General features: G+C 41.6%; 40 protein-coding genes (1 of these 40 cut by a window edge). 25 read left to right on the top strand and 15 right to left on the bottom strand.

The features are described from left to right. Positions 1-117: IS3 family transposase (locus GD002_RS11195; RefSeq protein ID WP_153731381.1), on the top strand; the 117-nt coding region annotated here is incomplete at its 5' end. Positions 118-176: 59 nt separating this feature from the next. Here GD002_RS11195 and GD002_RS11190 read toward each other — a convergent pair. Continuing rightward, on the bottom strand, positions 177-1769 hold the full coding sequence (locus tag GD002_RS11190; RefSeq protein ID WP_153732449.1) for a SulP family inorganic anion transporter: 1593 nt from the start codon (positions 1767-1769) through the stop codon (positions 177-179). A 273-nt stretch (positions 1770-2042) separates the two neighbouring features. Here GD002_RS11190 and GD002_RS11185 point away from each other — a divergent pair, with 273 nt between their 5' ends. Beyond that, a complete protein-coding gene (locus GD002_RS11185; RefSeq protein ID WP_153732448.1) occupies positions 2043-2780 on the top strand; it encodes an SDR family NAD(P)-dependent oxidoreductase in 738 nt (245 codons plus the stop codon). 81 nt (positions 2781-2861) lie between these two features. On the opposite strand, the gene GD002_RS11180 is transcribed toward GD002_RS11185, so the two are convergent. After that, positions 2862-3557: a C40 family peptidase gene (locus GD002_RS11180; protein WP_153732447.1), complete on the bottom strand. Its 696-nt coding sequence runs from the start codon at positions 3555-3557 to the stop codon at positions 2862-2864. A 256-nt stretch (positions 3558-3813) separates the two neighbouring features. Here GD002_RS11180 and GD002_RS11175 point away from each other — a divergent pair, with 256 nt between their 5' ends. Next, the gene (locus tag GD002_RS11175; RefSeq protein WP_153732446.1) at positions 3814-5709 is read left to right on the top strand and encodes a sensor domain-containing phosphodiesterase; all 1896 of its coding nucleotides are present in this window, start codon (positions 3814-3816) and stop codon (positions 5707-5709) included. A 56-nt stretch (positions 5710-5765) separates the two neighbouring features. On the opposite strand, the gene GD002_RS11170 is transcribed toward GD002_RS11175, so the two are convergent. The 3 genes from GD002_RS11170 to GD002_RS11160 are packed head-to-tail and all read right to left on the bottom strand — an operon-like array spanning position 5766 to position 8094. Then, positions 5766-7424 (bottom strand): b(o/a)3-type cytochrome-c oxidase subunit 1, encoded by a 1659-nt coding sequence (locus GD002_RS11170; RefSeq protein WP_153732445.1) that lies wholly within the window; start codon positions 7422-7424, stop codon positions 5766-5768. Positions 7425-7427: 3 nt separating this feature from the next. Next, positions 7428-7928: a cytochrome c oxidase subunit II gene (locus tag GD002_RS11165; RefSeq protein ID WP_153732444.1), complete on the bottom strand. Its 501-nt coding sequence runs from the start codon at positions 7926-7928 to the stop codon at positions 7428-7430. Positions 7929-7953: 25 nt separating this feature from the next. After that, on the bottom strand, positions 7954-8094 hold the full coding sequence (locus GD002_RS11160) for a cytochrome c oxidase subunit 2A (protein WP_228548355.1): 141 nt from the start codon (positions 8092-8094) through the stop codon (positions 7954-7956). A 443-nt stretch (positions 8095-8537) separates the two neighbouring features. Between GD002_RS11160 and GD002_RS11155 the strand changes: the two genes are divergently transcribed. After that, the gene (locus GD002_RS11155; protein WP_228548354.1) at positions 8538-9242 is read left to right on the top strand and encodes a glucosamine-6-phosphate deaminase; all 705 of its coding nucleotides are present in this window, start codon (positions 8538-8540) and stop codon (positions 9240-9242) included. A gap of 352 nt (positions 9243-9594) precedes the next feature. Next, entirely contained in the window at positions 9595-10077 is a 483-nt protein-coding gene (locus tag GD002_RS11150) for a C40 family peptidase (protein ID WP_153732443.1), read from the top strand. 92 nt (positions 10078-10169) lie between these two features. Here the strand turns inward: GD002_RS11150 and GD002_RS11145 are convergent, their stop codons facing one another. After that, complete coding sequence (locus GD002_RS11145) at positions 10170-11078, bottom strand: accessory Sec system S-layer assembly protein (protein ID WP_153732442.1); 909 nt, start codon at positions 11076-11078, stop codon at positions 10170-10172. Continuing rightward, the gene (gene secA2 / locus GD002_RS11140; RefSeq protein ID WP_153732441.1) at positions 11075-13441 is read right to left on the bottom strand and encodes an accessory Sec system translocase SecA2; all 2367 of its coding nucleotides are present in this window, start codon (positions 13439-13441) and stop codon (positions 11075-11077) included. The genes GD002_RS11145 and secA2 overlap by 4 nt, the downstream gene beginning before the upstream one ends. Before the next feature lie 336 nt (positions 13442-13777). Here secA2 and GD002_RS11135 point away from each other — a divergent pair, with 336 nt between their 5' ends. Then, positions 13778-14821: a glycosyltransferase family 4 protein gene (locus GD002_RS11135; RefSeq protein ID WP_153732440.1), complete on the top strand. Its 1044-nt coding sequence runs from the start codon at positions 13778-13780 to the stop codon at positions 14819-14821. A 179-nt stretch (positions 14822-15000) separates the two neighbouring features. Beyond that, positions 15001-15168, top strand: coding sequence for a hypothetical protein (locus tag GD002_RS11130; RefSeq protein ID WP_153732439.1), 168 nt, complete (start codon positions 15001-15003; stop codon positions 15166-15168). An 88-nt stretch (positions 15169-15256) separates the two neighbouring features. Here the strand turns inward: GD002_RS11130 and GD002_RS11125 are convergent, their stop codons facing one another. Then, a complete protein-coding gene (locus GD002_RS11125; RefSeq protein ID WP_153732438.1) occupies positions 15257-16297 on the bottom strand; it encodes an LCP family protein in 1041 nt (346 codons plus the stop codon). A gap of 189 nt (positions 16298-16486) precedes the next feature. Continuing rightward, the gene (locus tag GD002_RS11120) at positions 16487-17119 is read right to left on the bottom strand and encodes a YigZ family protein (RefSeq protein WP_153732437.1); all 633 of its coding nucleotides are present in this window, start codon (positions 17117-17119) and stop codon (positions 16487-16489) included. Positions 17120-17269: 150 nt separating this feature from the next. Between GD002_RS11120 and GD002_RS11115 the strand changes: the two genes are divergently transcribed. The 4 genes from GD002_RS11115 (at position 17270) to GD002_RS11100 (ending at position 20265) form a co-directional block, all read left to right on the top strand. Further along, positions 17270-18418 carry a sensor histidine kinase gene (locus GD002_RS11115; protein ID WP_194841571.1) on the top strand — a complete coding sequence of 383 codons (1149 nt, stop codon included), beginning with the start codon at positions 17270-17272 and terminating at the stop codon, positions 18416-18418. A 28-nt stretch (positions 18419-18446) separates the two neighbouring features. Further along, positions 18447-19127: a response regulator gene (locus tag GD002_RS11110; protein WP_153732436.1), complete on the top strand. Its 681-nt coding sequence runs from the start codon at positions 18447-18449 to the stop codon at positions 19125-19127. A gap of 63 nt (positions 19128-19190) precedes the next feature. Beyond that, on the top strand, positions 19191-19754 hold the full coding sequence (locus GD002_RS11105; RefSeq protein ID WP_153732435.1) for a nuclear transport factor 2 family protein: 564 nt from the start codon (positions 19191-19193) through the stop codon (positions 19752-19754). Between the two features lie 133 nt (positions 19755-19887). Further along, a complete protein-coding gene (locus GD002_RS11100) occupies positions 19888-20265 on the top strand; it encodes a hypothetical protein (protein ID WP_153732434.1) in 378 nt (125 codons plus the stop codon). Here GD002_RS11100 and GD002_RS11095 read toward each other — a convergent pair. The 3 genes from GD002_RS11095 to GD002_RS11085 form a co-directional block, all read right to left on the bottom strand. Next, positions 20228-20764, bottom strand: a complete 537-nt coding sequence (locus GD002_RS11095; protein WP_153732433.1) for a competence protein ComK — start codon at positions 20762-20764, stop codon at positions 20228-20230. The genes GD002_RS11100 and GD002_RS11095 overlap by 38 nt on opposite strands. Positions 20765-20966: 202 nt before the next feature. After that, on the bottom strand, positions 20967-22130 hold the full coding sequence (locus GD002_RS11090) for a M20 family metallopeptidase (protein WP_153732432.1): 1164 nt from the start codon (positions 22128-22130) through the stop codon (positions 20967-20969). Between the two features lie 140 nt (positions 22131-22270). Next, complete coding sequence (locus GD002_RS11085; RefSeq protein WP_153732431.1) at positions 22271-22780, bottom strand: antibiotic biosynthesis monooxygenase family protein; 510 nt, start codon at positions 22778-22780, stop codon at positions 22271-22273. 342 nt (positions 22781-23122) lie between these two features. Here GD002_RS11085 and hemE point away from each other — a divergent pair, with 342 nt between their 5' ends. Genes hemE through hemY form a run of 3 tightly spaced genes read left to right on the top strand, consistent with a single transcriptional unit; the run spans position 23123 to position 26612 of the window. Beyond that, entirely contained in the window at positions 23123-24166 is a 1044-nt protein-coding gene (gene hemE, locus GD002_RS11080; protein ID WP_153732430.1) for a uroporphyrinogen decarboxylase, read from the top strand. A gap of 41 nt (positions 24167-24207) precedes the next feature. Next, positions 24208-25143 carry a ferrochelatase gene (gene hemH / locus GD002_RS11075; protein ID WP_153732429.1) on the top strand — a complete coding sequence of 312 codons (936 nt, stop codon included), beginning with the start codon at positions 24208-24210 and terminating at the stop codon, positions 25141-25143. Between the two features lie 56 nt (positions 25144-25199). Beyond that, positions 25200-26612 (top strand): protoporphyrinogen oxidase, encoded by a 1413-nt coding sequence (hemY, locus tag GD002_RS11070; protein ID WP_153732428.1) that lies wholly within the window; start codon positions 25200-25202, stop codon positions 26610-26612. Positions 26613-26707: 95 nt separating this feature from the next. On the opposite strand, the gene yhfH (GD002_RS11065) is transcribed toward hemY, so the two are convergent. Together yhfH (GD002_RS11065) and yhfH (GD002_RS11060) are read right to left on the bottom strand one after the other, a co-directional pair. After that, positions 26708-26833 carry a protein YhfH gene (gene yhfH / locus GD002_RS11065; protein WP_153732427.1) on the bottom strand — a complete coding sequence of 42 codons (126 nt, stop codon included), beginning with the start codon at positions 26831-26833 and terminating at the stop codon, positions 26708-26710. 69 nt (positions 26834-26902) lie between these two features. Beyond that, on the bottom strand, positions 26903-27028 hold the full coding sequence (gene yhfH / locus GD002_RS11060; protein WP_153732426.1) for a protein YhfH: 126 nt from the start codon (positions 27026-27028) through the stop codon (positions 26903-26905). Between the two features lie 206 nt (positions 27029-27234). On the opposite strand from yhfH (GD002_RS11060), the gene GD002_RS11055 reads away from it, so the two are divergent. The 10 genes from GD002_RS11055 (at position 27235) to GD002_RS11010 (ending at position 41228) form a co-directional block, all read left to right on the top strand. After that, positions 27235-28227 carry a lipoate--protein ligase gene (locus tag GD002_RS11055; RefSeq protein ID WP_153732425.1) on the top strand — a complete coding sequence of 331 codons (993 nt, stop codon included), beginning with the start codon at positions 27235-27237 and terminating at the stop codon, positions 28225-28227. Positions 28228-28538: 311 nt separating this feature from the next. Beyond that, positions 28539-29246, top strand: coding sequence for a response regulator transcription factor (locus GD002_RS11050; RefSeq protein ID WP_194841574.1), 708 nt, complete (start codon positions 28539-28541; stop codon positions 29244-29246). Then, a complete protein-coding gene (locus tag GD002_RS11045; RefSeq protein WP_153732423.1) occupies positions 29243-30265 on the top strand; it encodes a sensor histidine kinase in 1023 nt (340 codons plus the stop codon). Before GD002_RS11050 ends, GD002_RS11045 begins: the two co-directional genes overlap by 4 nt. 1 nt (position 30266) lies before the next feature. Further along, the gene (locus GD002_RS11040; protein WP_304625000.1) at positions 30267-31025 is read left to right on the top strand and encodes an ABC transporter ATP-binding protein; all 759 of its coding nucleotides are present in this window, start codon (positions 30267-30269) and stop codon (positions 31023-31025) included. Then, positions 30997-32931, top strand: a complete 1935-nt coding sequence (locus tag GD002_RS11035) for an FtsX-like permease family protein (protein WP_153732421.1) — start codon at positions 30997-30999, stop codon at positions 32929-32931. The genes GD002_RS11040 and GD002_RS11035 overlap by 29 nt, the downstream gene beginning before the upstream one ends. Before the next feature lie 721 nt (positions 32932-33652). Continuing rightward, entirely contained in the window at positions 33653-35206 is a 1554-nt protein-coding gene (locus GD002_RS11030; RefSeq protein WP_153732420.1) for a fatty acid--CoA ligase family protein, read from the top strand. Between the two features lie 169 nt (positions 35207-35375). After that, positions 35376-37064, top strand: coding sequence for a methyl-accepting chemotaxis protein (locus GD002_RS11025; RefSeq protein WP_255425158.1), 1689 nt, complete (start codon positions 35376-35378; stop codon positions 37062-37064). Between the two features lie 216 nt (positions 37065-37280). Then, complete coding sequence (locus GD002_RS11020) at positions 37281-39251, top strand: S9 family peptidase (protein ID WP_153732418.1); 1971 nt, start codon at positions 37281-37283, stop codon at positions 39249-39251. 103 nt (positions 39252-39354) lie between these two features. After that, positions 39355-40800 carry an aspartate ammonia-lyase gene (aspA, locus tag GD002_RS11015; protein ID WP_153732417.1) on the top strand — a complete coding sequence of 482 codons (1446 nt, stop codon included), beginning with the start codon at positions 39355-39357 and terminating at the stop codon, positions 40798-40800. A 125-nt stretch (positions 40801-40925) separates the two neighbouring features. Further along, entirely contained in the window at positions 40926-41228 is a 303-nt protein-coding gene (locus tag GD002_RS11010; protein ID WP_194841568.1) for a late competence development ComFB family protein, read from the top strand. Positions 41229-41247: 19 nt separating this feature from the next. Here GD002_RS11010 and GD002_RS11005 read toward each other — a convergent pair whose 3' ends face one another. Beyond that, entirely contained in the window at positions 41248-42057 is an 810-nt protein-coding gene (locus GD002_RS11005; RefSeq protein ID WP_153732415.1) for a flagellin, read from the bottom strand. A 113-nt stretch (positions 42058-42170) separates the two neighbouring features. Here GD002_RS11005 and GD002_RS11000 point away from each other — a divergent pair, with 113 nt between their 5' ends. Next, positions 42171-42258, top strand: partial view of a flagellar protein FliS gene (locus GD002_RS11000; protein WP_153732414.1) — the start only. It continues 311 nt past the right edge of the window; 88 of the gene's 399 nt are visible here — the first part of the coding sequence; its start codon is at positions 42171-42173; its stop codon lies beyond the right edge, outside the window.

The following is a 42258-nucleotide window of genomic DNA, read 5'->3' as shown; positions in this document are numbered from 1 at the left end:
GAAGTAAAACGTGAAATTAAAAGTTATATGACGTACTACAATCATTATCGCGGGCAATGGAATTTAAAAAAGTTGCCACCTGCAAAATACAGGCAGCAACTTCAACAAATAGCATAGGCTTTTTTTAATTGTCCTTTACAAAGGGTACAGTTTAGATTTGGGGAGGAAGTTCTTTTTCATAACATGAAAAAATTATCTTTTCCGATCTTCTCGAATAGACCGCTTCGTTTTAATATATTTACTTTATTGGGTGGCACTTTCTTGAAGATCAGCCGTTTGTTTTTACGCTTTGCTTCATCAAGAAGTGACGACAGTGCAGCTTCTCCTGTCGCATCCAAAGCCGTGAGATTTTTCATATCTAAAATGACGATGGGCTGATCTATTTCCAATAAATCTGGATAACGGTCTTCAAAACTTTTAGCAGTACCGAAAAATAGAGGCCCTGAAATTTTAAACTTGATCAATTCTTTGCCGGATTCCGCTTCCAGTTTGAATTTCTCTACATCCGTCAGTCTGCTTTCCTTAATATCGAGGGATCCGCTCATTTTACGCAAGAAAGAAAGAGCGGCAAGTAGGATACCGACTTCAACAGCGATGGTCAAATTCAGGAAGATGGTCAAAAGGAACGTCGTCAACAATACAAGCGAGTCACCTGAGCGCAAGGAGAGAATTTGTACAAATGCTTTTCTGGCACTCATATTCCAAGCTACATACATCAATATGGGGGCCATGGCGGCTAATGGGATATAAGAAGCATAAGGCGCGAACACTAAAAGAAATGCTAGAACGAATAAACTTTGGACAACACCTGAGATAGGACTGACAGCGCCTGAACGGATATTCGTAGCAGTACGCGCAATTGCACCTGTCGCGGGAATTCCGCCGAAAAGCGGTGTAATCATATTGGCTATACCTTGACCAAATAGTTCCTTCTTTGAATCATGTTTTGGTACATCACCTTTCATTCCATCTGCTACAACAGCCGAAAGCAACGACTCAATCGCTCCAAGCGCAGCAATAATGAGAGCAGGTTGCCACAATGCGACAATTTTGGACAGCGTAATTTCAGGGAAATGAAATGTAGGCAGATTCTGTGGTATTCCACCAAAGGAAGTACCGATCGTCTCAACCTTACCCGGAAAAAACAAAATCGTGCAAATTGTCGGGATCACCAGCGCAACAAGTAACAATGGAACTTTAGGAGCGATTTTTGGCAACGTGAATATGACGAGTAATCCAATGGCAGCAGTCAATATACTATAACTATTTACCGTATGAAAGTGCCCCGCAATCTCGATCATACTTTCGTGGAAGAACTCTTTCTTCTCCACACCAGTCAATCCAAAAAAATTCTGGAACTGACCTGTAAAGATGATGACCGCAATCCCTGCTGTAAATCCAATCGTCACAGAACGAGGAACAAAATGAATGAGATTACTAACGCCTAGAAATCCCATTATAACGAGAAAAATACCAGCTAGAAATCCAGCGATTAATAAATCGCTATAGCCGTATTGCAACACAATGGCCAATAAAATAGGAATGAAAGCACCAGTTGGACCTGCGATCTGAAAGCGTGATCCTCCAAACAAGGCGACCAGGAGTCCAGCAATGATCGTAGTATACAGTCCATATTCAGGTTTCACTCCTGATGCAATTGCAAAAGCCATCCCAAGTGGAATGGCTACAATTCCGACAGTTATCCCTGCGATCACGTCTTGCCGGAGTCCTGCTGCGTTATACTGAAGATAGCGACGATCTTTGAACATTTTTGTTCACTTCTTCCACTAGTAGATATGTATGACAATTCTCATTATATCTTACAATAAATATTTATACAAGACATGTATAAATGTAGAGTATGAGGAGAAGAGTGATTTGACGGGATTTTGACTCGGTCTAGTATATAGCGGAAATACCTGCTTAGTGGATATGTGAAAAATGGTCTTTTACCAAAGGTGTATCTTCATATTAGGTCATCGCAGAATTGAAATAAAAGTATTTTAGTGTTAAAATATACAGTATAAAAGGAGTGATAGAAGATGAATCGATTACAAGACAAAGTAGCATTTATTACAGGCGGGGCGTCTGGTATGGGTGAGATGATGGTGAAGCAATTCGTAGCAGAAGGTGCCAAAGTCATCGCGGCTGATATCAACGAAGCGGCATTGGAAGCAAAGTGGGGAGGACAAGAACAAATCCTTACGGTCAAGTTAAATGTAACGGAAGATAACGAATGGCAGGACGCAATGAAAAAAGCGGTAGATCATTTCGGTAAATTGGATATCTTGGTGAACAATGCAGGTATCTCCACTGAAAAAGCAATTGATCAAATTACAATAGAAGATTGGCGCAAACTTTCCGACATCAATAGTTTCGGTACATTCCTTGGTATGAAACATGCAGCTGGCTATATGGCTGAAGCGAAAAAAGGTTCTATCGTAAACATTTCATCTTATACTGCACTGATTGGAATGGGCTTAAACCCGTACTCTGCTTCTAAAGGAGCAGTTCGAGCAATCTCCAAAGCGGCGGCAGCTGAATATGGCAAGAATGGTATCCGTGTCAATACAGTATTCCCGGGCGTGATTGAAACGCCAATGACACAAGGATTGGAAGAGTCCAAGGAATTACTTGGGATGCTCATTAAGATGACACCACTTGAACGCCTAGGACAGCCTGAAGATGTAGGGAATGCAGTGTTGTTTCTTTCATCAGATGAAGCGTCATATATCTCGGGAGCAGAACTTGTAATCGATGGCGGATATTCAGCCAGATAAGCAGAATAATTACGAATGTATTAATTAAAAAAATGGGTTGTCCTACAAGTCTCAGTACTGACTTACAGGGCAACCCATTTTTCACTTAATATCTTTAAAACGCTTATATCCTAGAAAACGTTGACTCCAATACGGAGATTCAGCAGACGAAACTTCAATTCCATTTGTTCCTGCATGAATGAACTTGCTATCGCCTAAATAAATTCCGATATGAGAAATGCCGGGGCGGTATGTATTTTCAAAAAACAATAGATCACCTATGACTGGATCTTTAATAGAAATGGAGCGGTCATACATACCGATCGTATCGAGTCTTGGAATTTTCACACCTGCTTGATTATACACGTAATAGATGAATCCGCTGCAATCGAAGCCGTTAGGTGTAACTCCTGCCCATACATACGGAGTTCCTTGCAGTGGCATTGCAATGTCAACCACTTTATTCATTAATGCACTTGAACCAGCGGATGGTTTAGTCGAAACAACAGGCTTGTCCACTGTAGGCTTCGTATCGTGTAATGAATTGATGGAAGAAACTGTTTTAGCGGCAGTTGATTTATTTTCGACGACCAGCTTTTGATTCACTTTTATGGAATCCGCTGTAAGTTTATTCAAGCTTTTTAGCTCGGCTACTGTCAACTTATGCTGATTTGCAACTTTCCAAAGTGTATCTCCTGGTTTTACAACATACGTTTTTGTCGATGCATCTGCACTTCCCACAGATATACTAGTTGCAAGCATGAGAGAGGCGATGAACGCAAGAGCTGTTTTCTTCATTCTAATTATCCCCTTTTGAAATATGTTTAGCTATTTCTACTAAGTTACCAACCTATCAAAATCAACCAATAAACCTAGTATACAGAAGAGAATTTTGAAAATATACATAACTAAAGTCTGATATTAGAAGGTAGTTGTATGGTTATATATACCTTCAAGTAGAAAAAGTAAATTACTTCTATTAATTTGGTTGAATATTGTTATAATTAACTTAAAGATATTGTCTAGCAAATTGTTATAGAAGGGTGGTGTTTTCTTGCAGAAAAATGTTGAAATAATCGGGACACTTAGGAAAATAGATGCCATACGGGAGCAACAAGAACAGATCTTTACAAAGGCTAAATACTTTGCTGTAAATGAGAAAACGATTAAAGAAACGCTAGAAACCATTTGTTTTGAAGTTTCACAGATTATGAATTGTGAGCGCGTGAGTATTTGGCTCTTCAATGAAGAGCGAACATTACTCCATTCACAAAATACATATGATGATGAAACAAAACAACATTCTGTTGAGAGTGATTTAAGCGATGAAGTGTTTCATTCATACTTTACAGCTATTCAAAATCAACGAACACTGTCGATAGTTGATATTAGCAAGAGTGAGGAAACAAAAGAAATATTCAAGAAGTTTTTCCCTGTTTCCAGTGTGTATCATTCGCTTCTAGATGCATGCATTATACTCAGTTCAGGAATCGGAGGGGTGCTATGTTGTGAATCTCGTAAGCGTCGCGAATGGACTTCATTCGATCGCATGGTCGTAACCTCGATCGCAGATATGCTTTCCTTTCTTTTTGATCGTTTAAGTCGCATGGATTTTGAGGAAAATTTACATCGATTGGCTTTTACAGATGAACTTACAGAAATGGACAACTATAATGCCTTTCTTGAGCAAGCATCATTGGCGATTTCAGAGATTTCTGAAGAACAGGATGGAATCTTTATTTATATAAATATTGATCAATTTATTGAAATTCACAGTGCATTAGGTCCTGAATTGGCAGATGAGATTATTAAAGTTGTCGCCAAGCGCTTCCGATTATACTTTGATGATTACTATTCTATTTCAAGAATTGCATTTGATCATTTTGTCATTTTTGCGCCCTATGATCAAGGTGGAGTAGAGTTGAAAAATAAAATGGAAAAACTAATGACGAAATTGCGAGAGCCTGTCCATGTAGCAAAACAGGAAGTATACTTGACGTTTAGTTATGGAATTGCATACTATCCTGAAGATGTGCGCACGCCGCTTGAAGGTGTGCAAGCTGCACGTTTTGCATTAGAAACGAGTAAAGGCCAATCTGCTAGAAAAAGTGTAGGTATTTATAGTGCCGATATGCACAGACATTTGAAACAGAAAATGAAGTCCGAAATGAATTTGCGTAAAGGTCTTGATATGAATGAATTTAAGCTGTTTTATCAGCCCCAAGTCCTTTGTGATACAGGCGAAATTATTGGATTTGAAGCGCTGATCCGTTGGCAACATCCAGAACATGGTTTAATTTATCCTGCAGACTTTATAGATCTAGCGGAATCTACAGGTTTCATCATCTCCATTGGCAAATGGGTGATCCATCAAGCGATAGGTCAATTGAAGAAATTTAAAGAACAAGGACTACATGACCTCACCATATCTATCAACTTATCACCTAGACATTTCTTACAACAAAATTTACCAGTGTTTCTGCAAGAATGTATTGAAGAGGCGCAGATCGAACCGAAAAATCTACTACTAGAAATCACAGAAAGTGTTGCACTTGAACGACATGAGGTGGTGCAGCAACAAATCCAGACGCTATCCGACCTAGGATTTTCCATTGTAATAGATGATTTTGGCACAGGATATTCGGCATTTATATATCTTCAGTCATTCCCGATTACACAGCTGAAAATCGATCGGATGTTCATTATGAATATCGTACATGATGAGAAAAGTCGTGCCATTGTAAATGCCATTATTCAATTAGGAAAAACACTTTCTATTCGAACGGTAGCTGAAGGAATAGAGACCCTGGAGCAATGGGAAATTCTGAAAGAAAAAGAATGTGATGAGTTACAAGGATTCTATTTTGCAAAGCCACTTAGCGAGCAAGCATTGAATGATTTGCTTACTAAATTACTAGGTCAATCCCATATGTACTTACCACTCAGTTAATGTTTTAAAAAAGCCTTGAAAATCCAATTACCTGGATCTCAAGACTTTTTTATTGTTTAAGAACGTCCAATTGGCCAATCGAATGGAATAGACCCTGGAGGAGAGTGTTTGATAATATCAATCATTGGGATTGTGTATGCAAATAAGATTAAAGCGATGGTGACTCCGATCCACAAATACCAGTTCTCCAAAATTTTTGGTGTTTTTTCTGTATCTAAATCCAGATCCTCTTCTGCAATTGGATAATCTTCGTAACCACGGGGTGCGAAAAATGCCAATTGAATAAAGATGTATACCATTAATACAATACCGATAAATAGAATGGTCCCACCAACAGCTTGTGAAACTTGATAACTGATCCAAGTTGATACTTGATCTCCACCTGCGTATTCAGAGAAACTTGATCGGCGAGGTCCGCCTAGCAAGCCTTGAATATGCATGGAGGTAGACATAATTGCCATACCAACAGTCCAGACAATCGTTTGAATGATTCCTAGTTTATTTAATTTAGGAGTTAGACGGCGGCCCGTCAAATGTGGAATCAGCCAGTAAGCAATACCGAAATAAGTTAAGATAACCGTTGTAGCGATCGTTAAATGAAAGTGTCCAGTAACCCAGATCGTGTTATGAACAAGAGAGTTTACTTGGTGAGAAGCATTAATAATACCTCCAGCACCGCCTGGGATGAACGCCACCATACCAATGAAAGGAGCTAAGAAACGAACGTCTTTCCAAGGAAGATGTTTGAACCAACCAAACAACGTTTTATGACCTTTATTTCTACCTGTAATTTCAAATGTAGCAAATAGAGAGAATGCAGTCATCAATGTTGGGACGACAACCATAAATGTCAAGACCACTTGGATGAATTTCCAAGTAGGGTCAATCCCGGGTTCAGTCAATTGGTGGTGGAACCCGACAGGAATCGAGAACATCAACAGCAAAATGAATGATAGTCTTGCCAATGAATCACTGAACAGCTTTCCACCGATAATTTTCGGGATGATCGCATACCAAGCCATATAAGCTGGTAACAACCAGAAATAGACGAGTGGGTGACCGAAATACCAGAATAACGTGCGTGTTAACAGAACGTTGACTGTTGCGACATAGCCGAGTGACCAAGGCAAGATGAGTACAACAACAGAGTAAGCGACACCAAGTGAAGCGACAACCCACATAATCATATTGATGACAACCATGAATGCAAGCAAAGGAGACTTTTCACCTTTATGAGCTTTCTTCCATACGTACAATTGACGGAAGTTCACGATAGCAGCAATCCAGCTACCTACGATGACGAGTGCCAAGCCGATATAGAAAATTGGATGGGCACGAAGAGGTGTATAGAATGTATATAATACAGAAGCCTCTCCTGTTAGAATCATCCATGCAGCTAATACAGTGCCGACTAACATCACCCAGAAAGAAATCCAACCCCAAAGGATTTGCTTATCAGAGATTCCAACCGTTTTTCCCATGAGTGAAAACTGGAAACCAACAATAAAAAATGTAGTTAGAACAAGTCCAAGAATGACACCATGTGTAGTTAAGATCGTATAGTAATCGATATTGAACGGTAATTTGTATTTACCTGAACGAACTAACGTCTGCAATAGCCCCATTAAGCCGCCGACTAATAGAGATACGAATGTGACATACATGAATGACATATACAATCTTGATTCTTTTTTCGAGAATTTAAATGTTTCCATTGGTTAATACACCTCCACTGTGCCAAACATTAAGTGGTGACCGATTCCGCAATATTCATTACAGACAATCGTGAAATCACCATCGTTTTTCATGACGGTCTCATAGCGGCTAATATGCCCTGGCTCCACCATCATATTGACGTTCGTCCCTGCTACTTGGAACCCGTGGACTACATCTCTAGTTGTAATTTGGAAGAGTACGGTGGAACCTTTTGGCACGCGAATCGTCTTAGTAGGGCTGCCGTCTTCTTCTTTACCTAAGTCATAATTGAAAGCGGAAGCGACGATATTGACAACATATTTTCCGTCCGCTACTTCAGTAAGCCCTAGATTTTCAGGCTTAAAGGACTCATTTGCTTCAATATTCTGTGGATCGATCGTTTCAATATGACTTTGTGGATGCGTGCCTTTCCAGAACGCTGCAAAGCCGATAACAACTAAGAATAAGGCCAAAGACCCTAATCCGAATACAAGCCATATTTTTTCGTATTTATGCAGATGCATACCAGTTCCTCCTCAAACGCTTAAATTATCTTGATAAGAATAGACCGTAAATTCCGAACCAAAAGACTAGAATCACGACACCTAGGATCATTACCATGATCAATGTGCCTTTTAAATTCACATCCTCTTTTGTTTGTTTCGCAGCAGATATATTTTTCTTGCTCAATGCGGCCACCTCCTCATCGAAAAGTAAGTCTTACGTTTATCTTAATCTCCTCGCAGGAATAAAGAATTAGGGAAATCCCTATGAATGTAAAAGATTTCTAATCGTTCACAATATGTTCAACCACTCTTCATGCTTTTGACATACAAATTTGCTATCTAACACGCATCAAAACTGGCAGAAGAGAGTAGCCGTACACATGCTGTAATATACACTTTTCATCGTTGAAAACGAGAAACGTATTGAACTGTTTAACAGAGCTAAGCAGTGAATATGTTATATAGAAGTTATTTTTATAGTGGAATGGGGAATAGTGATTTTATATGTTGGGAAATAAGGGAGATCGATGTGGTATGGCGTGGTATAAATGAAGAAAATCTTGACCATAAGATAATTAGAAATTACAATATATTAAGGTAAAACTTAGGAAAGCCGGTGTGTATAAGATGGAAAACATCAAGTGGATCACAGTAGAAAGTCGAGAAGAAGGAGCGAAAGCAGTATATAAAGTAATTGAAGAAGAGCTCCGTAACAACCGTTTGCATGTTCTTGGACTTGCAACAGGCAGTACCATGATCCCAATCTATCAAGAATGGACGAATTCAAACCTGGACTTTTCACAAGTAACAGCTTTCAACTTGGACGAATATGTCGGAATTGATGCAAATAATCCAAATAGCTACGCGTATTTTATGAAGCAACATTTATTTGATAAAAAGCCCTTCAAAGAAACCCATATACCGAATGGAATGGCCGAAAATTTAGATCAAGAATGTGTTCAATATGAACAGCAATTAAATACACATCCTCTTGATATCCAACTACTTGGAGTAGGAGAGAATGGGCATATTGCATTTAATGAGCCAGGAACTTCCTTTGATTCTGTAACACATGTTGCGACACTCACAGACTCTACACTAGACGTGAATAGCCAGTACTTTGAAAATGATGAGAAAATACCTAACATTGCATTGACTATGGGTATTTCTTCAATTATGAAATCTAAAAAGCTTATCATGATCGCATTTGGAGAAAAAAAGCGAGCTGCTATGGAAAAATTGAAAAAAGGCGAAGTCACTCCAGACTGGCCTATCACAAAATTATTACGTCATGAAGATGTATTGGTAGTGACGGATCTACAGATTGATTAATATAAAGTAAAAAGAGTAAGCTGTCACAACAAGTTAGTTAAACTGACTTGTTGTGACAGCTTTTTTATACATATGAATAAAGTGCAGATGAAGCGAAAACAAGTGGTTAATGTACATCCTTAAATTTTGCCTATTAGTTCAAAAAGAATCTTTATCCTGTCCAATTATCTAGTAATTTTTGTGTTTAATAGTCTCTACTATTACAAACTATTTCAAAAGTAACAGATATTACTGATTTGAAATCTTCTTGTTACATAAATGTAATATAACAGATGTTTTAAAAATGATAGAGTTAATACAACATAACAGGTTAGTTAGTTACCTAAAATACATATGATTATCGGAGGAACACATGAAGTTATTTAAGAAAACGTTCTCAGTTTTGGCAATGTCTATTTTATTACTCGTCGCTCCTTTCGCTGGACAAGCAGATGCTTCGTCAAAATCTGCCAGCATTACTAAAACCGCTACCAACTTAACAGGCATCAAATATCGTTATGGTGGCACGACAAAAGCAGGCTTTGATTGCTCAGGCTATGTGGGATATGTATTCGCTCAGAACGGAGTGAAAGTAGCGCGTACCTCAAGCGGTATGTATGCATCTGGAAAGTCAGTGAAAAAATCCAACTTAGAATCTGGAGATCTTGTGTTCTTCAATACAAGTGGTAAAGGTGTATCACATGTTGGCATTTATGTAGGAAACGGAAAGTTTGCACATGCATCTACTTCAAAAGGTGTTCGTGTAGATAAATTGAACGACCCTTACTACTGGGGCAAGCGCTATGTAGGTGCCAAGCGCATTGCAGGTGTGAATCAAGTAGCAGCAGCTAATTAAAACAATTGACAATCGATCTTCCGCTGGAGGATCGATTTTTTATTACAATGAAAAACGCGACAGGAGAGTAAGTACTCTCCTGTCGCGTTTTATTAATTTGTAGTATCTTGTGGTACACGGATCGTCCAGCGTGAGAAATCTGGGTCTTCCTTCTTGACCAATTCCGTTGGGTAAATAAATGTCCAAGGAGTGGTGCTGTTTGCTTTTACAGAAAGGGGAGGATCAAGTTCAAATGTGCCTCGTGCAACTAAATCTCCAGTAGCATCAATCAATTCAAGCGGTAATTTTTCAATATTGATCTGCTTAGAATGACCGTTGCGGACAAATACGGACGCTGCAATATTGCCATCTTCCTGCTTCTGTATTTGGAAACCTGCGATATTCACTTCGCGAGGTTTCAATTTTGGTAGGCCACTCACTACTTCAGCCAAAGCTTCTTTTTGTTCAGTAGGAAGCTGTTCTTCCCAAGAAGGTGCAAGCTCTAATTGATGCGGCATCATCGAGTGTACATTGAACGCAAGCTTCCAGTTTTCAGCTGGAAGTTCTTCTGCTGTTTGATCATTCTGTTCAAAAACAAACACCCATGGACGAGCACTGCGGGCAGGGATTTCACCCAGCTCATTTAAATCGAACTCAGCAGAAGCGGCAGTATTACCTTGCTCATCGATCAGCAATAATTCGATCGAACCGACAGTGATGGCCTGATCGAGTGAAGAGCGGAAAAACGCTTTGACGAGCCAGCTGCCGTTTGCAGGCTCTATATCAATATCAATACCTGATAAGGAGATTTGATTTGGTTTTAACGGCTCTAGCTCATTTGCAAGGAAACGAAACACGTATTCCTGCTCCTGTGACAGATTCCATTGTGGATGAAGGGATAGGGCAGTTTCGATATCTTCATCACCAGAGCCACCTTGCGTATGCTCCAGAATTTCATTGGATTCTACCGTGCTGTCTAAACCTGTTTTCTCAGTCTTTTTAAATAGATTGAAGAGTTTCATTGGGAAACCTCCTGTTCTTGTGTGTGTAGTTGCTTCATGAATGCGATAATTTCGGATGCAATATCCCGGCGTAGACGCTGGTAATGCTTAGCGAATAATTGTAAGCCTTCGCGCTGATAAATACGCATTGGATCTTCCTGTCCGTAAGATCGCAATCCTATTCCTTCTTTTAAACGAGTCATCACTTCAAGATGCTTGACCCACATCGTATCAAGGTAGCTTAGCATGACTTGAGGTAGCAGTTGACTCACTTGTTCATTATCAGTGAAGGAGTCGATAAATGCAAACAACTCTGCCAATCCTTCATCATAGATTTTCAGAATGTCAGAGGTTCTATCTAACGACTTCGGTAATTCGACCGGAGTTAACAACAATGCATTCATCGTACGCTCAATGCGCTCGAAATCCCAATTATCGGGAATTTCATTGTCTGGACAACTATCAAGAACGACGAATTCAACAGTTTCTGAAAGCATAGTCTTTAACTTATCAAAAGTATCGTTGCCTTCAAGGACACGGTTGCGCAACGAATAAATGACTTCACGCTGATCATTGATCACATCGTCTAGCTTGAGATTATATTCTCGCATAGAGAAATGAGCACCTTCCACAATGCGCTGCGTACGTTCCGTTAGTTCATGTACTTCAGGATTCAAAACCTTACCGTTTTCATCCGTTCGTACTTTCGGAAGGAATTTTTCAAGCTCCTCAGGCGAAAAACGAATATACATTTCATCTTCCAATGAAAGATAGAATTGACTTTCCCCGTTGTCACCTTGTCGTCCTGAACGACCGCGTAACTGGTTATCAACTCGACGACTCTCGTGCTTTTCAGTACCTAATACAAACAATCCGCCTTCTTCTTCGACACCTTCACCGAGCACGATATCTGTTCCGCGACCCGCCATATTGGTCGCAACGGTAATATGACCTTTTTGGCCAGCTTGGGAAATTAATTCTACTTCTTGCTCCACACTTTTGGCATTCAATAAATGAAAGTCTAATCCTTGCTCTCGCAGATGCTTTGCGACAGCTTCAGATTGCAGAATAGACGTGGTGCCCACAAGTACAGGCTGTCCTTTTGCATGGCGCGCGGCCACTTCCTTAGCCACTGCCTTATATTTCTCCTCAATTGTCTTGAACACGAAGTCTGGTGAATCAATTCGTGCACGAGGACGGTTTGTTGGAATTTGAATAACTTCCATATTGTATACTTCACGGAATTCTTTCTCTTGAGTCTTCGCTGTACCCGTCATGCCACAAAGTTTTGGATACATACGGAAGTAGTTTTGAATCGTAATTTGGGCTTGAGCCTTATTTTCATCTGTAATGGGCACACCCTCTTTTGCTTCAATTGCTTGGTGTAAGCCGTCCGATAAGGTTCGCCCTTCCATGATACGTCCGGTGAACATGTCTACAAGTTCAATCTTTTGATCACGCACGATATAATCCACATCGCGTTTGAAGATCACGAATGCACGTACAGCTTGAATTACATAATGATAAAGTGTTTGATGATCTAAGTCATATAGGTTGCCGATACCGAATGCTTTCTCGACTTTCTCAATACCTTGTTCAGTAAGAGAAGTGGCCTTTGTGGCATCATCAAACTCGAAGTCTTCTCCTTTTTTAAAGCGTTTGGCCAGACGAGCTGCAATATGGTGCAAATCTGCATCTGCTTGCATTTTTCCTGCTACGATGAGTGGCGTTTTCGCTTCATCGATCAGTACGCTATCCACTTCATCGATGATAGCAAAGTGATATGGTCTTTGTACTTTTTGGGATGGATGCTGCACCATATTATCACGCAAGTAATCAAAACCAAATTCCGTTCCGACACCGTACGTAATGTCCGATTGATAGGCAGCTTGTTTCTCGGGTCCTTGCATCATCGGTACATTTAACCCGACCGTCAATCCGAGAAAGCGATGGATTTGACCAATTTGTTCATAGTCACGTTTTGCTAAATAGTCATTGACGGTGATGACATGTACGCCTTTTCCTTCAAGGGCACGTACGTAGGAGGGGAGAGAGGCAACAAGCGTTTTCCCTTCACCCGTAGGCATTTCCGAAATATTCCCTTCCGTCAATACCGCTCCACCAATTAGCTGCACATCGAAATGGCGCATCCCAAGAACTCGTTTAGAAGCTTCGCGCACGACTGCAAAGGCATCAGGTAAGATATTCTCTATGGTAGCCCCATTTTCCAATTGCTCTTTAAATTGATTCGTCATTCCTGATAAATCATCATCCGACATGGCAATGTATGTAGGTTCGAGTGAATTAATCTGTTCTACGATCTTTCGGTATTTACGTAGCTGACGTTCGCTCGTCCCAGTTTTACGTTTAAAAATATTTAACATAAATCAGACGCTCCTTTATAAACCTCTATCAAATGAGAGATTCCTATCTATTTTACCAAAAACCTTACCAAAAGACTATCTATAGAATGAAAGCTACATGTTTGAAATGTACACTTTAGAATATAACATAGTTGTATCTGAACTTATCGTTGAACTCGGCAGTGACAATACGTATTATTACTTCACATTAACCTCGCCAGTATCAGTCCCGACATTGGTTTGCAAGCAAGCAATCAAGGGGAAAGGGTAGGTAAGTACACTTAGTAGTGAAATCTAGTAGCAAGCATGCTATAATGAAATGCGATATGAACTTATTGCTAATTGGGGAGGAAAGACATGTTATTCATTGCAATGTCTGTAGCTTTCATCGCTGCTGTCATACTTACACCACTTGTCATTAAACTCGCGTTTCGAATAGGTGCGGTTGACCGTCCCAATTATCGAAAAGTCCATGCGAGAATCATGCCTCGAATCGGTGGACTTGCCATTTTTGGCGCTTTTATTATTGGATATGCTATTTTATTGCCTAAAGACGAGCATGCAGTCGGCATTTTGGTCGGTGCATTATTAATTGTCATCATTGGCTTTTTGGATGATATGCTTGAAATGACAGCAAAAGCCAAGGCGCTAGGCCAGCTGGTTGCTGCGTTAGTCGTCGTCCTATGGGGCGGTTTGCAAATAGATTTTATTAACTTACCATTTATTGGGCAATTGGACTTTGGGTATTTTAGTATTCCCATTACAATTATTTGGATCATCGGGATCACGAATGCGATCAACTTGATCGATGGGTTGGATGGACTTGCGGCAGGAGTGTCTACGATTGCCTTGATCGCTATTACGGTAATGGCAGTGATGATGGGGAACTTCTTCGTTGCAGCTACAGCATCTATATTGGCAGCTAGTTCGCTCGGATTCTTAATCTACAACTTTCATCCGGCGAAAATTTTTATGGGCGATACCGGATCGTTATTCCTTGGATTTATGATATCGGTGTTAGCTTTGCTTGGATTCAAAAATGTAGCTGTCGTTTCATTAGTATTTCCGATCATCATGTTAGGAGTTCCGATTTCTGACACATTCTTCGCTATTGTTCGACGTGTGCGTATGAAACAATCCATAACAGCAGCAGATAAATCACATTTGCACCATTGCTTGTTGCGTGCAGGATTCTCGCATAGACAAGCCGTGCTAACGATCTACGGAATTGCGATTTTATTTGGCGCAGTAGCTGTCCTGTTTTCACAGGCGACAGTGTGGGGCGCATTGTTACTCGTATTCGTCATGCTGATCGTCATTGAATTGTTTGTCGAACTGATTGGATTGGCAGGCGCGAATTATCGTCCGTTATTGAATTTAGTACGCATGATTGGGAAGTAATTTGAAAGCTCTTATCCGTAAAACGGATAGGGGCTTTTTGTATGGCGTATGTTAAGTCGTGTGGGAAAGAAAACGGCTTGTTCTATAATTTTTTGCGACATCTATACAGCTCGCCCGTTTTTGGTGGGGATTCGTAGCTTTGGTAAGGTGATAGCCCTCATGTTTCTCATGATGCATACGTGAATTATAATGGAAGGTTACTTACGCTCGGTTCAATGTTGTTTTGGTTCGGTCCGCCAGGGGATACGAGCGGTCCAGTTGTAGTTACGCTTGGTCTGGTCGAAGTTTGGATCGGTCTATCGAGAGTTACGAGCGGTGCGTTGGGACTTATGCTCGGTCTGGTATGAATACCTATCAGAAATCATAGGGGGAGGAATTAAAAAAGACTATCGCCCGGAAGTCATTTTAAATGACTTGCGGCGATAGCCTATTCCTTTATTGATGCGCCACCTCTGAAGGAGGAGATGCTTGGTTGGTATCAAGCTCGGTCAATGATGAAGAGTCGGGAATCAAGCCGAGATGAGATTTTAGAATTTGCTTGGTTTCTTCTAAGTCTTGTTCATCCAGTTTGTAATAATACGTTCCGGTAGACCAGTCGTCATACCCGTTTAGTGAAATGGTATCCACTTCTGGCATGCCACTTTTTACATATTCAATGAAAGAAAGCATTTGTTTAGACGTCATATCCGTTTTCATGTTATCTCCGAGGGCATTGATGACATCCCCGTATTTCGTAATGGACTTAATGGAAGTCGCTTCTTTGATCATGGCTTGAAGGATCATTTGCTGACGTTTTCCACGTTCGATATCGCTGTCGAGTTTACGGGTCCGTGCTAAAGCTAATGCATGGCGGCCGTCCAATCGCTGAAGTCCTGGCATGAGGTGGATCGCATTTTTATCATTTTCGTCTTTCTCAATTCGTTCATACGGTACTTCTACTTCTACACCGCCAAGTGCGTCTACTACATCAATGAATGCATTAAAATTCATTTTCACATAATAATTGATCGGAATATCGAACATCTCTTCCACTGTATCAATAGAAGCTGCTGTTCCTCCATAAGCATGGGCATGTGTAATCTTATCTTTATAATTAACTTTTGGAATGTAGACATATGAATCACGAGGAATGCTGACAAGCTTTACGCTCTTCTGCTTAGGATTCAGAGTGGCTAAGATCAGCGCATCTGATCTGCCGTGGCTTTCTTCTTTCTGCCGCTCCTCACTTTCATCCACACCGACTAAAAGAATCGAGACCTTATCTTTAGCTGGCTCTACTCGTAACTCCTGTTGTGATTCCTTGTTGGCAAGCGGTTCATAAGAACGGTCCAGTACATCCACCGTTTGATTATGTAGCTTAGCAAAATAAGCTGCTCCTACTGCAATCATAGCGAGAAATGCAAATAAAAATATTTTCAAGAAGAGCCTAGTTTTTGAAGAGGATTTCTTCTTTTTTTTATAATCTTTTCTTTTCATTTTATACCTCCAAAGTGTACGGCAGGCAAAGCCGTCTGTGGCGAATCCAGCAAAAACAGCCGTGGCTTGTTACAGGTAGGCAAGTATTCATGCTTCTCACTAATGTCCATACTGACAAAATAGACGCGTGTTGATCATGCGTTACATCTTCCGCTATTATACCTGTTTTTTAATCAAAGGTATAGTATATCAAATAGCGAATTCCAGAAATTTGTGACGGATCGTAGCAATTTCTGCTTGTCCATTCGTCAACTCCATCATCCACTCCCGGAAAATCATCTCATCTTCTAAAGGAACATATAAAAACAGTTCAACGTCCTCTTCATAGACGATCTCCTGTAAAGGGTATATGGATTGTCGAACTTCATTTTCAACTTTGCCCAGCCATGTATAGTCTATGGAAGTCTTGGTTAATACATGCAACTTTCTTTCGACGACACCTGTTGCTCCAATTCCTTCTGTTGCGGCTTTGCCATAGGCACGGATCAATCCACCGCCACCGAGTTTAATGCCGCCAAAATAGCGAGTAACCACAATGACAGTATCTTTCAGCTGTTGCTTTTTGAGGACCTCCAAAATTGGAACGCCCGCAGTGCCAGAAGGTTCCCCATCGTCATTCGCTTTTTGGATTTGATCATGTTCACCTATTATATACGCGGAGCAATTATGTGTTGCAGAATGATGTCGTTTTTTGATTTCTTGAATAAAGTCCAATGCGTCTTGTTCCGTTTCCACTCGTTTAACAAATGAAAGGAAACGAGATTTTTGTATAATAAATTCACTTTCTCCATACTGGTTTACGGTTTTGTAATTTGCTCGCATTTGTCGTGCCCCCTACATTTGTAATATACTTATAATACTTTTACCTCATCTAGATGATATACTGTATATGAAGTGTATAAGTAATTAGGCTAAACTGCAATACTGCTCACTTTGCATATTTTTACATAGACAGGTGCGGGGGGGAGTTATTTGAACGAGAAGGCGATTGACATCCAGCAAATGGAGAAGATCTTTGGAAATATGGTAGACGTAATGGATCAGTCAAAAAACGACATATTTTTAATTAGCGAACAAAGCCGCCAAAGTTTCGAAGAGATGCAGAAAGAGCTAGCTGAAGTAAAAGAGAGCATTTCCCATGTGATAACAGAAGGCGATTATCTTGAAGATATGTCACGCCACTCAAGAAAACGCTTGGCAAACGTGTCGAAGAATTTTATGAATTACACCGAAGAAGAAGTGAAGCAGGCCTACAGTGTAGCAAATGATTTGCTTGTACGCGTCTCCATCAATAAAATGGAGGAAAAGCAATTGCGAGCCAGGCGGGACGAGCTGGAACGACGGCTTGCTATGTTGCTGTCTACAATTGAAAGGGCTGATCAACTTGTTAATCAAGTAACCACTGTGATTACTTACTTAACATCCGATTTGAAAAATGTAAGCACGGCACTTGAGACTGCCCGTCACAAACAGGACTTTGCCATTCAAATTATCCAAGCCCAAGAAGAAGAACGTAAGCGACTCTCGCGAGATATTCATGATGGACCAGCACAAATGCTGGCGAATGTATTGGTGCGTTCAGGTTTGATTGAGAAGACATTTGTGCAAAAGGGTCCGGATAATGCAATGCTAGAGCTGTCTTATCTTAAAGAAATGGTCAGAGGAGCATTGTCTGAAGTACGTCGCATTATTTACGATCTACGTCCGATGGCTCTGGATGATTTAGGACTTGTCCCGACATTGAAAAAGTATTTATCTACCATTAGTGAATATGAGGCGCCGCTAACCATCCACTTTCAGAGCAATGGGGCTGAAAGAAGATTCAATTCCAATTTTGAAGTGGGGATTTTCCGCCTGATTCAAGAATCTGTGAATAATTGCATTAAGCATGCGAAAACAGAGGAAATTTGGGTGAAAGTCGAATGGCTTCGCGAAACTGTAAATATACTCGTGAAAGACCAAGGCTGCGGCTTTGATACAAAGGAAGTAAAAGAAAAATCTTTCGGCTTAATTGGAATGCAAGAGCGAGTGGATTTATTAAAGGGAGAAATGAAAGTGATTTCGAACATTGGTGAAGGAACCTCGATTTTTTTCAAAATTCCGTTGGATGAAGAACTATAAGCGACGATCAGATTGGGAGGAACAGAATATGGAGACAACAAAAATTTTAATAGTGGATGACCATCAATTATTTCGCGAAGGCGTTAAACGAATCTTGGATTTTGAAGAGTCGTTTAATGTAGTAGCAGAAGGAGACGACGGATATGAAGTGCTGGAGTTGTTCAAACAATATCAGCCTGACGTTGTGTTGATGGATATTAACATGCCACGCATGAATGGTGTAGAGGCGACCGAGCAATTAGTGAATGAGTACCCTGATGCGAAAGTGATTATGCTATCCATTCATGATGATGAGTCTTATGTGACACACGCGTTGAAAACAGGGGCACTCGGCTATATGCTGAAAGAGATGGATGCGGATGCGATTGTACAAGCTATTAAAGTAGTGGCTGCCGGTGGATCGTATCTACACCCGAAAGTTACACATAATTTAGTATCGGAATTCCGTCGTTTAAGTGAAAGAGAACATAAAGGATCCTTCCAACAAAACGATATTCGTCGTCCTCTTCATTTATTGACGAAACGGGAATGTGAAGTCTTGCAATTGTTGACTGATGGACAAAGTAACCGTACGATCGGTGAAACGTTATTTATTTCGGAAAAAACCGTGAAGAACCACGTCTCTAGCATTTTGCAAAAAATGAACGTGAATGACCGAACACAAGCAGTTGTCACAGCGATTAAGAATGGCTGGGTAGAAGTTAAATAAATTATAAAAACGAAAAAGGTCTTTTAAAAAGAAAAGACCTTTTTCGCTATGTAGGAGGAAGCAATGAAGAAAAAATTAGCAGCTGCATCGATCGCTATTTTATTGGTATTGGGCGCGTGTAACAAGACGGAAGATACGAACCCAAATGATGTTGACAACGGGGAAGCTACTCCAGGCAATGGTGCGATCGATCATGGAGTGGATGAAAACAAAGTAGGCTTCAGCATGTCAGGTGATCAAGTCGAAGAAGCGGAAAATGTGCCTGATGAAGAAAGAGACAACATCATGAAGGCATTCGACCAGTATATTGAAACATTGAATAATAAAGATGTAGAAGGCTATCTTGCTACGTTATCTAAAGAAGGCTATGATTTAGAAGAAGAGCGGAAAGCTACAGAGGATTTGCTTGAAACATATGAAATGAAACGTGAGCCGGACAATGAAACCATTGTGAAATATAATGAAAAAGAAGCGCAATTATTTACCACAATGAAGACAACGTTCACCGAATTAGAGAGTGGTACAGAAAATATTCCTGAAGGACGCCAAGTGACCGTATTTCATAAAGAAGACGGTGAATGGAAAGTATTCTCTATTCACTTTATCGGGGATGAATCAGGGAATTAATAAAAACTTCCAGCCATGACGCGCTGGAAGTTTTTTTGGTGAAAGAATTGCCATACTACTACTACTTGCATTTCTTTTTTAAAACCATTATAGTATTAATACGAACATTAGTTCTTATAGGGGGGCGATGAGTATGCCTTTGATACCATCGGAGGCATTGCCGTATTTGGAAAATCATATTTATTTGCCAATGCTGATGACCATTCTTGAACGAGATCGACGATTAGTTGAACAAGTCCCCTTTAAATTAAAAAGTCCGTATCTCAATTTGTTAGACGAAACGATGAATGCGGTGACGGCGGATTTACAAAAGACTGCTGTGTATTTACGGCAGCATAAAATGAAGGTGATCCGACAGTCCACGGATGAATTATTCACGGAATACTTGTTTTTGCATGAGGGATATGAAGATTATCGCCGCTATCTAAATGTGCGGCTGCGAAATCGTACGGAAGAACTGTTGAATCAGTACCTTAGGAAATTGGAGAATCCGAATTTTTCGGCTCCATGATCAAATAATACGAACTTCTCAACTCTTCCTGCGCATTTTCGAATCGCTGAGACAGAATATGAGATAGTGCAAGCTGGCGATACACTGTGGCTATTGAAGTATTCAAAGGCATCTTGGTATCATTTTTTAATACTACACAGACCCCATCTTCATTTTTATGCACATCTTTTACAGCATGATAAGCAATCCAGGAATTTTTATGAAGAGAAGGCGATAACAAAGGGAAAAATAACAACGGCCGATTATTTGAATGTGTCAGCATAATAGGAGGTTTATGCCGTTTTCTCAAATCACTTTTTGAGCTATTCATAATCGACTCGAAATTGGTGCGATAGTGAGTGCAGGAATCTCTCATAATTTCCAAGGGTGTCTTTTCGACAAAAAATGTTTGATTGCTTTCCACTACCTTTGTGAAGTATGGATTCGAATGTTGGCCGTGAAGTAGTGCAAAGGTATGGAAAGTAATGATGTAAGACGATAAATATTGTTGGTTTGCCACAGCGTTCCCTCCAGTTTAATAGGACAATTGAATTAATACTTTATCATATATTATATGACAGAAAAATCTAAAATCAACAGTGAAATTACAATAATAGAAATTTTCATCCATCTTATCGATTATAAATGTAATGCTTGTTGTGTAACTTGAGGAATGCAATTAAAAACTGTCAACAGAAATGTACCTGTTGACAGCTTATACTTTATTGTTGGTATTCGATTGCAGCGGCTCCTAGCGTTTTAGCTGCTGCGATCATAGCTTTTTCATCAATATCAAAGCGGGGGTGATGGTGAGGATACGCATCTATCGGTTTTGCCCCTGTAAAGAATAAAGTGCCGGGTACTTTTTCTAAATAATACGCGAAATCTTCGCCACCCATTTGCGGCTTCATTTCTTCAACACCCTGCAAGCCAGGAATAGATTCAGCAATGTATTTTAAGAATTCTGTTTCTTTTGCGTGATTGATGACAGCCGGGTAGCCGCGATAATACTTCACTTCAATTTGACAATCATTTGCAAGTGCAGTTCCTTTTGCTACACGTTGAATTTCTTGTTCCATCAAATCACGAATTTCGGGCGCAAATGTCCGTACTGTACCACCGAGCACCGCTTGATCAGCGATGACGTTAAATGCGTTATCTGCAACGAAAGAACCTACAGATAATACAGCAGATTCAATTGGATCAACGCGTCTGGAGACGAGTTGCTGTAAGTTCATAACCAATTGAGAACCGATGACGATGGCGTCTTTTGTTTGGTGAGGAGAAGCGCCATGACCGCCTGCACCTTGGATTGTAATTGTAAATCGATCAGCCGCTGCCATGACAGGGCCGGATGCATAATAAATGACACTAGATTCAAAGAGAGACCATACGTGGGTGCCGAAAATGACGTCTACTCCTTCTAGACAGCCATCTTCAATCATAGCGATTGCACCGCCTGGAGCGAGTTCTTCTGCATGCTGGTGAATGAAGACGTATTCACCTGCCAAGTCCTCGCGCATCTCATGAAGAGCCTTTGCGAGCTGGAGAAGCGTGGCGGTATGGGCATCATGTCCGCAAGCATGCATGACTCCTGGTACTTTAGAAGCGTAAGGCGTATCTTTCTGATCTTGAATGGGTAACGCATCAAAATCTGCACGCAACGCTACGGTTTTTCCAGGTTTTCCTCCCATTACTTTAGCAACAACCCCATTTCCCCCCACACCTGTGCGAACATTAACACCGAGTTGTTTATAAAAATCCGCAATATAGGCTGCGGTCTTTGCTTCTTTAAATGAAACCTCTGGATTCATATGCAAGTAACGACGAATCTCTACCATATCGTCATAAGACTCTTGTAATTTCTCAAATAATAGTTCTTTCATAAAAAAATCTCCCTTCCAACTAAGAACGAGCTTGTATATCTTGGTTCTTATTATAGCAATGTGATAGAGTCGTCGCAAATTTCGAAATCCGAAGATTCAGGCAAAGTAGAGATAAAAAAAGAAGAGGTGACGTGTTGACGTCATAACTCTTCAGTAGGTGTTTTATAGGTGGCAGTATAGGGTGCACTCGTGAAGATGTGTAAGGTTGCGCCGCCTTGATCTTTGAAATCATTAGGGTTGGACAGTTTATATCCTGGCGATTCGTACCATAGTTTATAGAGACGTTCTTCTGTCCATTCGGTTAATACAACGTACGTATCTGAACCAATAGGCCGTAAGAGACGGAATGCTATAAAGCCTGGAAGATCCGTCAGTCGTTCACCCATCATTTTGTATTGATGCTCAAAAATTGGCTTCCCTTCATCAGTGACCGCAATGTTATTCATTGCAAAGTATCCGTTCTCTGCAAGCACACCCACTGATCCCGCTATTTCATATTTTCTTGGAGTTTGGAATACAGATTTACCGTTTGTTTCGTGCAAAAGGAGCGTGTGACCTCCTCCGTTCATTAAAATAATAGGTTCATCACTATGCTTTTCTTTAATCTTCTCCATAAAGTCTATCGTTCCAGTTGTCATAAAAATATTCATCTATACTTCCTCCTTTGGCTAGTAACGGTTATATCTTACTCAACTACAATACATTGTAACAGGATTGGCTTGAAAAGCATCCACCTGCTGTATAAAGTATCCACCGTGTATTCTATAAATAAATTGTTCCCCTTAATACCTCAAATCAAACACGAAGCAGGTGAGCTAAGTGGGAGATGAATGATTGTCTAAAACATGGCAAACAGAACCAAAAGCAAAGCACAAAATTATGACAAAGGCGCAATTCGCTATACAATGGCTTGTCAACGGTTTATGATGAGAAACGAATAATAAGTCTGTGTTTAAAACAGAGTGAAATAATGGAAAGAGGGATCGGTGAACATGACAACGTTTAATGATACGTTGCTGCGTGCTGCCAGAGGAGAAGAAGTTGGACACACCCCTGTGTGGTTCATGCGTCAAGCAGGACGTTCGCAACCAGAATATCGGAAAATCAAAGAGAAATACTCTTTGGAAGAAATTACGCACCAACCTGAATTATGTGCCTATGTAACAAAATTGCCTGTAGATCAATATGATGTGGATGCAGCCATTTTATATAAGGATATTGTGACCCCATTAGTTGGAATCGGAATTGACGTAAAGATCAAATCTGGTGTTGGCCCCGTGATCTCTAACCCGATACGTTCCATTAAAGATATTGAACGTCTTGGTGAATTTTCAGCGGAAGAACAAGTTCCATATGTATTGGATACGATTAAACTCCTGACAGAAGAGCAGTTGAATGTGCCATTGATTGGTTTTGCTGGAGCTCCATTTACACTAGCGAGCTATATGATTGAAGGGGGACCTTCGCGTAGCTATAATTTAACGAAATCCTTCATGGTGTCTGAGCCAGAAGCTTGGTTCGCTTTAATGGATAAGTTGGCGGATATGACGATTACATACATCCGAGCACAAGTAGCAGCCGGAGCTAAGGCTGTGCAAATATTTGATTCTTGGGTAGGTGCGTTAAACGTATCGGACTATCGGATTTTCATTAAGCCGACGATGACACGTATTTTCTCAGAACTTCGAAAATTGGAAGTTCCATTGATCACATTCGGCGTGGGTGCCAGTCATCTGGCGAATGAATGGCATGACCTTCCAGTAGATGTTGTTGGATTAGATTGGCGGTTATCCATAAAAGAAGCCGGTGAACGAGGTATGACGAAACCGCTTCAAGGGAACTTGGATCCGACTTTGTTATTAGCGAATTGGTCGGTCATTGAAGAACGTGCGAAACGAATTGTAGAAGAGGGTGTCGAGCATGGCGGCCATATCTTTAATTTAGGACATGGTGTCTTTCCTGAAGTACAGCCTGCGACATTGCAGCGCTTGACAGCTTTTGTTCATGAATATAGTGCACAGTTACGCACGAAGTGAAGATTGAACGACATCACAATCAAACTACCGAGGTGAAGATGATGACGAAAAAGAAAATGGGCTTACTTGTCATGGCTTATGGTACGCCTAACTCCTATGAGGATTTAGAACCTTACTACACGCATATCCGAAGAGGTCGTCCGCCAGCGCCTGAACAGCTGGAAGATCTGCGTAATCGTTATGAGGCAATTGGTGGTATTTCTCCGTTAGCACGGATTACAGAAGATCAAGCGAATGCGTTATGCAATCGTTTAAATAGCGTACAAGATGACATGGACTTTCAAGTCTATATTGGTCTAAAGCATATTGCACCATTTATTGAAGATGCGGTACAAAAAATGAGCAATGACGGTGTGGAAGAAGCAGTATCCATCGTGTTAGCACCTCATTTTTCTACGTTCTCAGTGAAGTCCTATAATGGACGTGCGAAAGAGGAAGCGGACAAGCATGGAATTCGTCTTACTTCGGTGGAAAGCTGGTATAAACAGCCGAAATTTATTGACTATTGGTCGAATCAACTTCGCCTGACGTATGATGCGATGGATGAGTCAGAACGCGAGAAAGCATGTTTAATCGTGTCTGCGCATTCATTGCCAGAAAAGATTTTGGCAAATGGTGATCCATATGCTGACCAACTGAAAGAAACAGCAGAATTGATTACAGCGGCAGCAGGTGTGAAGACATACGCAGTTGGCTGGCAAAGTGAAGGACAAACTCCTGAACCGTGGTTGGGACCAGATGTGCAGGATTTGACACGTGAGTTGTATGAAACGAAAGATTATCAATCATTTGTTTATACGCCAGTTGGTTTCGTATCTGATCACCTCGAAGTCTTGTTTGACAATGATTATGAATGTAAGATCGTTTGTGATGAGCTTGGGGCAGCCTATCATAGACCGGCTATGCCGAATACAGATCCTTTATTCGTAGACGCCATGGCGGATGCGGTATTGGATCAACTAAACACATCGAAATAAAACCAGCACAAGTGCAATGACATACAGGATACAGCAGGATGGGAGTGGCAAAGGACATGAGTGAGCGAAAAAAAGTAGTCATTATCGGTGGAGGCATCACAGGGCTCTCTACGGCTTTTTATATGCAAAGAGAAGCACGTGAAAATGGATATCCTTTAGATATCACCTTAATTGAGGCATCAACTGAACTAGGTGGAAAAATCCAAACAGTCCGTCGAGACGGCTATGTAATCGAACGCGGTCCCGACTCCTTTTTAATTCGCAAAAAGAGCGTAGATCAATTGGCAAGCGATCTAGGCATTGCGGATCAGCTAGTCCGAAATGCGACAGGACAAGCCTATGTATTGTTGAATGATCAAATGCATCCGATTCCAGCAGGTGCCGTAATGGGAATCCCTACGGAAATTAAACCGTTTATTACGTCAGGATTGTTCAGTTTAAGCGGCAAATTGCGAGCTGCAGGAGATTTTGTGCTACCGCGTTCTGAAGTGACAGGTGATCAGTCTCTAGGGGGATTTTTCCGTCGACGCTTTGGTACAGAAGTCGTGGAAAATTTAATCGAGCCGCTACTATCAGGCGTCTATGCAGGCGATATTGATAAGATGAGCTTGGAATCTACTTTTCCTCAGTTTTATGAAGTGGAAAAAAAGCATCGAAGTTTGATTTTAGGTATGAAGAAAACGACTCCGAAACAGCTTCCACAGAAAAATAGTCATAGCTCAAAGAAGATGGGTGCATTCCATACATTTAAGAATGGACTAGAGTCTGTAGTAGAAGCTTTAGAACAACAGTTGGATGATGTCACGGTTCTAAAAGGGACTCGTGTTCTCAAAGTATCCAAGCAAGGTGATCAGGCAATTTTGACATTAAGTGATCAGCAACAGATCGAAGCAGATGCTGTCATTATGACGACTAGCCATTCAGTAGCCAGTCAGTTATTTGAATCGTATGGGATATTGAAAGAATTAGGAAGCATCCCCACAACTTCTGTTGCTACGGTGGCTCTCGGTTTTCCAAAGCAAGCAATGAAGCGTGAGATAGATGGTACAGGTTTCTTAGTACCTCGTAGCAGTAATTATTCCATTACGGCGTGTACGCTTGTTGACCGAAAATGGCCGACGTCAACACCTGATGGCAAAGTACTGATAAGAGCGTTCGTTGGACGTATTGGGGAAGAAGCCATTGTGGACTTGCCTGATAGTGAAATAGAGAAAATCGTGCTGAGCGACTTAGGAGATATTCTAGGTTTGGAAGGACAGCCGGAATTCTGTATGATTACACGTTGGAAAGACGATCGTCCGCAGTATCGAGTGGGCCATAAAGAAAAAATCCGCAGAGCTCGTGAAGAATTACGCGAACAATTTCCTATGGTACAGCTTGCAGGTGCTTCTTATAATGGAGTGGGGCTTCCAGATTGTATTGATCAGGGAACCGTTGCCATGAAAAAGGTTTTGTCTGAGCTCTTTTAACGGAATAAAAATAAAACAGTCAGAAGTGATATTCTGGCTGTTTTTTTGTATAAAAAAAAGCGAATATCCAAGTATTCGCCGAATGAAAGTTCTATTTATTTGATGTTGCAATGATCACAATGATTTGAGTAGCACTCGTGCTGCTCTTCGATTTCTTTCCCGCAAGATACACAAACTTTTGCTGGTAAATTCCTGAAAAATTCTACGATACTTTCAACCATATGAACCAAACTCCCCTTTTAATTATTATAGAAACAAATAGTAAGCTGTTGACAGAATGCAAGACTACTTTATTTTAAATTGCATTGATCGCACTGATTCGAGTAGCACTCATGCTGCTCTTCGATTACATTCCCACATGATACACAAGACTTGGACGGTAAGTTTCTGAAGAATTCTACAATACTTTCAACCATATGAATCAAACCCCTTTCTCTTGTTGTATAACTCCTTGTTATATTTATAGTGTATTATAACAGACGCTGAAAGTCAACACTTCCTATAATTTTCTGTTAAAATGGATTGAGCCCTTTAATGACGGGCATTCTGGCTAATTAATATGTTCGGAATTGAAAGAATTAACTAAAAATAAATGTGGCAAAATTGTGAGGAGAGAGAAAGAATGCAATTTATCGATAATAAAGGCATTACAGATCCACGGATTAACTTGGCTATAGAGGAATATGTCCTGCAGACGATGGATGTAGAGAAGGATTCTTATTTACTGTTCTATATCAACGAGCCATCCATCATCATCGGTAAAAATCAAAACACCATTGAAGAGATTAATACAGAGTTCGTGGATCGTGAAGGTATTCATGTAGTCCGTCGGTTATCGGGTGGTGGGGCAGTCTACCATGACATGGGAAATTTGAATTTCAGTTTTATTACGAAGGATGACGGCGATTCATTCAGAAACTTTAAAAAGTTTACCGAGCCTGTGACGGATGCACTGGCTAAGATGGGCATAAAGGCAGAATTGCTCGGCCGTAATGATATTTTGATTGATGGAAGAAAAATTTCCGGGAATGCACAATTTGCGACGGGAGATCGGATGTTCAGTCACGGAACGTTGTTGTTTGATACAGATATGGAAGGTGTCGTCAACTCGTTGAAAGTGAAGAAAGATAAAATTGAGTCAAAAGGCATTAAGTCTATCCGTAGCCGTGTAGCAAATATTTCGGAGTTTTTAGAACGTCCGATTACGATTGAGCAATTCAAGCAAGAAATCTTGGTTTCCATTTTCGGTGGCGAAGATCACATACAATACAAAGAACTGACAGAAGAAGATTGGAAGAATATCCACCAGCTATCTGCGGAGCGCTATGGAAATTGGGATTGGAACTATGGACGATCTCCTAAGTTCAACGTCCAACAATCCAAACGATTCCCGGTTGGAGGGATCGATGTGCGTTTGCATGTGGAAAAAGGAATCATTGAAAACATTCATATTTATGGCGACTTTTTCGGAGTGGGCGAAGTGGCCGAAATCGAGCAACGGCTGACAGGTGTGAAATACGAGCGACAAGCGATCACAGACGCGATCGAGTCGATGAATGTTCCAAAAATTTTGGGTGGTATTCAGTTGGAAGAGTTTGTTGGAGTGATTTACTAAGTCATGAGGGAGCGCGTGTCTTGCGAGGCATTGCGCTTTTTGACTTTTTTTGGTTACGCTCGGTTCCGTATTACTTTGGCTCGGTCTGAATGACTTTTGGCTTGTTGCTCTTTGGGAATGGAGCGGTCCAGGACGAGTTACGCTCGGTCCAATCGGTTTTTCGATCGGTACGAGACGACTTTTGCTCGGTTCAAGTAATTTTACGCTCGTTTTAAAATTATAACTGATGATCGCTATATAAATAGAAGTGGACGACTAAATTTATGTGAACTAAGAAATACGCTATAATAAGCGGAGAGGGAAAGAGAGGGATACCGGTGAAACATCGAATTTTCATTGTAGAAGATGATCAGAAGATTGCACAGCTATTGGCAGGTACGTTAGAGAAGTATCAATATGAAGTGGCAATTATTGAAAACTTTGATCATGTCGTGGAAGAATGTGTAGCGTATAATCCGCATTTGGTATTGCTTGATATTAATTTACCAATTTATGATGGATATTATTGGTGTCGTCAGTTAAGGCAGCATACGATGTGTCCGATCATTTTTATTTCTGCCAGGTCTGGCGATATGGATCAAGTGTTTGCGCTCGAAAATGGTGGTGATGATTTTATTACGAAACCATTTCATTATGAAATTGTCTTAGCTAAAATCAAAAGTCATTTGCGCCGTTCGATCGGGGAATATTCCCCGAACCAGTCAGAACGAGTCATTGTGTGCGGTGATCTAACATTGTACATAGAACGGATGGCGTTGCAAAAAGGCGAGGAAGAGATACCCTTACAGAAGAAGGAGTGTGTCATTTTAGAATTGCTGATGGGGGAGTCTCCTAAAGTAGTCACAAGGGAACGATTACTTGAGGAATTATGGGATGATCAGTCATTCGTGGATGAGAATACGCTGAATGTCAATATGGCACGTGTGCGTAAAAAGTTGACGGATTATCAGGTACACTCGTGGATTGAGACAGTGCGCGGTGCGGGTTATCGATTTGTGCCGGAGTCTGAGGTGAAATGAAGGCTGTTCTGCTATTCGCAAGGGAACATATCTCGTTTGTGGTGTTTCAGTTAGGATTGGTGCTATTCATCTTGTTGCTCTATTGGCTCGACGGTTTCCGAAACCCAAATACTGCTATTTATTCGGTGGTGATGAGCATGCTGTTGACGGCAGGGTATTTAAGCGGAAAATTCATCATGCGGCGTTCATTTTATGCTGCGATTGCGAAAAAACCTGAGAAAATGGAAGATGCGCTGATCCGTCATGTATTGACACCAGAGCATCGACAAACGACTGAATTTACTCGTCAATTGTACCGACTGTACCAGCATGAAGTCCAGACGCTTTATACAGTTCAGCACCGCCATCTGCATTTTATGAATCAATGGGTGCATCAGATGAAAACACCGATTTCCGTCATTAACTTGCTGTTGCAGGAAGATGAGGTAGACAAGAAGAGTATTGGACAAGAGGTGGAGAGGATCCGGACGGGGCTTGAAATCGTCCTTGTCAATGCACGGCTGGAAACGTTCGAAGAAGATATGCAGATTGAGCGATTACCTTTGAAAGTATTACTTCAAGAAGTGCTGACAGAAAATAAACGGTTATTCATTACGAACGGATTATTTCCTGTTCTTGACGTCGATGAACAGCTGACTGTCGCAACGGACCGCAAATGGATTAAATTTATGCTGAATCAATTTATTACAAATGCTGTGAAATATACGTTTGAAAAAGGTAAGAAAATTCATGTGACAGCGATACAAAAAGTGGAAGGACTACTACTAGAAATTACAGATGAAGGGATCGGCATACCAGCCTCTGATCTGCACCGCGTGACGAAGGCGTTTTTCACGGGAGAAAATGGCCGATTGTCCGGAGAGTCGACGGGAATGGGCTTGTATATTGCGTCAGAAGTTTGTGGTCGGTTAGGCCATGAACTGACGATTTCATCCAAGCAAGGCGAAGGAACTACGGTCTCGCTACTATTTAAAGATGGAGAGGCAGGTGAACAGCCAAGTGAAGAAACCAATCGTTAAAATGGAGGATATCACGAAGATTTATGAAGGAAAAGTGATGCATCGTGCATTAAATCAGCTGGATTTTGATGTGCAAGAAGGTGAATTTGTTGCCATTATGGGTCCTTCCGGTAGTGGTAAAACGACTTTACTGAATTTATTGATGGCCACTGATATTCCCACGTACGGAAAGATCGTCATCGGTGGAGTCGAGCCTGAAACACTTAGCCAGAATGAAATTGCTTTGTTCCGCAGACAACAGATAGGCTTTGTCTTTCAAGAAATTAATTTGCTACAAATGCTGACCGTGGAGGAAAATTTGGTGCTTCCATTAACGCTCGACGGGTTACCAGTGAATGAAATGAAAAACAGAGTCCAAGACATGGCACAAAAGTTGCGTTTGGAAGAGATTTTGGAGCGGCGTCCTGATGAATTATCGGGTGGACAGGCACAGCGTACAGCAATTGGGCGCGCGTTGATCCATCAGCCGAATATCGTGTTGGCGGACGAGCCGACGGGGAATTTGGATTCGAAGTCCGCAAAAGATGTGCTGGAGTTGTTGGAGCATATTAACTTACATGAACGGACGACGATCATCATGGTGACGCACGATCCAATCGCTGCGAGTTATTGCGATCGCGTGCTGTTCATTAAAGATGGCGAATTTTTCAATGAAATATACAAGGATGAACGCCGTCAAACATTTTTTCAACGCATCTTGAATGTGCTGTCACTTCTTGGAGGCAATGTACATGACTTTTCGTCAGTTCGCTTACCGTAATGTGATTCGAAACCGACGTGTGTATGCGGCATTTTTTATGGCTAGTGTATTTTCGGTCATGGTGTTTTTCTTGTACTCGATGTTGCTCTTCCATCCGTCAATAGAAAATACCTTTTTACAGGAGATATCGTCTCTCGGCATGGGAATTGCGGAGCTGATATTATTTATTTTTACACTGTTTTTTCTGTTTTACTCCATGCGCGCTTTTTTGCAGGCGCGTTCACGAGAATTTGGTATTCTGTTATTGCTCGGTATGGCAAAACGGCAGCTCCATCGACTCATTTTCATTGAGACGATGCTGCTCGGTTTCGCTTCGATCCTCACAGGAATTTTCATCGGTTTTATGTTTTCCAAGTTCTTTTTCATGATTGTGAAGGCGCTCGTACAAATTCCGGTGCTGCCGCTTTATTTATCATGGAAACCATTTGCTTTAACGATGGGAGCATTCCTCAGTTTGTTCGCGATTATTTCATATATCGCGCCAGTGTTCATTCAGCAAGGAAAGATATCGGATTTATTGCATGGAGATACGGCAGTTCAATCGGTGTACACGTACTCGAAAAGCAGAGGTATCTTCGGTGTGATTTTGCTGCTACTCGCGTATGGGATGGCGGCATTCGTCTCACGGTCCAGTATCCTCAGTCTATTCTTCTTGTTGCCACCCCTGATCACGTTCGGGACGTACTTTTTTTTCACCGATACGTTGCCGCTGATCTTGCATGCACTTCGCAGTCAGAAACAAATTTTCTGGCGCGATTTCTGGATGATCTCCATCTCGGAAAGTATCGTGCGGCTAAAAGAGAATGCACGGATGTTTTTTATCGTGACGATTGTGTCGACGATCGCTTTCATGTCGGTCGGCATTCTCGCTTCTTTGACATCGTTCGCTTCGCAATACCGGGAAGTGAATCCACTCGGCCTCGTCTACAAAAGTTTACCGCATAATGAACACGAGTATCGACATATTGCACAGCTGACAAGTGAGTTGGAGCAACAAGGTATCAACTATTGGGCAGTACGGTTCCGGGTGCTAGAGCAACAATCTTCTTATACGAAAAACAAAGTCAACATCGTTAAGCTAGCAGACTTAAATGAATTGGCCATGTCATTCGGTAAGGATCCAATCCAACTTTCGCAAGGGCATGCACTATTTTTGCCTGCAAGTGCGGCAGCCGCTGAGAAATTACTCAATGAATCGGTCCGTACAGAATTGACGGAAAGCAATGTGGCGGTTGATATAGAGGGAGTTTACCCGTATAGGTTGTTTCCTCCAAATGCAATGGGACTGAACACGATTGTGCTCAATCAATTGGATTTTGATAGAGTGGAGGAGCAAATGGGCTCTAACTCATTGGCCTTTACGTATTATGCGTTTAACATTGAAGACTGGCAGGAGACGAAAGATATTGGCTTGTCCATTAACGCACAAGTTTTGGCTAGTCTTATGTTAGAAGATCGAGTGCCGGTTCAATTTGAGTTCGAGAATCCGGGTTTAAATTATTCACATATCCGTATGACGTTTTCATTGTTATTATTTATCGGCCTGTTGCTGGCTGGTGTGTTTTTTCTGGCGTCCGGCAGTTTCATTTACTTTAGGTTATACACTTCTCTGAGCCATGATCGAAGGCAATATGCTGTACTACAGCGGATTGGCATGACAGACCGAGAATTCAAGAAGATCGTCAATCGTCAATTAATCCCACAATTTTTCTTCCCGTGGGGCGTATCGTTCATTCACAGTGCATTTGCATTCTTGTCGCTACAAGTGATCTGGGACGCGTTGGCTGAGATTTCGATAGTCAAAGAGCTAACGCTAGTGCTCGCCGGTTTCGCCATCATGCAAGTGTTTTACTTCTATTTGATACGCTGGCGTTATATCGCACATATTAAAGCACCTACTTCGTGAAGTGGGTGCTTTAATGGGTAAGGGGAGTGGTCGGAGATTAGCACTTCGGCCGCTCGCTTTCCTCAAAAAGAAACTATAAAACAGAATCACTTTCTTCGAATCATACATACTAGCTGGCTCGTAGCTCCAGTCCCAAAGTGGTACCAGAACCATTCACACTACATCGTTAGGAAAGAGTAGCTTTAAGGAGGTTAGTAACAAAATGAAATGGCTATACCAGAAGTTACTAGTCACAAGCAAAGGCGCAACTGCGGGGTAGGCCGAAGCCAGAAGACAACGAGCGCACTTTGCTTGTTGGCTCCTGGCGAAAGGCAATCCCCCAGCGCCGAAGCGGTACCAGGATCACTCATCCTACACTCCAAGAAAAAGATCACTCAAACAGTTTCATAACGGAATAATTCTACCTTAAGCTACCCGTCACCAGCGAAGGCGCAACTGCGGGGTCAGCCGAAGCCAAGAGACAATTAGCGCCCTTTGCTAGTTGGCTCATGGCGAAAGGCAATCCCCCAGCGCCGCAGCGGTATCACGACCACTCACTCTACACTCCCAAAAAAAGACCACCTCAACAAGACCAACAACAAAACATAACAACTCTTCCAATTCCTGATTCAGCATCATAAACCACGAAACTTTCAGTAAACTCTTGCCAATTAAATATTCTATCAGTATAATGAATGCAATACTGAATGGTCACTCATTCATTTATTAGGGAGATGAAAGTATGAATCTAGTTTCAAGCGTTCACCAGACAGCCCAGACAAAGCCCGGAAAAATCGCCTATCGTTTTATGGACAAAGACACTACATATGCAGAGTTCGAACTATCAGTATCCATATTTGCCTCTGCATTGAAAGGTTTAGGTGTTGAGGAAGGGGATAAGGTGGCTTTTTTATTAGGCAACACCCCACATTATCTAATTTCACTATACGCCACGATGCGGATCGGTGCGACAGCAGTTCCGATCAATCCGCTCTATACACCAGATGAAATTTCATTTATTTTGGAAAATAGTGATGCAAAAGCCGTAATTGCGATTGATCAATTGCTGCCGCTTGTGGAAGTAGCGAGCCATTCATTCCCAACCATCAAAAACTATGTAGTGTGTGAGCTGAGCCCTGACACGCCTGAGAAATTAACGGTGTTACCTGACGTTGTGAAATCAAAAGTACATGCATTTTCTGCACTAATGAAACAAACAAAGCCACTGACAGAATTGGTGGAAATTGATGAAAATGAAAGCGCTGTCATACTGTATACATCTGGTACGACGGGACATCCAAAAGGTGCGATGTTGACGCATAAGAATATCTACTCCAACGCACGGGATGTCGGCGACTATTTAGGATTCTCTGAAAGCGACCGAATTGTGGCGACGCTGCCATTATTCCATGTGTTTGCATTAACAGTGGTGGCAAATGCGCCCTTGCTGAAAGGTGCGACTATTTTGCTGGAACCTCGCTTTAGTCCAGGTGAGATTTTCTCGTTGATTCGCGAACAAAAAGCAACCGTCTTTGCGGGTGTGCCGACGATGTATAATTTTCTGTTCCAGTATCCGGAAGGGAAAACGGAAGACTTCGAAACTATCAGACTGGCTATTTCAGGAGGATCTTCGCTGCCTGTCTCGTTGTTACATGATTTTGAAGAAAAATTTAAAGTACGCGTCTCAGAAGGCTATGGATTATCGGAAGCATCACCGGTCACGTGTTTCAATCCGTTAGACAAGGAAAGGGTACCCGGCTCGATCGGTACCAATATCATGAACGTGGAAAATAAAGTCGTCAATGAATTGGGCGAGGAAGTGCCAGATAATGAAGTGGGCGAGTTGATTGTTCGAGGACCAAATGTCATGAAAGGGTATTATAAGTTGCCAGAAGAAACGGCAGTTGCGATCCGGGATGGCTGGTTATATACTGGAGACCTTGCACGGCGTGATGAAAACGGTTACTTTTATATAGTAGACCGCAAGAAAGATATGATCATTGTTGGTGGATTTAATGTGTATCCTCGTGAAGTGGAAGAAGTATTATTCAGTCATCGCGATATAGTGGAAGCAGCGGTCATCGGTGTGCCGGATGTTAATTTTGGTGAAGAGGTGCAGGCATACGTTGTACTGAAAGAAGGCTCTACCGCGACAGAACAATCAATAAAGGACTTTTGTGCAAAACGTCTGGTGAAGTATAAAGTGCCAAAACATATAGAGTTTCTTCACGAATTGCCGAAGAATACGACGGGTAAGATTCTCAGACGTTCATTGAAAGATCAGGTGAAAAACTGATTTGATTAGTGGAGAAGTGAATAATTTTAATATGAATATGGAAAGAAATCAAGAACCTTCCTGTTGTGTCGGAAGGTTTTTTTTATTTGCCATATTGTGTTCTTGAGGGAAGTAAGCGATATTTAAATAACGAGAAATGAAAGATGAGCAGGAGTTGAATGGTTTGAATGTGCAAAAGAAGTTTATTGTGATTTTTACACTGATGATGATCTTGATTTTAGGGATGAGTGCAACTGGTATCTTCAGTACATATGAGTTAAACGAAAATACGAATAAAATAAATAATGAAATACTGCCAAAAGTAGAGCAAATTAATCAATTGAATTTGCAAATTCAGCAAGTGATGGCGCTAACACAACGACATATTTTGTCGGAAAAAGAAGAATTCAAGAAAAAGTATTCGGAAGGTATTGTGGCAGAACAATCGGAAATCGATCAAGCACTGGTCACTTATGAATCTCTTTTATCGAAGCCTACCGAAAAATCCGCATTGCAAAAAATGGGGAAAGAGTGGGAAACTTTCTCCCGGCAAATTAGGGAGATTATCGAACTAAGCAATGCACGACAAACCGAAACGGCAGTTGTTCAATCCTATGATGCAATTTTGACGATATCTTCCATTGAGCAACAACTAGACGAAATGGAAACAATGCATGAGCAGGAGTTGCTAGACATAGAGCTTGCGGGAGAACAGTTATACACGAATTTGATGTGGGTTTTACTGAGTAGCACCGGGTTGGCGGTGATCATTTCGATCGTCGGTATCCGCTATTTATTGCGAACGATCAAAAATCCAATCGTTCAATTATCGACTCATGTGGCGCAAATGGCACAAGGGGATTTGACAATACCGGCTGTAGAAATACAGTCTAACGACGAGATCGGTCAATTGACTATTCATTTTAATGAGATGACAAAACGTCTGCATGATCTCGTTTCTGATTTGCATCGTCATGTGGAAACACTGGCGGAAAACTCCTTGCAATTCTCTGAAAGTGCGAATCAAACGTCTGCAGCATCCGATCAAATTACAGATTCAATCATTGTCGTGTCACATAATACCTCTGAACAAATGACCGCTGCCAAGAATAGCAGTCTGATTGTTGAAGAAATCGCTGCTAATATCGGACAGACGGTTGAGCGGATTCAAAGAGTCTCGATGCTGTCGATTGAGACCACCGAGGTGACGCAACGGGGAATGGAGATGATGAATTCTACGGTACAGAAAATGGACGATATCCAACAATCTACTGAACAAACGGGCGAAGTCGTTCACTCGTTGCAAAATAAATCGCAAGAAATTGGCAATATCGTCGCTTTGATTACAGGTATTGCAGAGCAAACGAATTTATTAGCATTAAACGCTGCGATCGAAGCCGCGCGTGCAGGTGAACATGGCAAGGGATTCGCGGTCGTGGCGGATGAAGTACGAAAATTAGCATCTGATTCTGGGAGCGCAGCTGATGAGATTGCGCTGTTAATTGGAGAAATTCAGCGTGAAGTCGGTGGAGCGATGCACGCCATGGATACATCCAAAGCGTTTGTGCAAGACGGCCTCACGATGATCCACCATTCAGGCGATAATTTCAGACAGATTGCAGAACAAATCCAAGAAGTCTCTCAACAGTCGGTCGACATTGCTAGCTTAAGTGAGGAAATCCATACAGCGATTCAGCAGGTGAAAGCATTGGCCGATGATGCTGCCACAATGTCCGAGAGAATGGAAGACAGTGCGCAGGATATCGTGGCGGCGGCTGAACAGCAAAATGCATCCATGTCCGAAATGTCCCATACCTCTTCCGTATTGAACAATATGGCAGAAAAACTACAGAAAATGATTGCAGTGTTTAAGATCTAGCGGGGAAGCTAGTCTCTTGTTTTGTCCGGGCAAGCGCTCATAGAATCCCACATCCTCCCATAAAGAAATATTCCCGACTAAACAAAACAAGTGACGAATCCCAATAGGGTCTTCATCACTTGTTTTATTTTGGAAGAAGTAAATAAGAATGATCAAATAATTGCTAATAACCTTCTATAATTGTTATGGTTTATAAAGAAGAGTAGGAGGGATCGGATGACGAAACGACCAGTGGTAATTGAAGATTTATTTGAGACGAAATCGGTGACAAATCCTGTCTTGTCACCTGATGACCGGGAAGCAGTAATCGTAGTGACAGAGCTAAATAAAGAGGGCAATACATATGACTCTGCTATCCATCATGTCGATTTGCAGACGAAGAATGTGACGCAGTGGACATTCGGTAAGCAACGAGTGAGCTCGCCGAAATGGTCTGCAGACGGAACAATGCTTGCATTCCTTTCAAACCGAACGGAAAAGAATCAGCTGTACGTGTTACAAACTGCTGGAGGAGAAGCGCGGCAACTGACGGATTGCAAAAATGGCGTTGATTCGTTTCAGTGGTCGCCGTGTGGGCAGAAGATTTGGTTTAGCGGTAGCGTCAAAACAGGTGAGACATTTTCAACGATAGAGGAAACAAAAGAAGAGTTCCCAAAACCCGTGCGCATTACGAAAATGAAATACAAAGCGGATGGTGTGGGTATAGTACCGCAAGATCAGTTCGCACAAATTGGTTTTGTGGACATCGCGACCCATAGTGTGTCTAATTTTACGAATGAACCAACTAATCATTCATTGGAAGCTGTGTCTCATGATGGAAAGCAATTGGTCATCGGTATCAAGCGAATGGAGCAGGACGATCAGGATTTTAGCTCGCCACTCCTCTTAGTTGACATAGAAACGCGAGAAGAGACGATACTACTTAATGAACAAGGGTACTTCGGTGATGTTAGTTTTTCAAAAGATGACCGCTATATCGCCTATGTCGGAGCGGATTTGATGTTCAAGAATGCGACGCAATCGGATGTTTTTGTTTATGACCAAGCAAACGGTATCACAATGAATTTGACTGCAGCAATTGATGCGCCAGTTGGAGACGTTAGTATTTCCGACCATTTACAGCAAGCAGTAGCACCAGGTGTTGTGTGGACGGTTGATGACCAGCTATACTTTCAACTTTCGGTCATGGGCGATGTGAGATTGTACGCTGCAACGCTTGATGGTGCTATTTATCCAGCGACTGGCGAGGATGAGCATGTGTATGGCTATGACATAGCTGCAAGTGGAGAATTCGCTCTGATCACGGTCAGTACACCGACTCACCCAGGCGAATTGTATCTACAGACAATCATGACAGGTGAACGAGTGGCCCTTACGTCATTTAATGACAATTGGCTGAAAAAAGTACAGCCTATAGAGCCGCAAGCTGTTCATTATACAAATGGAGACGCAGACGTGCATGGGTGGCTGTTGAAACCGGCAAATTATGCGGAAGGGGATACTTATCCACTGATCGTTGAAATCCACGGTGGTCCGCATACAATGTATGGCAATACGTATTTCCACGAGCTACAAGTGCTTGCTGCAAATGGTTATGGCGTCTTGTATATCAATCCACGAGGCAGTCATGGCTATAGTCAAGTATTTGTCGATAGTGTGCGAGGTGATTATGGTGGCGGTGATTACGAGGATATCATGGCAGGACTGGATGCAGTACTCGCGCAGGAAACATGGATTGACAAAGATCGGCTCGGTGTGACAGGAGGCAGTTACGGTGGATTCATGACGAATTGGATCGTGGGTCATACGAATCGTTTCAAAGCAGCCGTCACGCAACGTTCGATAAGTAACTGGATTAGCTTTTTCGGAGTGTCGGATATTGGGTATTATTTCAGCGACTGGCAGTTGAAAGCTGATATGCGAAACGCGGAGTTGTTATGGAAGCATTCGCCTCTTAGATATGCGGAGCAAATTGAAACACCATTGTTGATTTTGCATTCTGAAAAAGATTTTCGCTGTCCAATCGAACAAGCGGAGCAGTTGTTCATTACAATGAAAGATTTAGGAAAGGTGACGGAATTTGTTCGTTTCCCGGAATCTGACCATAATTTATCCAGAACAGGGAAACCGAATTTGCGTGTAGCACGACTCGAAGAAATTATCGGGTGGTTTGAACGGTATCTTTGAGGTAAGATGAAATAGTAAATACCCTGCCAAACCTCGAACGTACATCGTATAGAATTGGATGGAATTTTGAGTTGCAGGAAAAATATTTGAGAAGAGGTACTGCATGATGGAAGAGGAATTACTGTACAGAATTGAAAAGGATTTTATTGGGGAGAAAAAGGTGCCGCAAAATGCCTATTATGGTATTCAGACGCTACGGGCTGCTGAAAACTTTCCGATTACCGGCTATCGAGTCAACCGTGATTTGATTCGTGCCATTGCGATAGTAAAAAAATCCGCTGCACAAGCAAACCGTGATATCGGTCAATTGGATGAAGATTTAGCAGATGCCATCATTCAGGCATCGGATGAAGTCATAAATGGTGCATTGCGCGATCAGTTTTTAGTGGACCCGATTCAAGGCGGTGCGGGCACATCGATCAATATGAATGCCAATGAAGTCATTGCCAATCGTGCGCTAGAAATCTTAGGACATGAGAAAGGTGCCTACCAGATTATTAGTCCGAATTCACACGTCAATATGGCGCAATCAACGAATGATGCATTCCCGACTGCGATTCATATTGCGACACTCATGAAAGTCGACAAATTACTTGGTGTGATGGAGTCACTTCATAAGACCTTCTTGAAAAAGTCGATTGAGTTCCAATCTGTATTGAAAATGGGTCGTACACACTTACAAGACGCAGTTCCAATTCGTCTAGGACAAGAATTCGAAGCATACGCAATGGTGTTGCGACGTGACATCGAACGTGTTCGTGTCTCTAGAGTGTATTTGTATGAAATCAATATGGGAGCTACGGCTGTCGGTACAGGTTTGAATGCTGATCCACTCTATATCGAAAAGGTAGCGAGCTATTTGTCTGATAATAGTGGGTTTGAATTAAAATCGTCTACTCATTTAGTAGATGCGACACAAAACACCGATTCCTATGTACAAGTGTCTGCGGCATTGCGCGGTACGATGTTGAACATGTCGAAAATCTGTAATGACCTGCGTTTGATGGCATCTGGTCCTCGCACAGGCTTATCAGAGATATCATTGCCCGCAAGACAGCCCGGCTCTTCCATCATGCCAGGTAAAGTGAATCCTGTAATGGCTGAAGTTATGAACCAAGTAGCGTTCCAAGTTGTCGGTAACGATACCACAATTGCCTTAGCTTCTGAAGCCGGTCAATTCGAATTGAACGTCATGGAGCCTGTTCTCGTCTTCAATTTATTGCAGTCACTCAAAATTATGACAAATGTATTTGAAGTTTTCCGCGACTATTGCTTAGACGGCATTACAGCAAACGTTGAGCACTTAGAAGAGTATGTTGAGAAAAGTATTGGCGTCATCACAGCGATCAATCCACACGTTGGATACGAAGTCGCAACTCAAATTGCAAAAGAAGCATTGCTATCAAATAAATCTATTCGTGAGCTGTGTATTGAAAAGAAAGTGCTGACAGAAGAAGAACTGGATCAGATCCTACATCCGTTCGAAATGACGAAGCCTGGAATTTCAGGAAAAGAATTACTAAAGAAAAAGATAATCTTGTCGAAATAAGAAGAGTACATGAATAAATGTTCTTACTAAAAACTACATATTCATGCAATGTATGTAGAGGTATCAAGCGTCACACTAACTTTCCGTGTCCTGTGCACGGAAAGTCTGCTAAGGGGTATCAGATTATGAAAGTGCAAAATGTTATGGAGATTGTGGTCCGGGATGTCATTGGGGAGTATAAAGAACAACTGAATATGCCATGCACATGTACGCATTGTATGAATGATGTGCTGGCGATGACGTTGAACAATCTACCACCTCGATATATCGTGGATCAAGCAAACAGTGCCTACATACGAGCAGTTCATCAAGCCGATCGCCAGGGAGCCACGGCTATCTTAACAAAAGTAGCCTGGGCTGCCGGTATCGTAGCAGAAAACCCACGCTGTGAAAACATGAATACCATGAAAAAACCTTCCAATGAATAAATTGGAAGGTTTTTACTGTTTATTTCAAGATGGATAAAACGTCCTGTAAATTACTGTTTACTGTCTTAATCAGCAGTTGGTCACCTTTTTGCCGGATATCTTGCTGGACGAAATTCATCATTTCCTCTGCCATATCCGTATCTGCAAGCAATGACAGCGATTTGGTCAAGTTTCCTTCGAACACTAACGCATTCGTCAGATGATGCTCGATCGCCTCCATTTCAGAGCCGACTTTCGTCAAGTGACTGCTGATGGTGCCGATTGCTTTGTCGATCGTAGAAATTAATTTTTCCGCATCTTCCCGTGTCGAGATGGAAGCCCCGTCTAGACCGAGTGTTTTCGTACTGACATCGATGTTACCAATCGTCATCTGCTGTCCTGGATTTGCTCCGACTTGCAGAACGATGGGCGCATTGTCACCTAAGATATGTTTCGTATTGAATTCCAATTTTCCTGCTGTATCGTTGATGGACTCCATAATCTGGTTCAATTCCATAGCGCTTGCTTCACGGTCCTGATCGGTCAATGTACCATTTGCGGCAGCAACTGCCATTTCACGTGCGCGCTGCAGTAATTCATTAACATTGTTCAATCCTTCATTCGAAGATTCAAGCACGGAAAGTCCGTCTTGCATATTGCGCTGCGCCTGGGAAAGTCCCCGAATTTGAGCACGCATCGTCTCAGAAATAGCTAAACCAGAAGCATTTTGACTTCCTTTTGCTACTTTCGAACCGCTGCCGAGCTTCAAGAGCGTCTTTTCAATGTCCGTCGCATTCCTTTGCGCACGGTTCGTTGAAAACGCAATATGTTCTTGGCTGTGTATTCGCATCCTTTCACCTACTTTACCTATTCATTTGGATATCCCATTTTATATCGGCACATTTCATTCAAAATCAATTGAAATCGGACGATAATAAAAGAAAAACATTTGGAGTGAGCCGCATGTACGTAAAACGTGCGATTGAAGTCTATCAAACGACAGCCAGCACGACGACCCCGACGATTGACTCCATTATTCAATTGCTGAGTG

Source organism: Sporosarcina obsidiansis (genome assembly GCF_009651005.1).
Classification (GTDB): Bacteria; Bacillota; Bacilli; order Bacillales_A; family Planococcaceae; genus Sporosarcina; species Sporosarcina obsidiansis.
Note: the sequence above shows the minus strand (reverse complement) of the source record. Positions and strands in the feature narration are given on the sequence as shown.

What these genes read in the sequence shown, in the direction of transcription:
- GD002_RS11190 (WP_153732449.1), bottom strand. Translation starts at nt 1,769, where the DNA reads ATGTTCAAAGATCGTCGCTATCTTCAGTATAACGCAGCAGGACTCCGG.
- GD002_RS11185 (WP_153732448.1), top strand. Translation starts at nt 2,043, where the DNA reads ATGAATCGATTACAAGACAAAGTAGCATTTATTACAGGCGGGGCGTCT.
- GD002_RS11180 (WP_153732447.1), bottom strand. Translation starts at nt 3,557, where the DNA reads ATGAAGAAAACAGCTCTTGCGTTCATCGCCTCTCTCATGCTTGCAACT.
- GD002_RS11170 (WP_153732445.1), bottom strand. Translation starts at nt 7,424, where the DNA reads ATGGAAACATTTAAATTCTCGAAAAAAGAATCAAGATTGTATATGTCA.
- GD002_RS11165 (WP_153732444.1), bottom strand. Translation starts at nt 7,928, where the DNA reads ATGCATCTGCATAAATACGAAAAAATATGGCTTGTATTCGGATTAGGG.
- GD002_RS11155 (WP_228548354.1), top strand. Translation starts at nt 8,538, where the DNA reads ATGGAAAACATCAAGTGGATCACAGTAGAAAGTCGAGAAGAAGGAGCG.
- GD002_RS11150 (WP_153732443.1), top strand. Translation starts at nt 9,595, where the DNA reads ATGAAGTTATTTAAGAAAACGTTCTCAGTTTTGGCAATGTCTATTTTA.
- GD002_RS11145 (WP_153732442.1), bottom strand. Translation starts at nt 11,078, where the DNA reads ATGAAACTCTTCAATCTATTTAAAAAGACTGAGAAAACAGGTTTAGAC.
- secA2 (WP_153732441.1), bottom strand. Translation starts at nt 13,441, where the DNA reads ATGTTAAATATTTTTAAACGTAAAACTGGGACGAGCGAACGTCAGCTA.
- GD002_RS11135 (WP_153732440.1), top strand. Translation starts at nt 13,778, where the DNA reads ATGTTATTCATTGCAATGTCTGTAGCTTTCATCGCTGCTGTCATACTT.
- GD002_RS11125 (WP_153732438.1), bottom strand. Translation starts at nt 16,297, where the DNA reads ATGAAAAGAAAAGATTATAAAAAAAAGAAGAAATCCTCTTCAAAAACT.
- GD002_RS11120 (WP_153732437.1), bottom strand. Translation starts at nt 17,119, where the DNA reads ATGCGAGCAAATTACAAAACCGTAAACCAGTATGGAGAAAGTGAATTT.
- GD002_RS11110 (WP_153732436.1), top strand. Translation starts at nt 18,447, where the DNA reads ATGGAGACAACAAAAATTTTAATAGTGGATGACCATCAATTATTTCGC.
- GD002_RS11105 (WP_153732435.1), top strand. Translation starts at nt 19,191, where the DNA reads ATGAAGAAAAAATTAGCAGCTGCATCGATCGCTATTTTATTGGTATTG.
- GD002_RS11100 (WP_153732434.1), top strand. Translation starts at nt 19,888, where the DNA reads ATGCCTTTGATACCATCGGAGGCATTGCCGTATTTGGAAAATCATATT.
- GD002_RS11090 (WP_153732432.1), bottom strand. Translation starts at nt 22,130, where the DNA reads ATGAAAGAACTATTATTTGAGAAATTACAAGAGTCTTATGACGATATG.
- GD002_RS11085 (WP_153732431.1), bottom strand. Translation starts at nt 22,780, where the DNA reads ATGAATATTTTTATGACAACTGGAACGATAGACTTTATGGAGAAGATT.
- hemE (WP_153732430.1), top strand. Translation starts at nt 23,123, where the DNA reads ATGACAACGTTTAATGATACGTTGCTGCGTGCTGCCAGAGGAGAAGAA.
- hemH (WP_153732429.1), top strand. Translation starts at nt 24,208, where the DNA reads ATGACGAAAAAGAAAATGGGCTTACTTGTCATGGCTTATGGTACGCCT.
- hemY (WP_153732428.1), top strand. Translation starts at nt 25,200, where the DNA reads ATGAGTGAGCGAAAAAAAGTAGTCATTATCGGTGGAGGCATCACAGGG.
- yhfH (WP_153732427.1), bottom strand. Translation starts at nt 26,833, where the DNA reads ATGGTTGAAAGTATCGTAGAATTTTTCAGGAATTTACCAGCAAAAGTT.
- yhfH (WP_153732426.1), bottom strand. Translation starts at nt 27,028, where the DNA reads ATGGTTGAAAGTATTGTAGAATTCTTCAGAAACTTACCGTCCAAGTCT.
- GD002_RS11055 (WP_153732425.1), top strand. Translation starts at nt 27,235, where the DNA reads ATGCAATTTATCGATAATAAAGGCATTACAGATCCACGGATTAACTTG.
- GD002_RS11045 (WP_153732423.1), top strand. Translation starts at nt 29,243, where the DNA reads ATGAAGGCTGTTCTGCTATTCGCAAGGGAACATATCTCGTTTGTGGTG.
- GD002_RS11040 (WP_304625000.1), top strand. Translation starts at nt 30,267, where the DNA reads ATGGAGGATATCACGAAGATTTATGAAGGAAAAGTGATGCATCGTGCA.
- GD002_RS11035 (WP_153732421.1), top strand. Translation starts at nt 30,997, where the DNA reads ATGACTTTTCGTCAGTTCGCTTACCGTAATGTGATTCGAAACCGACGT.
- GD002_RS11030 (WP_153732420.1), top strand. Translation starts at nt 33,653, where the DNA reads ATGAATCTAGTTTCAAGCGTTCACCAGACAGCCCAGACAAAGCCCGGA.
- GD002_RS11020 (WP_153732418.1), top strand. Translation starts at nt 37,281, where the DNA reads ATGACGAAACGACCAGTGGTAATTGAAGATTTATTTGAGACGAAATCG.
- aspA (WP_153732417.1), top strand. Translation starts at nt 39,355, where the DNA reads ATGATGGAAGAGGAATTACTGTACAGAATTGAAAAGGATTTTATTGGG.
- GD002_RS11010 (WP_194841568.1), top strand. Translation starts at nt 40,926, where the DNA reads ATGAAAGTGCAAAATGTTATGGAGATTGTGGTCCGGGATGTCATTGGG.
- GD002_RS11005 (WP_153732415.1), bottom strand. Translation starts at nt 42,057, where the DNA reads ATGCGAATACACAGCCAAGAACATATTGCGTTTTCAACGAACCGTGCG.